The sequence below is a fragment of the Hymenobacter lutimineralis genome, assembly GCF_008271285.1.
Taxonomy (GTDB): Bacteria; Bacteroidota; Bacteroidia; order Cytophagales; family Hymenobacteraceae; genus Hymenobacter; species Hymenobacter lutimineralis.
This window is the reverse complement of the sequence record NZ_VTHL01000019.1, coordinates 57,527-106,023: the sequence shown is the minus strand read 5'-3', so window position 1 is coordinate 106,023 and position 48,497 is coordinate 57,527. Positions and strand designations below refer to the sequence as shown.

The following is a 48,497-nucleotide window of genomic DNA, read 5'->3' as shown; positions in this document are numbered from 1 at the left end:
TGGTTACGCGTTACGCACCCGTGCGCCACTAACGGTATTGCTACCGTCCGTTCGACTTGCATGTATTAGGCCTGCCGCTAGCGTTCATCCTGAGCCAGGATCAAACTCTCCATTGTATAAATTTCTACACCCTAGCGAACTAGGGCTGATGTCAAGTGCTGATCCGACTCGTTAGTTTGACGTGTCTGTTCGTTATGTTACGCTTGGTCTTGCTGCTGCTGTAGTCGCCTACAACAGCCTCACCCAAATTTGTCAATTCCAGTCATTCAAAGAACGTCCGTTCTTCCCTGTTGGAAGAACCTGGTAGGCTAGTTAGCCCGGGTACTGTGCCCCTTCCGGTCGAAGCGGGCTGCAAAGGTAAGAACCTTTTTGCTTTCTGCAAGACTCCCGAAGAAAAAAAGTTTTTCGTCCGACTACTACTCGCTCGAAGCGTGCCCCTTCCGGTTGAAGCGGGCTGCAAAGGTAACAACACCTCAGCGCCTTTTGCAAGTTTCCACAAAAATAAATTTTTGTGTTATTCTCACTTCGTACCGCCGCGCGTTTCGCGTTGGGAGGACAAAGGTACGAAACCCGCAACCGCTTTTGCAACCCCGTTGGCAAACTTTTTTTTCAGCGGCTGGCTAAACCCAGTGCCTGAAAGCAGTAGCTCCTATATAGGACTATTTCTGCGTTTGCCGGAAGATCCTCCCTACCGCGTTCCGGTTTGGGAGTGCAAAAGTGGGGCTTCCTTTTTGCTTTTCCAAACCTATACAACAAGTTTTTCGTTTACCGTTCCCTTGTGCGAGCTCCTTAGCGCACTTACCTTTTCGCTTTCAGGTACTTACTCCGTATAGACAAGGAAAAAGACTGCACAACTTTCTTACCGTTGAGTTTCTTCCTGGAGATAGACGGCAGGAATTGCGTAGTATGGCCTTAGGCGCTTTACCTCATAGCGGTGAATCGTTTGACCCAATGCTGCCAGAAAGGGCAGGCCAATGTTGGTATACTCGTAGGTACCATCGTTGAGAATACCGTCTTTGTTTACATAAAGCACGGCGCTGAGCATGAACTCTACTTTCTGTTCGGTATCGACGAAGTAGGCGACATCGGCGAGGTATCCGTGTGACATCCCTACTATATTATAGCTGTGCAGATTTTTAATGGCCTGGCGGCTTGGGTTACGGCCATAGTATAGGTACTTCTTATAAGCATCGAAATACTTCGGGCTTTTATAGGAACTGTAGCTCGCTGCATGGGGTGTGCTGCGCAGATAGAAACGTAGGAACTGGTAGTCCTGGGGGGTGAGGTCCGGTTGCGCAGCTTGGGGCACACTCTGGGGAAACAGCACGGTTTTTAATAGGTCGTGGATATACTGCAGGGGTAAGTAGTTGGCGGTGGTAAAGTCGTAGGGACGCTGCAAAAGCCGCCCACCGGCATAATAGCCACTGCCCTTCCGCACCGGCCCCAAGGGGAATGAGAACGGCTGCGTATTGACCGCGGCCGACTGATGATATATTACCTCCTTATTAGATGCCCTTAAAAAGGTGACAGGATTCGTATGGCGGTTGGCCGCAGTATCGCAGGGGGCAAACCGCCGCACAATTCGGGCATCAGGGTAGCCTAATTTGGCTAGCCGCTCGTTGAGCGGGCGCTGGCCTAAAAACTCATACAACCGGTTATAAGCCGAATTATCACTAACCAGCAACATGCGCTTAATATAATTCCCTACGGTGTTTACCTGATCGGAATCGGGAGAGGGCACGTAGGGAGCGGGCGTCTGGCAACGGAAAGCAGCACCAGTGGCCATGGGCGTGCGGCGGGAAAGCCCAGGCCTATTGAGTTGATTCAGCTTTTCCAGAGCCAACATGGCTACGGGCAGCTTCACCATACTAGCCGGGTTGAAATATTGCCGGGCGTTCAGGTGGTAAGAGTGCTGCGTGAAATGGGGCTGTTGCTGCGCATCGCGGTTTATCTGGGTATAAATGATCTGCAACTCATACTGCTCGGCCTGACTGACTACGGGCAGGAGGCCAGGGTGGCTATGCAGCAGGCTGTCCAGCAGCGGGCTGTCGGCCGGGACGATAGGGAGAGTCGTAGCTGCCTGCCGTTTTTTTTCGCTACCCATTGGCAGCACCAGCCAACTCAGCAACAGCCAGCCCAAGAGCGGCAACGTCCCAAGACTTCCTCTCAACCCGCGCAACATCATGAGCAATATCCGTCAGTTAAATCAACCCTGGTAAAAGATACGCATCCCAGCGCGAGCCAGCCGCAAAAAAACGCGCCACTCCCGAGCAGGCAGTGGCGCGATAGGCAAACCAGTCTAAGCTTAGCAAACGTTACTGCACTGGCTTGGTTCGGTGAGCCAGCAGCAGGTTGGAATCGTTTTGCCGCCAGTTGTAGCCAGTGCCAAAAGGTAGGGGGCGCACTCGTTGCAGGGTATCGGTGTAGGCGCGGGTGAGCTGGGGCTGGTAGTGTTTGGCGAACAGGTTGATGGGCCGCTTATACGTGCCATAGTATGTGAGCTGCCAGTTGGCGACCGGCTGGAAGTACTTCATGGCAATGCCCGAATCGTCCTGCAAAATGTAGCGACTACGCTCCAAGGCCAAGTTGCGCACCTTGCTGAAATACGATTTGTGCATGAGATATGAGGCCGACTTTACGTACGTTGTCAGGGGGCCAAGACTGCGCACAAACTTGAGGGCCCCTTCTTTTGTCTGGCCCAGCTTCCAGTCGCTAAGGTCGGCGGAGAAATAGTAGGCTTTCTTTTCCCGGCCGGCTTTATCCCGCATAGCCAGCTCTACGCCGGGAATGACCTTCAGGCCGGGCCGGCTGATCGTGGCCGAATCGGCATCGGTAAGCTGGCCTTCGGCATCGAGCTGCACGTAGCGCACGGCGGTAACCTGGTGATTGGTGCGGGCAGCGAAGAGCATCATCAGCGGCAAAGACCCGTCCAGCTCCACTGATTTTAAATCCACCGCCATATCGTTGGTGCGGAAAAAGCTGAATTCCAATACCGACCACAAGGACTTTTTCAGCATGGTAAACAGCTTGGGGTTTTCGAGGGTGCGCTGATGCGGCACGGTCCCCACCGGCTCCAGGCCGACCAGCACATAGGTTTGGCTGGTTGGGAACATGGTTACCACATTCAGTAGATCTGGGCCACTGAAGGGGTAGAAGATAACGGGGCTTTGGCGACGCACGGAATCCAGCTCGGTAGCCGCCCACTGCTCGATCTTAGCGGTGCGGGCGGCGTGGTATTTCTCCCAGCTTTTGTCGGCATTGGCCGCGTAGGTTTGCCAGGCGGCTTGCCGGGCCAGCGGCTGCAGGGCACTGCCGTGGCTGAGGCGCTGCCCCGCCAGGTAGGCGGCCACGTTCTGCACGGCGCTGGTATCGGGGGCAGGAGGCGTAGCCGGGGCGGTGGCTACGGTATCGGAAGCGGCAGGCGCAGGCGCGGGCGCGGCGGGCTGCTGCTGAGGAGTAGAGGTTTTGGGGTCGGAGCAGGCCGCCAGTGTCAGGAAGAAAGCCGGCCATAGCAACCGGGCAATAGAGAAGCGCATAGAGTGGAAGAGAAATGGGAGAAAAACTCGCTGGCCAAAGGTACGCGTCAGAGCTTCTCGCCACAGCGCCAGCAATATTGCGCTTCCGACTTGTGCTCCGTAGCCTGGCACACATGACAGATAACCTGTTTGAAAGCTGGGGTAGCTGGTGAAGCCGGCGTGGCCATCTGGGCCGATACAATGCCCGTGGGTACGGCAATGATGGCGTAGCCCAGAATCATGAGCACGGAAGCCAGCGTCTGGCCCAGCACCGTTACCGGGGAAATGTCGCCGTAGCCCACCGTGGTAAGCGTCACAATGGCCCAGTAAATACTCTTGGGAATGCTGGTGAAGCCATTCTGACCGCCTTCCACCACGTACATCAATGTGCCGATGACTACGACGAGCGTGAGTACCGCCGTGAGAAACACCAGAATTTTGAAGCGGCTGGCTTTAAGCGCGGTCAGAATAAACTCGCCTTCGCCCACAAACTTCCCAAGCTTGAAAATGCGGAATACGCGCAGCAGCCGCAGCGTACGAATAACAATCAGGTTGCGGCTGCCAACGGACAGCAGGCTGGCCAGCGTGGGCACAATAGCTAAAAAATCAATGATGCCCAGCCAGCTCAGCGCGTAGGCCAGGGGGCGGCGTACAACCAGCAGCCGCATGAGGTATTCGATGATGAACAGCCCCGTCATAAACCACTCCACGGCCCGCAGTAGGGGGCCATAGCGGGCATCGATAGGCCGCACGCTTTCCAGCATCACGGCCAGCACACTCACCATAATGGCGCCCAGCAACAGCACATCGAAGGCGCGGCCGGCGCGGGTATCCGATTCAAAGATGATGCGGTAGGCCTTCTGTTTCCAGGAGGCACTGCCAGGGTCGGGCGGCGTAATGTTCATAATTCCGGAAAACGAAACTTAGCGCCGACGGGATAGGCCCCGCCCCACAAAATACACCAGTAGCCCCACAAACAGGGTGAGCACCCCATAGGTGGTTTCACGGGGCTTGTCCTGAACGATAAACCAAAGCGTCCAGCCATTAAGGGCCAGAAAGATGAGCGGCGTAAGCGGGTAGCCCCAGGCCCGGTAGGGGCGCGGCAGTTCGGGCCGGCGCCAGCGCAGCACAAACAGGCCCAGCACCGTGAGAAAGGTGAACAGGCTGAGCACGAACCCCGCGTAGAGGAGAACCTGCTCGAAGGTGGCCGTGAGCAGGAACACCAGCGTGAGGGCGGTTTGCAGCAGCGTGGCCCGCACTGGTATACCAGCCGCACTTATTTTGCCCAAGCCGCTGAGCGGGGGCAGATCCTCCCCCATCACCTGCACAATGCGTGGCCCGGCAAAAATCATGGAGCTAACCGTAGATACCAATAGCACTGCAATGACGCCGCCCATCAGCCGCCCCGCTGCCGTCCCAAATATTTCGGTGGCGGCCACAAAGCCCACTTCCACTTGTCCCGCCAGCTTGGGAATGGGCGTCGAGTACAGAAACACGAAGTTCAGCCCTACATAAAGCAGCAGCACCAGCGCCGTGCCCAGCAGCAGAATGCGGGGCAGGTTGCGCTGGGGGTTGGCCATTTCGCCCGTGAGGTAGGCCGCGGCGTTCCAGCCCGAGTAAGCGTAGGATACATACACCAACGACACAGCAAAAGCCGGACTCAGCAATTCCCGCCAATCGGCGGCCTGGGGCGCAAAGGCCAGGCTAGTGGGGGTAGCCGCTGCCAGCCCTACTCCGATAAACAGCACCAGCACCAGCACTTTCACCGTGGTGATGATGACCTGCAGGCGGCTGCCGGCCCGCTTGTTGGTAGCATGCACCACGGTGAGGGCCAGCACCACCCCCACCGACAGCCACTGCGCCGAAACTGCCGGCCACACGCTCTGGGCATAGCGCCCCAGGGCCATGGCGGCCAGCGCCGTGGGGGCCGCAAAGCCCACCGTGGCCGACACCCACCCCGATAGAAAGCCCAGCGCCGGGTGGTAAATCTGCGACAGGTAATGATACTCGCCGCCCGAGCGGGGCATGGCCGCCGCCAGCTCGCCGTAGCTCAGGGCCCCGCACAGGGCAATCAGACCACCCACGGCCCACAGCATCAGCAAGGCAAACCCGCTCTGGATACCCAGCACCTGAAACCCCAGGCTGGTAAATACGCCCGTGCCTACCATGCTGGCCACCACAATGGCCACGCCCGTGAGCAAACTAAGTTGATAAGGAGTAGCAGCAGATTCAGGCATAAGGAGGTCGATGTGCGCCCCAAAGATGCAACCGTACCCGGCATTTGGCGCGGCGAGCCGGCTCCACGCCGTTGCTACGAGCGTCTACGCCACTTCGACACGCCTTTACACCGCTTCCAGGGAGGCTTACGCCGTTTCGAAGGGTCTTTACGCCACCTCTACGGGTCTTTACGCCCTTTCGAAGCCTGCTTACGCCGTTTCTACGGAGGCTTACGCCACTTCGACGAGGGTTTACGCCGCTTCTACGGGCATTTAAGCCTCCGCAGCAGCCCAAAAAAGCCCTTCCGATGCATCAGAAGGGCTTTTTCAGTGCGCAAGAGCTGGGCTGCTCAGGCTTTGGGGCGCTTGTAGAGCGGCACGGTGCTGCATGGCTCCCCGTACATAATACTGGCCGCCACGGGCAGCAGCTTCTGCATGATGGCCACGTAGGCGTACGTGGGCACGGGCTTCTCGCCACAGCCCTTGATGACCATTTTGGCGTCGCGATATTGCTCGGCATCGAGGCCAGCAATGGCCTCGTGAAAGAGCTCCTGCTCCAGGGCCTCTAGGTTGCCAAATACGTAGCGGTGGGCGTGCGGCTGCAGCTTAGAGGCCAGTAGCATGTAGGCCCAGGTAGGCACAATGGCGTCGGCCGAGCAGATGATGGCCACGTTCTGGCCCGCGTACTGGGTCCAGTCGTGGGTTTTGATGAACTCGCGGAAGTCTTTCTCGCGCAGCATCAGCCCATGAAACAGGTTGTCCTTGATGTCATACACCACCCGCTCGCCCGGATGAATAAACTCTTCGAGGTTGAGCGTGGTGAGGGCGCTTTGCGCTACCCGGTTGATGAGAATGTCTTCCATGATATGATCATTGAGAGCTTGATACGCAAAGTCAAAAACCTAGCAGACAGCTTATGGAGCGGCTTCTAGGCTCTTAATTCTGGCTTCTAAGTTCTGTTCTTCGGCGTGGTAGTGTACACTTCTTTTAAGTAAAACGGCTCGTAGTAAGCCACGCTGCGAAACTCCTGCCGCTGGTAGGCGCCAAGGGCCAGCTCGCCTACGGCTATGGCAGATGGTTCGATACCCGCTAAGAACGCTACGTGCGGATGCCCGGCCACGAGCGGCCGGAACTTGGCCGCGCCGTTACCAAAGCATAACAACGAATGGTGGGCTAGTTGTTCGCCCAGGGTATCGGCATCGAGGACCAAGGGTGTGGGCGCCAGTTCTTCGGTGCCATCGTGCCGGTAGAGGGCCGCATACACTTCCATGCGCCGGGCATCGAGCATGGGGCAATAAAGGTAGTTTTCGGGGTGGGCGGTGCGCTGAGCTACCTGGTGGGCCAGGCTTTGCAGCGTCCCGACGGCCAGCAGAGGTACATCCAAGGCGTAGCAGAAGCCTTTGGCAGCAGCGGCCCCAATGCGCAGCCCAGTGTAGGAGCCTGGTCCGTCGCTCAAGGCTACAGCCGCTAGGTCTTGCAGGGTGTGTCCCGTGTTTTCCAGCAGCTGGCTCACCAGCACGCTCAGGTGCGAGGAGTGCGACTTCTCCAACCGCAGCTCCGTCTGGCCCACCAGCGAGCCATCGGCCACGCGGTGCAGGGCCACGGAACAGACGGGCGAGGAGGTTTCGAGCGACAGGATAAGGGAGGGCATAGTGGGTGTATTATGTCACAAAGTTCGGATTCTGGCTGATATAGTCTTCTATTACTTCCTCTATTGAAAAGTCTTGTTCGTCCTCATCATATTGCTCGATATAATCTTTTAACTCTTCATCGGTGAAGACAGGGCTGATTAGCACCTCATATACTCCTTCTGCTAACAACTTCTCCAATATCTGCTTGTAAGTGCCGGTCACTTTATCAATGCATTCTTCCGGGCCATTATCACAGCTCCAGAATTCATATTGGGTTATTGTCTGGGCTTCCAATGAAGTCAGAAACCACTCTTGCGCTACCTGATTATCACTCCAAGAAGTAGTATGGTCACGAAAGCGCCACATGAAGCCATTTTCGAAATCTGAAATACTTACTAAGTTCTCCCGGAAAACAGGAATGCCCCATTGCTCACGCCATTGCTGGAATAAATCTTCTGCTGCATCTCCGTGTAATTGACGTCTGATAAAGGCAACACGACTTTTCGCTGCTTCAGAAACCAATGCATCTAGCCGTGCGGCTATCAGCTCTTTGTCTTCGATTGTTGCGCTGATTTCACTTAGGTTCTCTGCTTCATGGATTACACAAGCAAGAACAGATTCCATCCTTTTCATTCTGTAATAATGAAAAAAGCAGGCTTCATAAGCCTGCTTCTCCAGAGAATAGTGAACGTTTCTACTTCGTGCCGGCGCTTTTACTGGCGCTGGCGGCGCGGCCGTTGGGGCGCAGCAGGGCAGCGTAGCGGTTGGGGTCGTTGAGGACCTGCACGGCGGCCAGCACATTGGGGTCATCGTCGAAGGAGGCTTCGATCTGGCCTTTCTGGAAGTAGTAGCGCGACACGATTTCCTGCTCCAGCAACTCCTTGATTTCGGGCTTGAAGCGCGTCAGGTCGTTGCTCTTGTTGGTGGAAACCTTGCGGCGAATAGCTTCCAGCTCGGTTTTCACGTCCTCGTAGTGCTTCTCGTCCTTGGACTTTTTAATTAAGTCGGAAAGGCTTTTCTCCACCTCAGTGGAATAGCTCACGTCCTTGTTCTGCAGAAACTGCACAAACTTCTGGTACTCCACATCGGAGAGCTTGAAGTCGCGGGCCGGCGGAATGGTGGCGTGCTCGGCCCGGTAGCGCGTGGCGTAGTCGAATAAGTAGTTTTTCTGGAGCAGCAGGCGGGTAATTTCGGCTACTTCTCGCTCCTGCACTTCCACATCGGGAGCCACGCCGCCGCCGTCGAACACGGTACGGCCAGCCTGCGTTTTGAAGGCCGTGCGCAGGGAGTCGGGTACTTTGCCCAGGGTGCCATCGTCGGCGCGGTGTGAGTAGTCGATTTCCTGAATGCAGCGCCCGCTCGGGATGTAGTATTTGGCGGTGGTTACCTTCAGCTGGGAGTTATAGCTCAGCGGCCGGGTGGCCTGTACAAGGCCCTTCCCAAACGTCCGCTCCCCTACCAGCACGGCGCGGTCGTAGTCCTGCAACACCCCCGACACAATTTCAGCTGCCGAAGCCGAACGGCCGCTGGTAATAATGGCCATGGGCATCTGGGTATCCAAGGGCGTGTCCAGGGCTTTGTAGGTTTTGTTCCACTCCGTCACCTTGCCCTTGGTGCTCACAATGTCGAGGCCCTTTTCCACGAACAGGTTGGAAATGTTTACCGCCTCGTTGAGCAAGCCGCCGGGGTTATCCCGAATGTCGAACACAATCTTCTTGGCGCCCATTTCCTTGAGCTTGGCCACGGCCAGGCGCACTTCCTTGCCGGCATCGACTGTGAAGCCGCCCAGCTGGAAGTAGCCAATATCGTTGGTGAGCATGCCGTAGTACGGCACGTTGTCTACCTGAATCTTGTCACGGGTGATGTTGATTTCCACCGGCGCATCCTGGCCGTAGCGCGTCACCATCAGCTTTACAAGGGAGTTGGCCTGCCCCTTCAGCAGCTTGCTAATGTCGGAGTTGGTTTTCTTCTCCAGCGCAATGCCGTTGATGTTCAGGATTTCGTCGCCAGGCAGCAAACCCGCTTTCTGGGCGGGGTAGCCCTCATACGCCGCCTGCACAATGGTTTTGCCGCTGCGCTTTACTACTACGGCCCCAATGCCGCCGTACTGCCCGGTGGTGAGGGTGCGGAAATCCTCGATATCGTCCTCGGGGATGTAGTTGGTGTAAGGGTCGAGGCTCTTGAGCATGGCGTCGATGCCGGTTTTCACCAGCTTGGCGGGCGTCACCTCATCCACGTAATAGGTGTTCACCTCCTTAAACAAGGTGGCGAAGATGTCCAGGTTCTTAGCAATTTCGAAGTACCGCTCATTGTCGGAAACCGACTTGAATGAGACAAGCAGCGTGGCTCCTCCCAGGAGCAGGCCGGCGGCAATAGATTTTTTACGCATACACGGGCGGGAAGCAGATAAGAACCCTTCACTCAAACGCAGGCCGGACACAGCCGCAACGCTCTTCGGATTCTGCAGCCAGTTAAGGACGCGGCGAAGAAAGGGGTGTTGCAGGCGCAGGTACGGCTTCCTGCAGCAAACGCTCTAGCCCTGAAATTAATTTTTTTTCGACCAGCGCGAAAGGCTTTTTTTCCTTGCCGCTGTAAATAAGTGCCAATACGCCCACAGAATGGCCATTGGGGGCTTCTACAAGCCGATATTTATTCAGGCGGTATGCTTCGCGCAGTAGCCTTTTTAGATAATTCCGGTCTACAGCCCGCTTAAACGTGCGCTTGGAGACACTAACTAGGACTTGCGGGGGAGCTTGCGTAGGGGCCAGCGCCGGCAGCCAGACCAGCCGCAAGGGGTATAAACCAAAAGAAGAACCCCGGCCGAAAAGCTCTTCAATGAGCTTCTTACGACACAAGTGTTCTTCCTTCGGAAACGAATAGGAGCGCGCGCCCGGCGCAGGAGTGCTCATGAGCGGGGGCGAACCGGCCGCAGCCGGTAGAAGCTTAGCGCTTATGACGACCTTCGTCGGATACGGTCAGGCGCTTGCGGCCTTTGGCACGACGGGAGGCCAGCACGCGGCGGCCGTTGGCGGTTTCCATGCGCGAGCGGAAACCGTGCTTATTGCGGCGCTTGCGCTGCGAAGGCTGAAAAGTACGTTTCATGGTATATGTAGTGACTCAATGGCAGGTAAGGCCGGCAAAGGTAACAGGTTGGTTTGGAAAAGACAATGCCTAGTTCACCTTTTTCCCAGCACTACCGTTTCTACCAGGAAATACCCGGGCTATAAGCGCTGCCTTTTTGAGGGAAACATTCCCGCGGAAACCGCCCATTAGGCCCCGCTTTTCGACCGGATAGCTGTACCTTTACTCAGGACTTTCTGCCCCCGCCCCACGGCGCTGCCATGATTCATTACCACGTCTCATTTGAGAACCCGCTGACCTTCTACGTGCAGGTTCAGATGACCTTTGAAGTGCCTGCTACGACTGCTGAGGCCGTAGAGCTACAATTGCCCGCCTGGCGCCCCGGGCGCTACGAGCTGCAGAACTTCGCCCAGAAAATTCAGCGGGTAGAGGTACTCGACGCCAACACGAAGTCGCTCCTCCCCTACCGCAAGCGCACGAAAGACCGGTGGGAAGTGCCGAACGCGGCGGGCCGCACCCTGCAGGTGCGCTACAACTTCTATGCCCACCAAATGGACGCCGGCGGCTCCTGGCTGGATGAAACGCAGCTGTACCTGAACGGGGTGCAGTGCTTTATGTATATCGAGGGCCGCCAGAACGAAGCTTGTCAGCTGCGGCTGGACTTGCCCGAAGGCTGGCAGATAGCCTGCGGCCTGCCCCAAAGTGGCCCCAACACGCTGCAGGCCGCCTCTTTTGACCAGCTAGCTGACTCTCCGCTGATTGCCAGCCCCACGCTACAGCAGCGCACCTACCAGGTACAGGGCCTGCCCTTCACGGTATGGATACAGGGGGAGTGCACGCCCGACTGGGAAACAATCCTGCGCGACTTCACGGCCTTCACCGAAGAGCAGATGGCGCTGTTTGGGGGCTTTCCGGTTTCCGACTACCACTACCTGAACCAGATTCTGCCTTACAAGCACTACCACGGCGTAGAGCACGGCAACTCCACCGTAATTACCCTGGGCCCAGCCGAACTGCTCATGACGGAAGGCCTGTACAAGGAATTTCTGGGCGTGAGCTGCCACGAGCTGTTTCATACCTGGAACATCAAGAGCATTCGGCCCGCCGAAATGCAGCCCTACGACTACGCCCGCGAAAACTACTTCCGCACCTGCTACATAGCCGAGGGCGTTACGACTTACTACGGGGAGTATCTGCTGGCCCGTAGCGGGGTGCGGACCGTGGAGCAATATTTTCAGGAGCTGAACACGGTGCTACGCAGGCACTACGACGACTACGGCCGCTTCAACCTTTCCTTAGCCGATGCCAGCGTGGATTTGTGGCTGGATGGCTACAAGCCCGGAGTACCCGACCGTAAGGTGTCCGTTTACCATAAAGGAGCGTTGGTAGCCCTGCTGCTCGACTTAACGTTGCGCCACCTTACCGGCCACCAGCGCAGCCTCGACGACGTGATGCGCCGCCTCTGGGAAGAGTTCGGGCAGAAAGGCGTAGGCTACACCGAAGAAGACTACATGCGTCTGGTGACGGAAACTGCCGGCCGCGACATGCGCGCTTACTTCGACAAGTTTGTGTACGGCACCGCGCCGCTGGAAGAACCCCTCGATAAAGCCTTGAGCTGGGTGGGCTGCACCCTGCGCATCGAAGAAACCACTTCCACCTCCGAAAGCTACTTTGGCTTCCGCACGGTGGTAAAGAACGAGCGGACGGAGGTAACGGATATTCTGCCCGACTCCCCGGCCACTACCACCCTGACGGTAGATGACGAAATAGTGGCCGTGAACGGGCGCCGCGTGGATATGAACCTACAGTCCTTGTTGTCGGCTAACGGCGACCTGCGCTACGAAGTGAGCGTGTTCCGCCAGAACCGGCTGCTGACGGTGGTGCTGGAAGGTCAGCCCAATCAGCGGTACTGGCAAAAGCTCACCGTTGCCAAGCTGCCCACGGCCACCGCGGCGCAGCAGGAGAGTTTTCGGCTGTGGCTTAAGCAGGAGTTCTAAGCCCGTGGCGAAAACCAGTACTCCCATGCTTACCGGGCGCTCTTTCTCTTTTCCCTGGCAGTTGGCGCTGGTTCCGCTGGCGGCCTGCTCCTTGCGCATGCAGCCCAAGGAGGTGCCCAAACCCGACCCTACCCAGCCACCCCTCAAAAAGGCCGCCCCCCGCCCCGTGTACCGCTGGGCCCACCTCGACACGCTGGTGCTGGAAGGTGGCCGGGTTCTTCAGCTTTACCCCGCTCCGCCCTCGGTGTATGAGCGGCTGCCAGCCCCGGAATGGCTGCCCACGGCCGCCACCGCCGAGGCGGAGGAGGCGGACCTGGATGTGGTGGCGGAGGAACGGCGCCGCCTGCAGGGTGCAGGCCCCCGGGTACGCCGCTCGGGCCGGACGCTGCTGCTGCAGCCCGCTAAAGGCGTACCTCTGCGCTTGGTGGATAATCCTGCGGAAGACTACGAAGTCAACATAGCTTACGAGTACGTCGCAGCATTGCCCAACATCAAGCAGTGGCTGGTGTCGGTGCACTTGTACGAGGGCGGCTATTATATGCTCGTCAACCAGCAAACGGGGCGACGCACGCGGGTGTGGAGCCCGCCAGCCGTAGCCCCCGATGGGCGGCATTTCGTGTGCGGCAACTCCGATGTGCTGGCCCGCTACGAGCCCAGCGGCCTGCAGGTGTGGGAAGTGGAAGGCACTTCCCTGCGCCTGCTCTGGCAGCGGCAAACGGAATGGGGCCTCAGCCAGCCCCGCTGGCTCGACAACCGCACTATCCTGTTCAACCAAGACTACTTTGACAAGGGCGACGTAGATACTCGCGTGATGCGCCTGGCCGTGGTTCCATAAAAAAAGCCCGCTGGTCTCGACCAACGGGCTTTTTTTATGGAAATCAATAGCGTTAATCAGCTTTACGGCCGGGGCCTTTCTGGCTTTTATCAACCGACATTGGCCAGTTGCCCTGCGGATTGTTGCGGGGCTTGTTGGTTGGCGAATGACGCTGCTCGTAGGCGTTGCCCCCGGGTGTATTATTCTTGACTTGATTACCAGCCTGGGTAATAAAGTTCTGATTGAGGTTCTGGGTTTGGTTGCCGCCGCTACCCGAATGGTTGCGGGTTTCGGGGTCTACCGCGTTGCTTTCCGGACGGATAGCATCGGGGCCCAGAGCGGAATCCTGCTTATCTTCTTTATGCTTAGACATGGCGAAGGCGTTTAGGGTGTAAACGAATACGTTCTTTTACCCCAACCGCCCGCCGAAGGTTGTCTAGGCCGGGGTTTCTTCCACGCGCACCAGCTCCCCAAACTGCTTTTCGCGGGCCGCAATTTCTTCTTTGGTGAGGTTGAGCAGGCGCTCCGTCCCGAACTTCTCCACGCAGAACGAGGCCATAGCCGAGCCATGAATAACGGCCCGCTTCATGTTCTCGAAGCTGATGTCGTCGGTGGCGGCGAGGTGGCCAATAAAGCCGCCCGCGAAGGTGTCGCCGGCGCCGGTGGGGTCGAAGACTTCTTCCAGGGGCAGGGCCGGGGCGAAGAAGATCTGGTTTTTGTGAAACAGCAAGGCGCCGTGTTCCCCTTTCTTGATGATGAGAAACTTGGGACCCATGCCCAGGATTTTCTTGGCGGCCTTCACCAGCGAGTACTCGCCCGACAGCTGCCGTGCTTCTTCGTCGTTGATGCTGAGCACATCCACCATTTCGATGGTGGTGAGCAGTTCATCCAGGGCAATGTCCATCCAGAAGTTCATCGTGTCCATCACGATGAGCTTGGGGCGGTTGACGAGGCGCTGAATCACGAGGCGCTGAATCTGCGGGGTGAGGTTGCCCAGCATCAGGTACTTGCAGTCCTGGTACGAGTCGGGCAGCACTGGGTCGAAATCGGCCAGCACGTTGAGCTCCGTAACCAGGGTTTCGCGCGAGTTCAAGTCGTTGGCATACTTGCCCGACCAGAAGAACGACTTCTCCCCTTCCTTGATCTGAAGTCCTTCGGTATCGACGCCGTGCTCCTGAAGCAGCAGAATATCTGACTGCGGAAAATCGTCGCCCACTACCGCCACCAGCTTCACTGGCTTAAGGGAGTACGAGGCCGACAGCCCAATGTAGGTAGCGGCGCCACCAATGATTTTGTCGGTTTTGCCGAAAGGCGTTTCCAGGGCGTCGAAGGCGACGGTGCCGATAACAACCAGACTCATAGAGAAAAGAAAAAAGGTGAGGCGTGCAAAAGTACTACTGTCGCGCTAACATGGCCCAGGCGCAAATCCTTCCTTCCGGCCGGATAAAAGCCCTGCGCGCTAGCCCGGAACGCAATAAAAAAAGCCTCTACCGGAGTGGCGAGGCCTTTTTTGGTGGGTAAATAATGGGGCTCGAACCCACGACCTTCGGAATCACAATCCGACGCTCTAACCAGCTGAGCTATATCTACCGTGTTGGGTATTGGAGTCACAAAAGTAGCGCCCCTGCATCGATATGCAAAAAAACGCGCCATTTTTTTTCAGACTTAGCAGCAAGTCGCTGACCACCTGAGTGCCGCCACGAAGCCCGAAATGCGCGGTACCGCCCGTATTCCCCGTACCTTTGTCCTTTCATCAAGCTGCCGAGTACCATGTCTGAGCCCACGCCCACCGCCACCTTTGCCGATTTCAAGCTGAACAAACAGCTGCTGACGGCCGTGGCCGAAGCCGGTTTTACCGAGCCCACCCCCGTGCAGGCGCAAACTATTCCGCTGCTGCTGGCGGGCCACGACGTGCTGGGCATTGCCCAAACCGGCACGGGCAAAACGGCAGCTTTTGGCCTGCCCCTGCTGATGAAGGTGAAGTATGCTCAGGGCACGCACCCCCGCGCCCTCATTCTGGCCCCCACCCGGGAGCTGGCTATGCAGCTGGAAAACCACCTGCAGCGCCTGGCTACCTACACCGACCTGCGCATTTTTGCTATCTACGGCGGTCTGGGGCCCAAGACGCAGATTGAAACCATTGCCAAGGGCGTAGATATTCTCATTGCCACGCCCGGCCGCCTCATGGAGCTGTACCTCAAAGGCGACTTGGTGCTGAAAGAGCTGAAAACCCTCGTGCTGGATGAGGCCGATAAGATGATGGACATGGGCTTTATGCCCCAGATCCGGCGCATTCTGGAAGTTATTCCGCGTAAGCGCCAGAACGTGCTGTTTTCAGCCACCATGCCGGATAAGGTCACGGAGCTGAGCGGGGAGTTCCTGGAATTCCCGATTCGGGTGGAGGTGACGCCCGCCGCTACCTCGGCCCAGAACGTGAGCCAGGAGCTATATGAGGTGCCTAACCTCGTCACCAAGATTAATCTGCTGGAATACTTGTTCCTGGACTGGGACACCTTTCACCGCGTCATGATTTTTACGCGCACCAAGGAAAACGCCGAAAATGTGGCCAGCTTCCTCAAGCGCAAAGCCCACGGCGAGGTGCGGGCTATTCACGGCAACAAAGGCCAGAACGTGCGCATCAACGCCATGGAGGCCTTTAAGGAAGGGGAAGTACGCTTTTTGGTAGCTACCGACGTAGCCGCCCGAGGCATCGATGTGCCCCAGGTAAGTCACGTCATCAACTTCGATGTACCCTTGGTGTACGACGACTACGTGCACCGCATTGGGCGCACGGGCCGGGCTCAGCACACGGGCGCGGCCATCACCTTTGCCAACGAGGCCGAGATGCACCACATCAAGCGCATCGAGGAATTGATCCGGCAGCCCATTCCGCTGCTGCCGCTGCCGCCGGAGGTGCAGGTAGTGGAAACCCCCTTCGAGGAGCAGCAAACAATGAACCGCGAAATGGACGAGCGGCGCAAGCGCGAGGACCCCAATTACCAGGGCGCTTTCCACGACCGTAAAGAGTGGGTGAAGCCCGGCGAAACCATTGATAAGCGAACCGGACGCACCTACGAAGCCCGACCCAATCGGAGCCAGAAAGGCAGCAAGGTGAATCCATCCAAAGGCAAGTCCTCTTCTCCAGCCGCCAAAGCTGCCCGCGCAGCTCATGGCCGCGCCGAGCACCGGCGCAAAAAGTAAACCACGGATTCGCGCGGATTTTTCGGATTGCACGGATTTCGTAGACAATTCGCTTATCAGCAAAAACGCCTCGCATGCAGCGGGGCGTTTTTGTTTTCGGAGCTGTCATCCTGAACGGAGTTATTCCAACGTAATAAGGTCCTTCGCTGTGCTCAAGATGACATAGAACATGGAAGACGCACATGGTAAGCGGCTTCCTTGCTGAACGACACCCATCCACGAAATCCGTGCAATCCAAAAAATCCGCTTGAGTCTGTCGGTTAGTGCTGAAAGATGGGCAGATGGCTGAAGCGTACGGCTAGCAGCGTGATGGCACCTCCCCAGAGAGCGGCGCTCCACAGCATGTGCACCAGGATGCGCCAACGGGGCACGTGCAACTGCGTGGCAATAACAGTTCCACCGATGGGACTAAACAGGATGGGGGTGAGAAAGGCAATGCCCACCATCCCGAAACGGCGGTAAATGCCCACGATGCGGCGGCTGCGGCGGCTAAACAACGGCTTGCCTTTCTCCTCCCGCTTGCGCCGCAGGTGCAGCGCCCAGGCCTTTCCCACGCCCGAAATCAGCAGGACCGTCGTCATCATGCCGGCCACCGTGAGGCCCCACGTAAGCCCCGCCGGCACGCCCGCCGCTACGCCCGCCACTGGCCCAGCCACGAACTTGAACATGCTGATAACGAAAACAGAAATGTATTTAAGCAGCTCGGGCAGCACAGCGTAGGCAGCGAATAGAAATGAAGCAGGAGGTGTTAGCAGGCAAGCAGATTCGGCAACGGGGTCGGCTAGCGTAGGGCAAAGTATCAGGCGTGGCTGGCAGGCGCGCCTACAGCTTGCTGCCGTAGGATAAGTCGCCGGCATCACCCAGGCCGGGCACAATGTATGCCTGGGCATTCAGGCCTTCATCGATGGCGGCTACCCAAAGCGTGGCTTCCGGAATTTCGCGGGTGATGTAGGCCACCCCTTCCGGGCTGGCAATGACGGCGGCTATGTGCACCTGCCGGGGCGTACCAAAGCGCAGCATGGCCCGGTACGTTTGCACCAGGGACTTGCCCGAGGCCAGCATGGGGTCGGCCAGAATTAGTACCCGCTCATCCAGGCTCGGGGCCGACAGGTAATCGACTTGGACCTGCACCTGGGCCGTGCCCTCAATGCGGTAGGCAGCGGCAAAGGCTGAGGGCGACTGGTCGAAATAATTCAGGAAGCCCTGATGAAACGGCAGGCCAGCCCGCAGAATGGTAGCCAGCACCGGAAAATCCTGCAGCAGCATGCCCGTAGACTGCCCCAGCGGGGTAGCCACCGTCTGGTGCGTATAGCTCAGCTGGGAGCTGATGCGGTAGGCAATGATTTCGCCCAGACGCTGCAGGTTGCGCCGGAACCGCAGGGAGTCGCGCTGCTTTTCTACGTCGCGCAGCTCCGCCAGAAAGTGATTCGCCACGGAGGGCTCGGCGCATACCACGTGTACACGTTCGGAAATAGCGGGGGGCGTTAGCGCATCCATTGCAGATACCAGGGACGTTGAGTGAAAGAAAGGGCCGCGTAGCATACGGGCGTGGCCCCGAAATTGGCGAAAAAACGAGCAATTGACGGTATCATACTGCCCTCAAAATCGAGGATGAGCCCGGGCGTACCCGCGTGCCGCCGAATGGCAGCGTCCAGCAATACTAACGGAGCCGCAGCCTTTTTACCTTCCGCAGAAGCGGCTGCAAATAAATAAATCAGCCGCTGACGGTAGCGCACAAACAACGCCCCGGCCAGCAACGCGCCCGTGCCTGGCTGGCGCGCCTCGTACACTTCCAGCAGGTTGCGCTGCCGTAGGGCAATGATAAGCCGCCGCAACGTCCGGTAGTGGCGGGGCTTCAGGCCGGCTTCCGGCCCTTTGGTTTGCTGAAAAAGCTGCAGCAGCGCCTCCGCGTCGGCCGTGTCGGCTATTGCTAATGGCGCACTGGCATTTTCGTGCTGGCGCAGGCGGCGGCGGTAGTCGGCGGCATAGGTGGCGCGCAGCACGTCGTAGGGCGCTTCCAGCGGCAGATGGTACGTCTGGCGGTGCTCGACCAGCACAGAAGGCTTTCCCACGTGGCCTAGCAGCAGCTGCGTCGGGTATTTGTTGGCGTCGTTGAGTTGGGCGTAGAACCGGGTATACCGAGGCGTCAACCTATCCATAGCTAACATCGATAGGCTAGACAACTGTCCGGCTTCTTCCGCGAGGCTATAAGCGCCCAACTGTTGGGTAAACAACGGCTGATATACTTCCTGCCCCCAGGGACGCCATTTCACGGGCAGGGGCCACACAGCTAAGTAGCGGCCGGTGTGGGCCTCTATTTCCACTAGCGCATCCCAGCGGCCGGCCGTGGCGTGCAACCACCAGGAGCAGGCATAGGGCAGCCCTTCCCGGGCCGAGGCCACGCAGGCATCCCAGGCGGTTAAATCCAGTTCTCGGTAGCGAAGCAGGCGCGGCACCCGGCAAAGGTACTGGCTCCGGGGCACAGCGGGTACGCCGGTATTCGCGCCAAGTACGTAGGTTTACCGACCTGTTCGCCCGTTTTGCGTAAGGGGCTCTGCTACCTATGAAAAAACCGCTCCTCCTTCTCGCGCTTGGAACCCTGCTCGCTCGGCCGGGCACGGCTCAGACCGACTCGACCAGCACGGCTCCCGGCACCCCCGCATCGGGCACCGCGCCGGCGGCTTCGCCCTGGAAAATATACTCCGACCCGCCTGCGCCCGACCGCCGAACGGAGCGGGCCGCTACCCGGTCTACTACCCACGAGACCGGGCCGGGGCTGACGCCCGCTGCCGGCTATGACGGCCGCCAGGGCTCCACCTACGTGCCACTCGATGCCGATGTATATCGGCTCATTGACCGCTACTCCCTTAAGCTCGGGGCCGACTCCCTGCACGACCCGCACACGGCTGTGCGCCCCTACCCGCGCGCCGTGGTGGCCCGCCTGGCCGAGCGGATGCTGCGCGACAGCGCCGCGGGCCTTTCCCGCGCCGACCGGTTTAACCTGCGCTACCTGCTTCGCGACAACTGGGCCTATACCCGCCAGGATTCCGGCCTGAACGAAAGCCGTCAGCCTATTCTCAAACACTTCTACAAACGGCCCTCTGATCTGCTGGCCGTAGAAACACCCGATTTCACCCTGCGCATAAACCCCGTGCTGGGGTTGCAGGCTGGCCGGGATACTGACATCGATGGGCTACGCTACATCAATACCCGCGGTGTGCAGGTAGAAGGTACCATCGACGAGAAGCTGGGCTTTTACACGTTCCTGGCCGACAACCAGATGGCCGTGCCGGAATACGTGCGCCAGCGCATTTTGCGCGACAATATTGTGCCGCATGAAGGCTACTGGAAACGCTTTAAGGATAAGCCCGGACAGTACGATTTCCTCTCGGCGCGGGGCTACGTAACCTACGCCGCTTCCAAGCACATCAACGTGCAACTGGGCCACGACCGGAACTTCATCGGTAACGGCTACCGCTCCCTGATTTTGTCGGACTACGCGGCTCCGTATTTCTACCTGAAGCTGAACACCCGCATCTGGAAGTTCAACTACCAGAACCTGTTTGCGGAAATGACGGCTGATAAGGCCAATGCCGACACCATTTACCAGAAGAAGTACTTCGCCCTTCACCACCTGAGCCTCGACGTGACGCCTAACTTCAACATTGGCGTGTTTGAGTCGGTGGTGTTTTCGCGGGGCAAGGGGCGCTTCGAGCTCCAGTACCTGAACCCAATTATCTTCTACCGTAGCGTAGAGCAGCAACTGGGCTCCAACGACAACGCCCTGCTGGGCCTGGACTTCAAGTGGAACCTCTTCCATACGGCCCAGCTTTATGGGCAGGTGATGCTGGATGAATTCAAGATCAGTGAAATACGTGCCGGTAAAGGCTGGTGGGGCAACAAGCAGGCCTTCCAGTTAGGAGCCAAATACATTGACGCGGCCGGTATCCGCAACCTCGATCTACAGGCTGAGTTCAACTACATCCGGCCCTTCACCTACCAGCACGACGACAAGTTCCGCAACTACCAGCACTACGACCAGCCCCTGGCCCACCCCATGGGGGCCAACCTCTGGGAAATATTGGGCGTGGTGAGCTACCAGCCCCTGCCGCGCCTGAACATCGTAGGCAAGGCCTTCTACTCCGAGCAGGGCCTCGACCGGCAAGTGAGCCTGGATTTTCCGCCTTACACCGGGTACATCAACTACGGCGGCAATGTGCTGAACTCCTACCTCACCCGCCCCGGCGAATATGGCTTTTCGGTGGGCAGCGGCAACCGTTCCCGCCTGTTTCATGGCGACCTGACGGCCACCTACCAGGTACGCCACAACCTCTGGCTGGATGTAACCCAGATTGTGCGTAACCGCTCCTCTGCCCAGCCCACCGCCCTCGAAGGCAACGAAGCCTACTCGGCCCTGAGCTTGCGCTGGAACATCGCGCAGCGCGTTCATGAGTTTTAAGCCACTGCTCCCGTGCGCCACGACCCAGCCACCATTTTGCTGTACCGCCCCGTCAACCAGCAGGAGCTGGACCTGATTGCGGCCTCCGGCTGGCAGGAGTTTCCGCCGCGCTTGCCCGAGCAGCCCATCTTCTACCCGGTGCTGAATGAAGCGTACGCCGCGCAGATTGCCCGCGACTGGAACGTGCCGTACTACGGCGTAGGCTACGTGCTGCGCTTTGCTCTTGATGCTGATTACGCGGCCCTGTTCCCCGTCCAAAACGTAGGCGACCGGCAACACGACGAGTTGTGGGTGCCTGCGGAGGAGTTGGTCGAGTTCAACCAGCATATCCAGGGCCGCATCGAAATCGTCAGCATTTTCAAGCCGGAATAGCCCGCGTCAAGGCTGACTTACTACCAAAAAGAGGCCCCGGCTATAGCAGTCGGGGCCTCTTTAGCTCACGGGGGCCTAGCTGGTCACACGCAGGGTGTTGCCCGTTTGGGTCACGGTATACTTGGTCAGGGCCCGGGCCGCTGGTCCGTTCGAAACGGTGCCGTCAGGCTTGAAGGCCGAGCCGTGGTTGGGGCAGATAAATAAATTCTGGGCCGGGAAAAATGCTACGGGCGTACCCTGATGGGTGCAGGGTGCCTGCACCGCCAGGTAGGTGTCGGCGGTGGTCTTGGCCACAATCACCTGCCCATCGGCCCCGTACACGTACCCGATGGCGGGATCCTGCAAGGCCGCGTTGGCGGCCGCGCTGAGGTCCAGGGTGAAGTCGATTTTGGTGGGGCCCGGAGTGGTACCTGGCCCGGGCGTTACGTCTTCTTTGTCGCTGGAGCAGCCGCCCAGGCAGCCCCCACTCAGCAGCGCCACGGCGCCCAGGCCGAAAAGCTGAATAAATTCTTTACGTTCCATACAGTACAGGGAGGAGAAAGGCGTGTACCCGGGTAACGGGCTTCTGTTACCTTCTCGGCTTCGGAGTCGAATTGGTTGCCTGCCTTCCCGGCAAATGCCGGTACCTTTGCTGCTTCCTTATGAAGACTTACCTCCGCATTCTGCAGTTTGCCCGCCCCTGGGCCGATTTTCTGCCGCTGTACCTGCTGTATACCATTCTGGGCATCTTCTTCGGCATAGGCAACCTGGCCCTGGTGATTCCCATGCTGAATGTGCTGTTTGAAACCACCAGCAAGCTGGCGGTACCGGAGCACCTCCCCGCTTTTGCCCCCACCCTCGACTACGTTACGGGCACCTTCAACTACTTCTTTGCCCAGATCATTGCCCAGCACGGCAAGCTCGGCGCTTTGCTGTTTGTGTGCCTGGTGCTGATTACCTCGGTGTTTTTCAGCAATGTGTTCCGCTACCTGAGTTTGCGCATAGCCGCCCGGGTGCGCGCCCGGGTTATCCGCAACATGCGCCGGACGCTTTACAACCGCGTCATTCAGCTCCAGCTGGGCTTCTTTGCCACCGAGCGCAAGGGCGACCTGATGTCGCGCTTTACCAACGACGTGCAGGAAGTGGAAATTTCGGTGGTGAATACGTTGCAGGCCGTGGTGCGCGACCCGCTGACCATTGTAGGCTACTTCGTGGTACTGTTTTACATGTCGGTGAAGCTCACGCTGTTTACGCTGATCTTGCTGCCGCTGTCGGGCGGCATAATTGCGGGCCTGGCCAAACGCCTGCGCAACCAGGCCAAAACCAGCCAAAGCACCCTGGGCTCCATGCTCTCCGTGATTGATGAGACGCTGGGCGGCATGCGGGTAATTAAGGCCTTCAATGCCCAGGAATACATCAAGGAGAAGTTTGAGCAGCAAAACGACCAGTATGCCCAGGCCTCCCGGCGGATCGACAACATCCGGGACCTGGCCTCCCCTTTTTCTGAGTTTGCTGGGGTACTGGTAGTGGCCGGGTTGCTGTACTTCGGGGGCACCCTTATCCTGGGGGGAAACTCCGACCTGCAGGCGGCCTCCTTCATTGCCTATATCATCATGTTCTCGCAGGTGCTCACGCCTGCCAAGTCCCTGTCGGCATCCTTCGGCAATATCCAGCGCGGACTGGTAGCCGGCGAGCGGGTGCTGAGCATTATCGACGTAGAGCCCACCGTGCGCGACACGCCCGACGCGCAGGTATTGCCACCCTTTCAGCACCAGATTGAGCTGCGCAACCTGCAGTTCAGCTACGGCGACAACGTGGTGCTGCACGATATCAACCTGACCATCGAAAAAGGCAAAACGGTGGCGCTGGTGGGCCCCAGCGGGGGCGGCAAAAGCACCTTGGCCGACCTGGTGCCGCGCTTCTACGACCCGACCGCCGGCCAGATTCTCATCGACGGCCACGACCTGCGTGGGGCCACTATCCACTCCGTGCGCGACCAGATGGGCATTGTAACCCAGGAAAGCATTCTGTTCAACGACACGATATTCAACAACATCCGCTTCAACCAGACCGATGCCACGGAGGAAGAAGTGGTGCGGGCGGCCCAGATTGCCAATGCCCACGACTTCATCACGGCCACGCCCGAGGGCTACCAAACCCTGATTGGCGACCGGGGGGCCCGCCTTTCCGGCGGGCAGCGCCAGCGCCTGAGCATTGCCCGGGCTGTGCTGCGCAACCCGCCCATTCTTATTCTCGACGAAGCCACTTCGGCCCTCGACACGGAAAGCGAAAAGCTGGTGCAGGAAGCCCTGATGCGCCTGATGCAAAGCCGGACCTCGTTGGTTATTGCTCACCGCCTGAGCACCGTGCAGCACGCCGACGAGATTGTGGTGCTGCAGCACGGCCGCATTGTGGAGCGGGGCACGCACGAGGAGCTGCTGCGCAACGAAAACGGCCTGTACAAACGTCTGAGTTTGCTGCAAACCAGCCCCAACCCTCTACAGTAAGGCGACGGAAGGCAGCGCGCCTGGTTGGTTGCGGCATACTACAATCGTTGGTGGCAATTTGCCGTATAGCCTCCTGCTCATCTAATCTTCTCTATATTTAGCCTCTACCGTAGCCTGGCACGTACTACGGCTAATTTTTTCATCTCAGCCTGACCTCTCCCATGCTTGCTCTGAAACGTTTGGTGACCATTCTGGTAATGGTATTTGTGCTGCTGGCGCTGCTGGTCTTGCTCGTACCCTCGGTGCGCAGCAGCTTCGCCAGCATGGCCGGCTCCTACGAATCTCTGTACTTCGGGCTGCTGGTTACGGCCGTAGTATTGCTGGCCCTGCAGCTTATTACCGAAAACCTGGACAGCACCCTGCTGCGCCGCAACATCAGCCTGCACGAGGGCAAGATCAACGAGCTGAAGGCCCGCCTCTACGACCAGCAAATGGAGCTGCGGGAGCGGGAGTTTCAGCAGCGCCCCGGCACTGTGCCCGGCACGACTACCTACCCCGACCCGACCCCTGAGCCCAGCCGGCCCGTTTTCCCGCAGTCGGACCCCAGTTTGTCGAATGCTCCCATCGACCAGCCTAACTCCATTATTCCGCCCAACAAGCCTGGCTCACCACAACCGCCGTTGCGGTAACTTTGCGGCGTGACTACCTCGCTAACTACCCTTATCCGCGCTGAGCTGACGGAGGCGCAAGCCGTCCTCGACCGTTTTGTGCAAGATCCCGCCAGCCTGGCGGCCATTGAGCAGGCTGCCCGCCTGATGGCCGCGGCCCTCTCCGCGGGCGGCAAAATTCTGACCTGCGGCAACGGCGGCTCCCTCTGCGACGCCCAGCACTTTGCCGAAGAGCTCACCGGCCGCTACCGCCAGAACCGCCGCGCCCTGGCCGCCATTGCCCTCACCGAGGCTTCCCACATGAGCTGCGTGGCCAACGACTTTGGCTACGACCACGTGTTCAGCCGCTTTGTAGAAGCCCTGGGCCGCCCCGGCGACGTACTGCTGGCCATCAGCACCAGCGGCAACTCCCCCAATGTTTTGCTGGCCGCCCAGGCCGCCCGCGAAGCCGGTATGCGCGTAGTGAGCCTCACGGGCAAGGACGGCGGCCAGCTGGCCGCTATCAGCGACGTGGAAATTCGCGCCCCACACGCGGGCTACGCCGACCGGATTCAGGAAATCCATATCAAGGCTATCCACATCCTGATTATGCTCATTGAGCAGCTGGTAGAGGCGTAGCTTCTCCCTGGTATACCACGTAGCGCGAAGGCCCTGCACCCGAAAGAAAACGCCGTTAGCGCGTCCAATATCTTTCGGGTGCAGGGCCTTCGCATTGCTCTGGGTTACCGTTTTATTTGGGCCGTTACGTATCTTCCCTGCGCCTCATTTATACTCTTTCCTATGCTTACCAAAACCTTCGGCTCGGCCGTGCAAGGAGTTAACGCCTATACCATTACCATTGAAGTAGTCGTTTCGCAGGGCACCAGCTTTTTCGTGGTGGGCCTGCCCGATAATGCTATTAAAGAAAGTCAGCAGCGGGTAGAGGCCGCCCTCAAGTTTCGGGGCTACCGCATGCCCCGCACGAAGGTGGTAGTAAACATGGCCCCCGCCGACATTCGCAAGGAAGGGTCTTCGTATGATCTGCCCATTGCTCTGGGTATTCTGCATGCTTCCCAGCAGCTTACCACCGAGCGGCTTTCGGAGTACATCATCATGGGGGAGCTGGCCCTGGATGGGGAGCTACGGCCCATTAAAGGCGTGCTGCCCATTGCCATTCAAGCGCGCAAGGAAGGCTTCAAGGGCTTTATTCTGCCGCGGGAAAATGCCCAGGAGGCGGCCATCGTCAACAACCTGGATATTATTCCGGTAAGCTCCATGCAGGAAGCCGTTGATTTCCTGGAAGGCCGCCAGGCTATTGAGCCAGTGGTGGTTGATACGCGGGACGTGTTTCAGCACACGGCCAATCAGTACGCCGCCGACTTTGCCGATGTGCAGGGCCAGGAAAACATCAAGCGGGCCCTGGAAATAGCGGCGGCGGGTGGACACAACGTGATTATGATTGGGCCACCCGGCGCGGGCAAGACCATGCTGGCCAAGCGCCTGCCCAGCATCCTTCCCCCGCTGAACATGCAGGAGGCTCTGGAAACTACCAAGATACATTCCGTAGCCGGCAAGCTGGGCGCCAATGCTTCCTTGCTGAACACGCGCCCTTTCCGCAGCCCCCACCATACCATTTCCGACGTGGCCCTGGTAGGCGGGGGCGGCAACCCCCAGCCCGGCGAAATCTCCCTGGCGCACAACGGGGTGCTGTTTCTGGATGAGCTGCCCGAGTTCAAGCGCACGGTGCTGGAGGTAATGCGCCAGCCCCTGGAAGAGCGCCGCGTAACCATTTCCCGGGCTAAGGTCAGCATTGATTTCCCGGCTAACTTCATGCTCATTGCCAGCATGAACCCCTGCCCCTGCGGCTACTACAACCACCCCGAGAAGGAGTGCGTGTGCGGCCCGGGCGTGGTGCAGCGCTACCTCAACAAGGTGAGTGGCCCGCTGCTGGACCGCATTGACCTACACGTGGAAGTAACGCCCGTGACGTTTGACCAGATGACGGAAACGCGCCGCTCCGAAGATAGCCGCACTATTCAGCAGCGCGTGACGGAAGCCCGGCAGCGGCAGGCGGAGCGGTTTCAGGCGTTTCCGGATATCCACTCCAACGCCATGATGCCTTCACAGATGGTAAAGGACGTATGCCGCATCGACCAAGCGGGGCTCACGCTGCTGAAAACGGCCATGGAGCGGCTAGGCTTATCGGCCCGGGCCTACGACCGGATCCTGAAAGTAGCCCGCACCATCGCCGACCTGGCGGGTACTCCCGAAATCGAGATTCAGCACTTGGCAGAAGCTATTCAGTACCGCAGCCTTGACCGGGAAGGCTGGGCTGGCTAAGCCACTTAGCTGTACCAAAAAGCCCCTTTCTCAGGCTGAGAAAGGGGCTTTTTGCGTGGTAGTATGTCAGGTCAAATTACCGGGCCACTACTATTTGGTGGCGCTGCCAGCCGCTGGCCGTGCGGGCGCGCAGCCAGTAGGGTCCTTCGGCTACGCTAGTCGGCAACTGCCAGCCCGCGGGGGTAGCGAGCAGCCGTATTACCCGCCCCTGCGCGTTGTAGAGGTAGGCTTCGGTGGCGGGCACTGCCAGGTGTAGGTAGCCGGCCGCCGCTACAGGCACCGGGTACACGCCCGATGGTTGCACCGCCTGCCGGGTAGGGTCGGGTGGGCAAAGGCAGCCGTTCAGCGTCCAGACGGGAGAAAACGTGCTTTTGCCACCAGCATCCACCATTTGCAGGCGGTAGTAGCCATCCTGGCGGGTTGTTTTATCGGTAAAGGCGTAGCTGGTGAGTGTGGTACTGGTGCCGGCGGCCGTTACCTGCCCCAGTTTACTAAATGTAGCGCCACCGTCGAAGCTGCGCTGCACCACAAAGTAGGCGGAGCCCGTTTCGGAGCTGGTAGCCCAGCTGAGCTGCACGCTGCGCTTAGCGTCGGTAGCGCTGTAGCGAGCCAGCACAAAAGCCGGGGCGGCCGCAGCCGGGGCTTCATGCAGGCCAATGCTGGGGGCCGTGCCCGAGCGGAGTGTCCCCCAGAAATCAGTATTGATGACCCCGAGCGGCGTGCCGGCCCACCCCAATGGCGACGTAGTTGTTAGTCGGAAGTCGGCTGCCGTGCTGCCGATGGGGTTGACGAATTGCGGGACCACGGCCAGGCTGGCGGGGTGAGAACCGGTAGTGGGAGTGCCATCTACCCAATCGTTGTGGCTGAAAGACCAAGCGCTGGCGTTACCCACCTGCAGCCCTGGCTGGGTGCCCAAGCCGTCGATTACGTTGTTGCGGAACTGGCTGCCACTGGGAGCAGTAAAGCCTGCCGGCACCGCGTCTATCACCACAGCCATGTTTTCAGCCCGCACAAACACGTTGTAGGCCAAGGTGAGGTTCTGGTAGGTGTTGGAGGGCAGGTCGTTGTTGTGGGCTTCGCCGGGGGCGTAGCTGTGCCAGTACTTGAAGCTGGTGCTGCCGCCTACAACTAAGTTATTGGCAAACACCAGGTCGCGGGCGGGCTGGTTGGTGACGCGGCCCTCCACGGCCACGGCAATGCCGTTGGGCAGGCGGTGGGTGTCGCGGCGGCGGTACAGGGTATCGGTAAGGATGATTTGGTTGCCCACGAAGCGGGCGTTCTGGCAGTTGTTTGCATAGAGACCCACGCTGAACACGTTCCGAATCACGTTACCTTCCACTACGGAGCCGTCCGTATCCTGCACGCTCAGACCCTCGCCCCAGCTGTTGGCAATGGTGGTGCCACGCACCGTCCACCGGGCCGAGGGGCGACCATCAGACCAGCGCCAGGGCGCCACCGCCACGGGCCAGCCCCCCGTACGAATGGAGCCATCGGGGTTGAGTTGGTTTTCGTTCATCAGGCAGGCACGGTCTACCTGGCAGTTAAGGATGCGTACGTCGTCGCCGCTGCCGCCAATGGCCCGCTCGCGCACTTCCCGCACCGTGCAGTTATCGATGGTGATGTTGCGGGCATCTAGCAGGGCAATGCCCCGCCCGCCACTGTTTTGCAGCCGCAGCCCACTGATGCTGATATTAGTGGGCCCGTACAGATCGAGCAAGCCTGTTTGCAGGCCCAGACCCAAGGTGGTGCCATCCAGCACGGGTACCTGACCGGGGTAGGCACACAGGCGCATGGGCTGCCCATCGGCGCGGGAAATAGAGCCCGCAAACCGCGCGGCGTAGGTGCCGCCCAGGAAGTAGAGGGTATCGTAGCCGCCCTGGCGAATTTTCCAGTCGTTGGTGGTGGTGAAATTGGCCCACGGAGCGGCTTTCGTGCCGGCATTGGCGTTGTTGCCCCAAGGCGCAAAGTACAGCCCCCGGGCCGAGGCCGTTGTCAGGCTTGTGAGGAAGATCAGGAGAAGGAAAAGGTTTCTTTTCATAGCGGAAAGAGGTTGGAGTGAAGAAAAGTATGGAAGTGGCAAACTCCTTCGGCGGCCCCGACTGGTTAGCTAAAGTGAAGCGGTAATGCACCGCAGCTTCCATAGGCAGCGCAGCCGCGTAAGGAATTCGAAGGGCTGAAATCTAGGAAAATCCTTTTAATATCTTAAAATAATAATATTATATGTAGCTACCTGAATTGAGGCCCCGGCACCCTGGCTACCTGCATCAGGATTTTTATTCAGACTTTTGCCCGGCCTGTTGCGCCCTGCCATGTACCACACTCTGCTTAAGCCCCTGCTGTTCCGCTTCGACGCCGAGAAGGCGCACCACCTGGTGTTCGACAACCTGAAGCGGGGCTACCGCCTTCCGGGCACCCCTGCCCTGCTGCGCCGGCTCTACGACTTTGAGCACCCTGCGCTGGCGCGTGAGGTATTCGGCCTGCCGTTCCGCAACCCCGTGGGCCTGGCTGCCGGCTTCGACAAGAACGCGGTGCTGACCGATGAGCTGGGCGCCCTGGGCTTCGGATTCGTGGAAATTGGCACCGTTACGCCGCGGCCCCAGCCCGGCAACCCTACCCCGCGCCTGTTTCGGCTGCCCGAGGACGAAGGCCTCATCAACCGGATGGGATTTAATAACGAAGGTGCCGCCGCCGCCGCCGCCCGCCTCCACCTGCGTCGCGACCGGGGACTCATCATCGGGGGCAACATCGGCAAGAACAAGGACACGCCCAACGAACAGGCAGCCCAGGACTACATTGCCTGCGTGGAGGCTCTGCACGCCGAAGTCGACTATTTTGTGGTGAACGTTTCGTCGCCGAACACGCCGAACCTGCGCCAGCTGCAGGAGCGGGAGCCCCTTATCGATTTGCTCCAGCAGGTGCAGACCCGCAACCAAGCCCTGCCCCAGCCCCGTCCCCTGCTGCTCAAAATTGCCCCCGACCTGACCGACGGACAGCTCGACGACATCCTGCTCATTGCCCGCGAAACGCAGCTGGCCGGCTTGGTAGCCACCAATACCACCATCAGCCGGGAAGGCCTGCGCACTGCTCGTTCGCACGTCGAGCGGCTGGGTCCGGGCGGCTTGAGTGGCAGGCCGTTGCAGCAGCGCGCTACCAACGTTATTCGTTACCTCAGCCACCACAGCAGGGGCAAGCTGCCTATTATCGGCGTAGGCGGCATTCACTCCCCCCATGATGCGCTGGAAAAGCTGACGGCGGGTGCTTCGCTCGTGCAGCTGTACACGGGCTTTATCTACGAAGGCCCCAGCCTGATCAAGCGCATCAACCAGGCGCTGGTGCAGCAGTAAACCAGGCAGAGTATAGCGAAGCAGGACGTTCTTAGTGAACTACTCGAACTGATCTACGAGGAATTCACCATCTCACAACTTCACCGCTTTACCTTCCGGCGCGTAGCGGCGCTGCAGCCAGATCATGAGGGGCACCAGCACCAGCGTAGGCCAGAGGAAGTTGAGCGGAAACGGGATGAAGGAAAGGCTGGTGACGGAAAATGCCGAAACAGCGGCAATGTAGGAGCCAACAAACCCCGAAATGTGGTTGCGCAGCCACTGACCCGCCGGCCACGCTCCCTCTCGCCGGAAGCCTCGGAGCTGGCGCACCGTCGTGAACAGCCCGATGCCCCCGAACACCAGCGCCACCGGGTTGAACGGGCGGCTCAGCAAACCGTAGCCAATGGTGCCCAGGAAGATCAGCAGCCCCACAAGCACGCTCAGCCAGTCGTAGCGCGTGGGGAGCTGCCCGGCCCCCATGCGCTTGTGGTAGAGGGAGCGGTAGCCAAACTGCGCCAAATACAAGCTAAACACGCCCGTGAGCAGCAAAAAGGTTAGCCCCTGGAGGCTGGCCGATAGGATAGCCGTACTCCCGGCCACCACCATAGCCCAGAAAAACACCCGGCCCCAAAGCCGGTGGGCGGCCCCACCCTTGCGCACCAGCAAGGCAACGGGGGCCACAAAAAAACCGGTAAAACCCGCGGCAATGTGTAGCCAGCGGTTGAGCAGTAGCAACGTTTCCATAGAATGACGGGATTGGGTGAGCAGCAGGGGCGCAAGAAAGCGTGTCCCCGGGCTGCTTACCGGTATTTGTTCCCGAACCGTCATTTCCGGCCGCCCGCCAGCCAATCGTGGTCACTGAAGCGCAGGCGAAACCTGCCCGCCGATGTCTTACAGCTTTGCCCCGAGTCGGAACTCCAGCACGTCGGCGGCACCGCGGTGCACTTTCAAGTCGAGGGCCCCGAACAGATGGTTCGTAAAGGCATATTTCAGACCGATTCGCTCGTAGTAGAACTTGTTGGATTTGTACGGATTGTACAGGTAAAACCCCAGGTGGGTGCTGAAGGCCAGCTGCCCGAACAGCAGCTCGTGCCCAAGAAATACACCGGCTTTTTTCACATTGGGCAGCGGCCGGTCCAGGCGGGCCGTGTCGCGCAGCTCCGCCCGCAACGACCGGTCGTAAAAGCCTTCTACCCCTACCAGGAGGTTGCTTTTCCGGTTCAGCCGCTTGCCCCCGGCCACTGTCACGGAGTTCACCAAGTATTTGCGGGTGTCGGTTTCGTTGCGCTGCTTGTACCCGACGCTGGTGCTCAGGTTCAGGAAGAGCTTACCTAGCTCGGCGGGCGCGGGCGCGGGCGGCTGGTCCAGGGGCCGGAAAGGGCGCTGGGAGTGCACATTTAAACCCAGCACCAGCGTAGGCATGTTGATGCCCAGGTTGGGCTTGGTGGTGGCGCCGTTGGAATAATGGTTCAGCCCCAGCCCGGCCAGCAGCCCCAGTCGGTTCGTCAGGGCCACGTCATACTCCACGCGGGTCAGGATCAAGGCGTTCAGCCGGGAGCTGACAAAGGTATTTTTGTGGTTAGCGCTTTGGTCGAAGGCCTGACTGAACCACCCCAGGCCCCCGCCCAGCCGAAAGTTTACTTCCTGACGGGCCGTGCGCCACAGGGATTTGCTCAGGTACACGCCTGCCCCGTAGCTGCGGCCCAGCGTGGTGGTGTGGTAATCATAGTACAGCAGGGCCAGGCCCACGCGCGGGTAGCGGTGGCAGGCATGCCAGGGCTGCTCACCCCGCGTCTGATGCTGCAGGTTCAGCTCGAAGCCGGTGGGGTGTGCCCGCACGAGATGCTTTACTCGGGGACTGTGCGCGATGATGAAAGCACCCTGGGCATAGGCCCCCACCACCACTGCCCGCGCGGGCTGTTGCCCCGCCGCCACTTGTGGCGCCAGGGCCCCCATCACCAATCCTACCCCCGCGTACCGGCGCAACGTCACACGCATCATAGCCGCCAAAATACTGCGGGTTTCGTTAGTTACCGCGCTCAGTGCAACCTCTCCAAGCCAAAATTGCTCCCTCAAGCAGATCATGCCGCCGCGCAACTCCCACCTTTGGCGTAACATTGTAGCCGAATGGCGCGGCCACCCCGACCGGGCTGGTTACCGGAGCGCCTGTTTTTCTATAGTATGTTGATTTCCGACTTGTTTCGTTTAGCAGCCAAAGGCTCGGCGGCGGCCGCCCTGCTCCTGCTTTCCTTTACGGCTTCGGCCCAGAATGCTGGCCGCCCCCGCCTGGGGCTGAAAACCGGACTGATGCTCAGCCGTCTTACCGGCAACGATGTGGACCAGCTGGGCGGCGAAAACTACCGCACCCGCACCGATGGACGGCGCCCCGACTTCTTTGTGAGCCTGGCCAGCACCATTCCCCTAAGCAGCACGGGCGTATTTACCGTGGCGCCCGAGCTGAGCTTCAGCCGGAAAGGCTACCGTATGACCAACACGTCTCTAACCACCACGGGCCTGGAAGCGGGCGAGTCGCAGCGCGTGCTGCTGGTGAAGCGGCGCCTGAATTACCTGGAGCTGCCTTTGGCCTTCCGCGTGAACACCAACGGCGGGCTATATTTTGAGCTGGGTCCCCAAGTGAGCTACCTGATCGGCAGCCAAACCGAAACCGAAACAACCCGCACCTTCGCCGACGGCCGGGAGGCTACCACCACAAACTCTACGGCTTCGTCGACGAGCGACGTGCAGGCCTTCGATTTTGGCGCCATTGGGGGCATGGGTTTTCAGCACCGCAGCGGGCTGACGATGGGGTTGCGCTACAGTCGGGGCTTTAAAACCGTGATTGAGCGGGACGCCCTGCCAGGGAAGCCCATCACCAACAACGACGCCATTGTAGTGCAAGTGGGCTATCTGCTGCAACTAGGCAAGTAGCCAGCCAGTTATCTTGGTTGCATATGGAGCAGGTCCGGCGGCCTGCTCTTTTTTTTGGCCGGAGTACGTCACTTTTCCTGAATAGCCCGTTTAAGGCCCAAAAACCGCTCCTGTTGGAGCAGTTCGTGCAATGTTTCACTAACCCCTTTGTTGCACCATGAAAAAGACTCCCCTCCTCGCCGTTGCCCTGCTGTCGGCTGCCGCTTTCTCTGCTACTTCTGCCCACGCTCAGGGCGTACGCCTGGGTGTAAAAGCCGGCGCTAACTACTCGAACCTGGCCGGCGACCTAGTAGAAGAAGACCGATATGAAAGTAAGTTTGGCGCTCATGGCGGTTTGCTGGCAAACTTTAGTATAACGGATGATGGCTTCTTCTCTGTTCAACCAGAAGTACTTTACTCACAAAAAGGTTTCCAGTACGCCGACAATGAATATACTATTGGGAACAACAGGTATAAGTACCAGGGCAAACGCAACTACAACTATATCGATGTGCCGGTGCTTCTGAAAATCAATGCTGATGGTTTCTTTTTTGAAGCAGGGCCTCAATACAGTTACTTGCTCAAAATTCAAGATGAGACAGAGCGGTCAGTAAATGGGAGTACATTCACCAAGACTGAACAAACTACTAACCTAGATAATGTAAAGCGTAGCGAAATTGGATACGCAGCAGGGTTAGGCTATCAAGCTCCTGCAGGGGTCTTCTTAGGTATCCGTTACAATGGATCCTTTACTGATTTTGCCAAAGAAGGCTATGCCGATAATGACCTGCGCAATTCTCGCAACTCCGTATTCCAGGCCTCAGTAGGCTACCTGTTCGGCGGCAAATAAGCGTCAACAGCATTGGTAAGGGCCGGCTTTTCTTGCAGAGGAGCCGGCCTCTTGCGTTCTGCTGTCCCTGATAACCCGCACTCAGGCGCTTTCGCCCCTCAGCAGCCGCTTCCTGATAGCCCAGCAATAGGCTGGCACGCTTTTCGTTTTAGCGGCGGCATCGTGCAATCAATTCTCTAACCTAACTCCGTTGCACCCATGAAAAACACTTCTTTGCTTGTAGCCGCTGCTCTTGTGGCCGGCGCCCTGGCTTCTTCTTCCGCGCAAGCTCAGAGTATCCGCCTGGGATTTAAAGGCGGCGCCAACTACTCCAACCTCTCTGGCGATTTAGTCGATGAAAACCGCTTTCAGAACAAGTGGGGCGGCCACGGTGGCGTCATGGCTAATATAAGCTTCACTGACGACGGGTTCTTCTCGGTGCAGCCCGAGGTGCTGTACTCGCAGAAAGGCTTCAAGTTCGATGAAAGTGAACTGTTCGGTCTGGTAAAGTATCAGGGTACGCGCACCTACAATTACATTGATGTGCCGGTGCTGCTGAAAATCAACGCTGATGGCTTCTTCTTCGAGGCTGGCCCCCAGTATAGCTACCTACTGAAGGTGAAAGACGACACCAAGCGTAGCTTCAACGGTGGCACTACCTACGCGGAGTATTCCGGCACCGAAGACCTCGATAAGGTAAACCGCAACGAAATAGGCTACGCGGCCGGGCTTGGCTACCAGTCCACGGCGGGCTTCCTGATAGGTGTCCGCTACAGCGGCTCCCTTACCGATTTCGCTAAGGATGGCTACACCGGCGACGCCGATGTGCGCAACGCTCGCAACTCCGTGTTTCAGGCCTCAGTAGGCTACCTTATTCCCAGCAAATAAGCAGCGCGCAGAGCGTACGCAAAAACGCCCCGCCGGCCATTTGGCTAACGGGGCGTTCTTGCGCAGGATTACTGGTTTCTTAACTCCGGCTAGCCGCCACGTAGTTCTGGAAGAAGTGCGGGATGGTTTCGATGCCCTTCAGGAAGTTGAAAACCCCGTAGTGCTCGTTGGGGGAGTGAATAGCATCCGAATCGAGGCCGAAGCCGAGCAGCACCGAGTCGAGGCCCAACTCCGTTTTAAACATGGCTACAATGGGAATGGAGCCGCCGCCGCGCGTTGGGATGGGCTTCTTGCCGAACGTGGTTTCCAGGGCCTTGGCGGCGGCCTGGTAAGCTACCGAATCGGTGGGCGTCACCACCGGCTCCCCGCCGTGGTGGGGGCGCACCTGCACGTGCACGCCAGCGGGAGCAATCCGCTCGAAGTGTGACTGAAAAAGCTGGGTGATTTCCTCGGAGGTCTGGTGCGGCACCAGGCGCATGGAAATCTTGGCAAAGGCCTTGGACGGAATAACCGTCTTGGCACCCTCGCCCGTGTAGCCGCCCCAGATGCCGTTTACGTCCAGCGTGGGCCGGATGCCGATGCGCTCCACAGTCGTGTAGCCTTTCTCGCCGTAAATATCCTTCAAGCCAATGCTTTGCTTGAACTCCTCATCGGAATGTGGCACCCGGTTCAGCTCGGCGCGTTCTTCGGCCGAAAGCACGGCTACCTTATCGTAGAAGCCGGGAATGGTAATGTCGTTGTTCTCATCGTGCAAAGAGGCAATCATCTTGCACAGGATGTTGATGGGGTTGGGCACGGCGCCGCCGTAGAGGCCGGAGTGCAGGTCGCGGTTGGGGCCGGTTACTTCCACCTCATGGTAGCTCAAGCCACGCAAGCCTACTTCAATGCTGGGCTGGTCGTTGCTGAGGATGCCGGTGTCGGAAATCAGGATAACATCGGCTTTGAGCTTTTCTTTGTTGGCCCGCACGAACAGCGCGAGGTTGTTGGAGCCGATTTCCTCTTCGCCCTCAATCATAAACTTCACGTTGCAGGGCACGCCGCCCTGGCTGCGCTGCATGAGCTCAAACGCCTTCACGTGCATGTACACCTGGCCTTTGTCGTCGCAGGCGCCGCGGGCGTAAATTTTCTCGTCTTTGATGACGGGCTCGAACGGGGGCGAATCCCAGAGCTCGTATGGGTCGGCGGGCTGCACGTCGTAGTGACCGTACACGAGCACCGTGGGCAGGCTGGGGTCGATGAGCTTCTCGCCGTACACGATGGGGTTGCCGGCCGTCTGGCACAGCTCCACATTGTCCACGCCCAGCTCTTCGAAGCGCTGTTTCAGGTATTCGGCAGCGCGCAGCACGTCGCCGTGGAATTTAGGGTCGGCAGATACGCTGGGAATGCGCAGCCAGTCGAGCAGCTCACTCAGGAAACGGTCTTTATTTTCTTCGAGGTAGGTGGACATAGTGGGAGGGTTTGGACGGGCGCAAAAGTAGCAGATTGCCTACGGATGCCAGCACTCCGGGATACAGGTATCCGGCGTTGGTTGCCTCCCAGAACGAAGCCCATCCGTTGAAGTTCTCCTTTCCACCTGCCTACCGCCTGATTGAAGGATAATTCTCTTCTGCCCGTCGGTCCGAGGAGATTTTCTGGCAGGGCTTCTATCCTACCCTACTTCTTATCCCAGGGCATGGGCACCCGGCTTTCGGTGCCGGCGCGCAGGCGGCCGATGTTGGCCCGGTGGGTATAGATCAGCAGCGCCGCCAGCACGAAGCCAAACCACAGAAGCAGTGGGTGTTGGGGCCGGAACGCGGGCAGCAGCTGCAGCAGCGCAAACGCCACGCCCGCCGTCATGCTGCTCAGGGATACGTAGCGCGACACCAGCAGCACGGTGATGAACACCAGGATGCACACGCCCACCGTAGCCGGGGCTATGGCCAGCATCATGCCCAGCACGGTTGCTACGCCCTTGCCGCCCCGGAAGCCCGCCCAGATGGGGTAAATGTGCCCGACCACGGCCAAGGCTCCGCAACCCAGCTGAGCGTACAGCAGGTTCTCGGGGGCCAAAGCGCCCTGGGTCACCAGCAGCCCGGCCAGGGAGGTGGCTACCCAGCCTTTCAGCACGTCAATGGCCATGACCACCGAGCCAGGCCGCTTGCCCAGCACCCGAAAGGTGTTGGTAGCACCGGCGTTGCCCGAGCCATGCTCCCGGATATCCAGCCCGAAAAAGCGCCGCCCCACCCAAAGGGCTGTGGGAATGGAGCCGATAAGGTAAGCCGCCAGCAGGGCGCCCAGGAGTAGAATCAGGTGCATACGCAGGGAGTGAGGTGGGAGAGGCCAAAGATAGAGGTTGGCCGGTGGAATGGCGGAGCCAGGCACTAGCTTGCCTTCCTACCCAAAAAAAGCCCCCGCCGGAACATCCAACGGGGGCTTTTGTGAACTAGAAGACTATTGCTCGCCGAAGGGGTCGTCGGCAGATTCTTTCTTCTTCTTTTTCTTCTTGCTGGTATCCTCGGCCGGGGCCGTGGGCGTGTCCACGGTGGGCTCGGTCACCACGGGCTCGTCCTTCTTCTTTTTCTTTTTGCCGGTGTCCTCCGCTGGTGCGGCCTCGGTAGGTGTAGCGGCCGGCTCCTCGGTGGCATCGTCTTTCTTCTTTTTCTTTTTGCGGTCTACCGGGGCATCGTCGATGGGGGCATCGGCGGCGGGTTCCGTAGAAACGTCGAACTCCGTGCCTTTCTTCTTCTTTTTCTTCTTGTCGGTTTCCTCGGTGGCTTCGGGGTCCGGCTCGGGCTGGGTGGTCACAATTTTCTTGGCGGCGTCCTTGCCGGTGAGGCCCAGGTAGGTTTTGCGGAAGCGCGTCAGGAAGGACTGCACTTCCTGGTCGTCGCCGAGGAAGAAGCCGTACTCCGTGGCCGTGTTGTAGTCGCCCTTGGCCTTAAAGCCCACAATCTCGTCGTAGGAGCCGTGCTGGGCTTTGGTGAGCACCGTGTTGTTGGCGTACTTGATGTAGTACCAGGTCTGCGGTTCGGCTTCCAGGTACATTTCCACCACGTCGCCCGTCGACTCCTTCTTGATTTCAATGAAGCCGTCAATTTCGGCGTTGATGTCCTTTTTGTAGATACTAATCAAGCCAATCTTGCCGGTCGAGTACCAGGCCCGCTGCTTGTCAGACCACACCAGCTTTACGCGGTTGAGCACGATGGTGCGCAGCAGCTTGGGCGAGAGTTTCTGCAGGGGCGAATAGCCGCCTTTACGGTTCTGGTACTGCTGCACGGATTTGCTACCCACAAATTCCCCCAGCTTCAGGTATTCTTCCCGGGTGCCAGTCATAGCCTCGGGCAAGCCCTTGGCGTAGCGGCCCATGTCTTCGGCCATGGCAATAATGGCTTTTTCCGGTAGGTTGATGTCCAGCGCCATAAACGTGTCCAGCTCGTAGCGGCTGCTGTCGGGCTTGCCTTTGCCAATGGCCGCAGCCTCCAGCGTATAGTCCTTGTTGGAGGTAATCAGCTCTACTTTGCCCCGGAAGCCCATGGCAGTAGTCGAGTCGTTGAAGGTTAGCACGCTGCCTTCGTACACGTCGGGGTTTTCTTCCTGACGGCCCATCCGGAAGGTGCGCTTGGCCGCGTCAAAGCTCAGTGTGCCATCCACCTGGAAGATGTTCTGGTCGGTTACGCTGGCTTTCTGGCCCACAAAAAGCGGGTACACACGGTTCGTTTCCGACAGGAACAGCCCCGTAAACAAGGGAGTACCATCTTCGGCCTTGGGGTCCTGCACGCGCAGCTGGATCCGCTTGGGGTCGATGGAATCCTGCACAGCAAACCAAGTGGAGGCCGTGGCATTCTTCACAAACTCCAGCTTCGACTGCCCATCGAAGGCAAACCGCTTCTTCTTCGAGTTCATGATGGCACTGCCCCGGTACGCAATGCGCGGTGCCAGATGAAACTTGTCTTCGGCTTTAATGGAAACCGTAGCCAGCGTAGACGGTCCAATCTTAGGCCCGTCGCCGCCGCGCCCCAGGAGGCGGGCGCCAATGCCTTTGCCCGTGCTGGCTGTCAGCCCCGACAGCGCCTGCGAGGAGTCGATGCGGAAGTTGGCAAACTTCAGGGCGAAAGAGTCGGCAGCGGCGTTTTTGTAGCTGTAAAGGGCATTGCCGGTGAAAGCCAGTCGCGACTGAATGTCTACTTCGCCCTGGTAGAGTTGGTGGTACTTCTGGAGGGTATCCATCGTTACGCGGGCGTTGCGGAAAGCGCGCATATCGGCGTTGGCGGCCACGTACACCTTGTTGGAGTCGGGCTCAATCCAGGCATCGGCCGAGGAAATGCGGGGCACGCCACCGGCCATCAGCTGGTACTTCCGCAGGTCATACACCCCGCTCGAGGCCTGGAACTTCAGGCCGTGTTGGTCGGGCTTGGTGGAGTAGAAGTACGAGCGGGTAGAGTCGGCGCCTGGGGTCACCCGGAAGACAATGGTTTTCTTCTTGAAGTCCCACTTACCCCCACTCAGCGAAGTGCGGTACTGCGTGTAAGGCAGCTCCACGTTGGCCACCCCGGCTTTTTCCGGGGAGAAGTCCGCGAAGCCCTGCTTGATGTCGTAGTCGATGGCCACGTCGGTGGCTTTCACGGCCGGCTTGTTTTCCTCACTCGACTTGATGCTGAGCGTGGCGCCCGTGCCTTTGTAGTGGTGCTGCAGGAAGGTGAAGTTGCGCGAGCGAACTAAGGACTGCGGCCCTTCGATGCGGCCATTGCCGTAGAGGCCAGTCGGCGTCAGCACGGCTTCGCCCCGGTAGCTAAAGGCCCCACCGTAGAAGCGCATGTCCTGCCCCGATTTGGCGGTGCTCCAGTACATAGAGTCCTTGCGCACGGCCCACTTCATCTGGTAGCCGGGCAGCAGGTCCACTTTCGGATACTCGGCTCCCTGGTAGGGCCCCTCGGCCAGCGAGGCTGTGGTACCCACCGTCACCACGGAGTCTTTGTAGAAGATGAACTGCTTGCTTTGGAGCGTGGCAGCCAGGTACTTGATTTCGCCAATACCCTGAATACCGCGGTTGCTCATCTTCACGGTATTGAACAGCTTGCCCTTGCCCCCGTAGAGCGGGAAGCCTTCCTTGGGCAGCTGGTACACGAAGCCCAGGGAACCATCGTCCTGCATCGAGAGCTTGGTTTCGAAGGCCGGCATGATGCCGCCGGTTACGAACTTACCCTTGAAGCCCACCGCCGAGCGGTTTTTGTTGTTCAGCGAGTCGATGCGGAACGGCGGGATGTCAAAGTACACGGTGGTATCGTAGGCGCCGCCCAGCACCTCGGGCTTGTCGAAGAATACGTAGGCCCCGGTGGTAGCGTCAAACGACGGGTAAGAGCCTATCTTCTTGCGGCCCGACTTGTTCTTGGGGTGGTTGATGTAGAGCTTACCCGCCGAGTTCTTGCTCTTGTTGGTCAGGGTCCAGTCCACGTCTTTGCGCGCCTTCATCACCGAGCCCTTCGAGTTTTTCCCCTTCACGATGATGGAGTCTATCTTCACCAGGTCCACGTAGAAGCCGTCGTAATCGAAGCGAAATTCCTTGCCTTTGAACACGAAAGCCGAGGCCACCAGGGTGCCGTTGAACTCGATATTGCGGTTTTTGAGGATGCGCACCACGCTGCTGTCGGGCTGCACAAATACTGCTACTGAGTCGTCGGAGAAGTTGAACCGGTCCACTCCGCGCACGGTCAGCACCTTGTTATCGAGGTTGAGCACGGCATTGCGCCCGCCCGGTGCCACCGACTTGATGGCAATGTGGTCGTAGTCTTTTTTGCCCCGGGCCGAGCTGACATAGTGCGAAGCCTTAGGCAGCAGCGACACGGTGTTGCCGTCGGGATTCAGGCGCACGTACCCATCCCGCGCCAGTCCGGCCATGGCCGAGCGCACGTTGGGCTCACTGAGTTTGAACTCCTGCACCAGGTCACCAATGGAAAACGTCTTCACGTTTTCGTGGGCCGTGCTGTAACCCACCACCATCTGTAGTGGGTGCATCCGGTTGATGCCTTTAATCTGCTGGTAGCGGGTGTTGGTGTAGAACTCGCGCGACTCAAACGTGGCGGCCACCTGGTTTTTGGCCGTCAGCATGGAGAAGTTCATCAGCGGGGTATTGATGGGCCACGTCAGTAGCTCCGTCGTTATTTCCATCTGATGGTAAGAGTCGTAGTAAGGCGTGGTTTTGTAAAGGCCTTCTTCCCGGGCCAGCTGCAGCACCTGCCGGGCTTTCGAGAATTTGAGCTTCACGCCGGGGTGATATACGGAGTCCACCTTGTCTTCGTAAATAGACACGGCCGCCCTGCTCGAAGAGAGCAGCGTATCGCCCAGCTCATAGGCGCGGGCCGAAGCCCGGAACTTGGTTACGCCATTGGCCTGCACGCTGATGGTCGACAACGAGCCGTCGAGGCTGGCGCTGAAGGCCCGCTGTCCGTTGAGGGCAAAGCCCCCAACGTACTTGATGTTGTCGCCGATGTTCTTGACGCGGGCATCGTTGGTGAGGGAAATAAAGCGCGGATACGACGAATCGGTGCTGCCGGGCTTTTTCTTGAGGCTCTTAAACGACAGCGCACCTTTCACCGGGCTTTCCAGCACGGCGGCGTACGTCATCGTCACGGGCTCGGCCTTGAACTCGGGCTTGCCCATGTCCATATCGAAGTGCGTGAGGTCGGCTGTTACGGGGTTGCCCTTCACTTGCCAGGCATACTGCCCGCCGTAGCCCACAAAGCGGTTAGTGAGCGGCACGGCAAAGCCCGTGGTTTTGGTAATCAGGGCCGAGTCGGCACCGAAGCTGCCTACCAGCAGGTCCACGTCCTTCAGCACAATCACTGGGCCGCGGGTTGGCGGGGCCATGTAGTCGTCGAAATACGTGGGCGCGGCCGGGGTGGGCTCGGGCTCGGGTTCTTTCACGGGCGCAGCGGCCGGTTTAGCCCCAGCGGTTTTGGGGGCTGGTTTGGCCGGGGCCTTCTTGGCGGGTGCCCCCCACCCATCGTTGCTGGAGGAGCCCCAGCCATCATTGGTGCCCCAGTCGGCTACGGTGTCCCAGCCATCAGTGCTTTTCTTTTTAGCGGGCTTGGCGGCCGGTTTGGTGGTTTTGATGGCAGCACCGGTGCGTACGGGCTCCGAAACCGTAGGCGTGGGCTCCGGCGCTACGGCCGGCTCCAACGACTGGTCGGTTTGGTTATAGGCGAAAGAAAACCCGCCGCGCACCAGCTGCACGCGGTTGTAGCGCGAATAGTAGAGGCGGTTGGTTTGCAGAAACAGCGTCACGGCATTCAGAAACTTTTCCGTGTCGCGTACCTGCTCCCGATCCAGGGTGGTGCTGATGGTCGTCAGTAGGCCATCCATTTGCTGGTCGCTCAGGTTCTGCTTGGTAGCGCCGGCCAGAATAGCGTTGAAAAACGTTTCAAAGTGCGGCCGGGGCTTGAAGCGTTTGGCCAGCAGCCGCTGCGAAATATCCACGATAAGCCGCTGCTGGGAGGCCGTGAGCTTGTTACTGGCCCAGAGGGTTTGCAGGGAAACACCACTGGCAATGGCGGCCGGGTTTTTGGTTGAGGCCATCATGGCCTGCACATCAATGATGTACTGGGCCGGGTCGGTGGACAGCTTGCCAGGCTGGGTGCGTGGGGCCGCGGGAGCCGCAGCCGGAGCGGCCGGCTGCTGTGCCCAAGCTTCCACCGAAACGAGCAGCAGCGCTGCCCATAGCCAACCAATTACTACTTGCTTCATACTCAATACCGTCAGAACAGACTTATTCGTCTCCAATTTCGCTAAAATTCACCGCATTCACGCGTAACCTGATTGAGAGTTGCTTAAGGGCACTAGCACTGTGGCAAACAGGTTCTTGCGCTGCCTAACGCTAACCAGACGCGCAATAGTGCCCGTAGTTGCCCCCGGTTTTGTACTATCGGGCCGGGGGCCGTCGGCGGCTGCGTGTGGGCCTATTTCCGGAAAATGGCCGACACCCAGTGGTTGCGGGTGCGCATCGATTCGTAGGTGAAGCCCGCCTGCTCAGCCGCCGTGCGAATCAGCGGCAGGTCCTCCTCATAAAAGCCGGAAAACAGAATGGGGCCGCCCGGCTTCAGATACTGCCCGTAGGCGGCCATATCTTCCAGCAGGACGTTACGGTTGATGTTGGCCAGGATAATATCGAACGGGGCCTCCCCTTCCAGGGCCGAAATGTCGCCGAGGCGGGCTTCTACGCGGTCCTGCACGTTGTTTTCGGCGGCATTATCGGCGGCGTTTTCGGCCGTCCAGGGCTCTACATCCACGGCCAGCACTGAAGTAGCGCCGAGCTGCACAGCCATAACGGCCAGAATGCCGGTGCCACAGCCCATGTCCAGCACCCGCTTGCCCTGATGGTCGATGGTGAGCTGGTTTTCAATCATCAGCGCCGTGGTATCGTGGTGGCCCGTGCCGAAGGACATGCGCGGCATAATCACGATTTCGTGCTTCAAATCGGGCCGGGCCGGGTGGAAAGGGGCCCGCACCGAAACCTGATCGGCAATGACCAGGGGCTGGAAGTTCTTTTCCCACTCGGCGTTCCAGTTCTGGCGCGTGATGGTGCGGTGGCTGTGCTCCAGCTCGCCCAGGCCCTCGTAGCGGCTCATGATTTCGGCCACATCATCGGGGTTGAATACGTCTTCGGTAGTATAGGCGCAGAAGCCTTCGTCGTTGTCTTCGAAGGTGTCGAAGCCAACTTCGGCCAGCTCGGCCACCAAAATATCCGACAACTCGCCGGGAGCTTTTACGCGCAGTTCAATGAAATCCATGAGCAAATGGGGAAAGGTAAGATCGGGAAGCCGGCTGCACCGGGCCAGACAAAGTTCGGGCAAAAAACCTGCTTACTTACCACTTACATCCTGGTGTTCTATTTTTATAATAATATTTCAATATAAATATGCCTTTATTTTACCTTTCGATTCTCAACTTATTCCCCTTCGCATGAAAAACACGCTGCGCTATCTTTCCCTGACTGGCCTGCTGGCCACCACACTTTCTGCCTGCGGCAGCAAGGACCAGGCTGAGACAGCCACGACGAGTACAACGCCCGAAGCCCCCGCCGCCGCAACGGCCCCCGCCGAAGCGTCCGAGGCGACTACTACCCCGGCGGCCCCAGCGGCTACTTTCGACCTCAGTACGGTGCCTGTTTCCGCGGAAAACCTGGGCCAGTTTCCCTACTTCGCCGGCCTGACTACCTACGAAGAAAACACCAGCAACAGCGAAGAGTACGACTTTGAGCGGGCCTACGTGTATGACGGCAAAAACCTGATACCCGTGGAGGGGAAAGTCTCCCAGCGCCTACTCAACCCCAAGAACGGGGAGAAGAAAGCCTCCGAGCTAATGATTCGCCGCAACTACGAAACATTGGTTACCGGCCTGGGCGGCGTGAAAGTCTTTTCAGGCAAAGTCCCCCAGGAAGTCATCGACAAAGTAGGCTCGGATGAGGTGTATAAGCACGGCAAATGGAGCATTGGCAACGACCACGAAACTGACACCTACGTCATCCGCCAGAAAGACAAGGAGGTGTGGGTGCAGGTGACGGCCCTGGGCGCTACCGATGCCAACTACAACCTCACCGTAACTGAGCGGGCTGCCATGCCCCAGCAAGCCGCGGTGATACCCGCCCAGGAGTTAAAAAAAAACTAGATACGGACGGGCGTATCGCCCTGTACATCAACTTCGACACGGATAAAGCCACCATCCGGCCCGAGTCGGCGGCAACCGTAGCGGAAGTGCTTCGGCTACTGCAGCAGAACCCCGCATTGCGCCTGGCCGTGCAGGGCCACACCGACAACAGCGGCACGGCCCCGCACAACCAGCAGCTTTCCGAAGCCCGCGCGGCCGCTGTGGTGACTACCCTCACGCAAGCGGGCATCCCGTCTTCGCGGTTGCAGTCGGCAGGTTTTGGGCAAAGCAAGCCGCTGGCTGACAACGCCACAGAAGCCGGCAAAGCCCAAAACCGCCGGGTAGAACTGGTGAAGCTGTAACGGAGTGAACTTTCCATTACATAAGAGGGGCCGTATCCATACTTGGATGCGGCCCCTCTTATATTTGAAATCCAGCAATGTTACTTCCCGTTGCGGCAGCCGGCGTAGGAGCGAATTTTGGTATACTGAATACTGAAATCGGCCAAGGCGCGGTTGTCCGTCACGAACAGCACGTAATCGGCGAAGTCGCGGGCTCCGGTGAAGTACCAGAAGCCGGCTTTATCGGCGAAGAGCTTGTTGTTTTCCTGGTACACCAGCACATCGGCAAAAGTCTCTTCCGGCTCCACATACACCGTAGCAAAGCACTGGCTGCGGCGGCGCGGGTCCTTTTCCAAGAAAATGGAGCCATAAATCTGGCAGGGCTCCACCGAGGCCACTACCGGCGCAGCGTTAAATGGCACAGCCGGCGTGGGCTGAAACGGATTCAGCGTGAGGAACCCGGAGAGTAACAGACTTGTGAGCATGGAGAATGGCTAAGACTCGTCTTTCCGACAATTATCCGGCCGAAATAAGTTCGTGGTCGTTCCGAATGAAGCGAGGAACCTGCGTCGGTTTGTTGACATGCTTACCCCAGATTCCTCGCTTCGCTCAGAATGACAATTAGAACGACTTGATAATCTCGGTGAAGTCGCGGGACTTGAGGGAAGCGCCGCCGATGAGGCCACCGTCTACGTCGGGCTGGCTGAACAGCTCCCGGGCGTTCTGGGCGTTGGCCGAGCCACCGTAGAGGATGCTCGTGTTCAGGGCTGCCTCGGCGTCGTAGGCGCGGGCAATCTGCTCCCGGATGAAGGCGTGCACTTCCTGGGCCTGCTGGCTGGTAGCCGTTTTGCCGGTGCCAATGGCCCAGATGGGCTCATAGGCAATTACTACCTGGTCGAACTCCTCGTTGCTGAGGTGGAACAGGCCGTCTTTCAGCTGCTTCTCGATGAAGTTGAAAGTCTCGTCGGCCTCGCGGGTTTCCAGCGACTCACCCACGCAGAAAATGGGCTTGAGGCCGGCGGCCAGCGCGGCTTTCAATTTCTGGCTGAGCAGCTCGTCGTCTTCCCCGAAGTACTGGCGGCGCTCCGAGTGGCCCAGAATCACGTACTCCGCCCCTACCGACTGTAGCATCTTAGCCGATACCTCGCCGGTGAAAGCGCCGGTTTCCTTTTGGTGGCAGTTTTGCGCGCCCAGGTGGAAGCGGCCACCCGCGGGCAGCTGGCGGCCAATGGCCGACAGGAACGGGAACGGCGGGCACACCACCACTTCCACGGCCGAGCCGGTAACCTCGTCCTGCACCATGTTGACGATTTCGGAAATCAGGGCCTGGCCGTCCTGCAACGTGGTGTTCATTTTCCAGTTGCCGGCCACAATGTTCTTACGCATAGCGAAGGGAGAGTTTGATCTGAAGGAGACTTGATTGTGGCCGCAAGGTAAGCGCTACGCCGCTGAATGCCTTGGCCCTGCCTACCGGCGCTTTTGCCACACCAGCCAGGCGGCAGCCGCTACCAGCGTGAGGGCCGCGCTCAGGGCCACGCCCGCCAGCCCCGGGGCGTTGCCGCTCCGGGCCAGCCCAATGCCCACCAGCCCCCAGGCCAGCGTGAGCGGGTAGGCCAGCTCCCGAAACTGGTGCGTAACCACCACGCCCAGGACCAGCACCACGTTGAGCAGCAGCATGGCCACCGTGGTAGCCGTGCTGGCCGAAGGCTGCCACACCGTGCTCAGCCACAACGACACGTTCAGGACCGTGGCCACCGTAATCCAGCCGAAGTACAGCCCCAGCGGGATGCTGCTGGCCCATCCGGCCTGCCCGCTGCGAACTAGGCGCCGGGCGCGGCTGTACGCCACCGCCAGCGACGCCAGAATCACGAGCATGATCAGCACACTCACCGCCAGCTTTTCGTAGGCAAAGGCCACCAGCCAGCCGGCTGTGGCCACGTTGGCTAGAATAAAGGGCTCGGCCACGGCCGTGGGCAAGGGCTGGCGCCGCTGCGCCGGCAGCAGCTGCCAGATGGCGTAAACCAGGATACCCAGAAAAATCAGCCCCCAGATGCTGAACGCGTAGCCTGCCGGCGTGAGCAAGGTGTAGTACTTGCCGGAAACCACCGCGTTGGTTTGCCCATTGAAGGGGTAGCGCTGGGCCACGTAGTTGCACAGCAGGTTGCCGAGCACCGCGCCCAGCACCAGCCAGCGCCACAAACGGCTTTCGGGCTGGGCAGCGGTAGCAACGGCACCCGGGGCAGTAGAGGAGGTCGTGTTCATGAGGCGAATATGCTCCTAAAACTATCATTCCGCGCGGAGTGAGGACGCCAGGCAGCCCCAGACGGGCAGCGGCGTTTCCTCGCTCCACGCGGAATGACAAGTTGGAACGCGCCGCCGGTTCCTATAGCTTCTCGGCCAGGAAGCGGGCGGTGTGGTTGGTGTCTTTGAGCTTCACCATCTCCTCGGGCGTGCCCTCAAACAGCAGATGGCCGCCGTTGATGCCGCCTTCGGGGCCCAGGTCAATCACCCAGTCGGCGCACTTGATGATGTCCATGTTGTGCTCGATGATGAGCACCGAGTTGCCCTGCTCCACCAGCGCATTGAGGGCCGTCATCAGCTTGTTGATGTCGTGGAAGTGCAGGCCGGTGCTGGGCTCGTCGAAAATGAACAGGATTTTATCGTTCTGCAGGGTGTTGCCTTTAGTCAGGAACGAGGCCAGCTTCACGCGCTGGGCCTCCCCGCCCGACAGCGTGTTGGCCGACTGCCCCAGCCGAATGTAGCCCAGGCCCACATCATCGAGCGGCTTGAGGCGCTCCACGATTTTGGGCTGGTCCTTGAAGAAGGTGATGCTGTCCTCAATGGTCATGTCGAGCACGTCGTTGATGGCCTTGTCCTGGAACTTCACGTCCAGCACGTCCTGCTTGAACTTGCGGCCCTCACAGGCTTCGCAGGTCAGGTAGATGTCGGCCATGAACTGCATTTCAATCTTCACCTGGCCCTCGCCCTGGCACACCTCGCAGCGCCCTCCGTCGATGTTGAAGGAGAAGTGCGAGGGTTTGAAGCCCCGGGCCTTGGCCAGCGGCTGATCGGCAAACAGCGTGCGGATGGCGTCGTAGGCCTTCACGTAGGTGACGGGGTTCGAGCGGCTGCTCTTGCCGATGGGGTTCTGGTCGACGAACTCCACGTGGGTTACCTGGCCGTTTACGCCGGTGAGGCGGTCGAACTTGCCGGTGGCTTCGCCCGCGCCGCCGCCCAGCTGCTTGAGCAGAGCCGGGGCCAGAATCCGCCGGATCAGGGTGCTTTTGCCCGAGCCCGATACGCCCGTCACCACCGTCATCACGTTCAGCGGAAACTTCACCGACACGTTTTTGAGGTTGTTTTCGCGGGCCCCGGTCAGCTCCAGCGCGTTGCGCCAGGGGCGGCGGGTTTTGGGCACTTCCACTGCCATACGGCCGCTCAGGTACTGGCCGGTGTAGGTGTCGGAGGCCAGTACCTCGGCGTAGGTGCCCTGGAACTGCAGAATGCCGCCGCCCGAGCCGGCCTCGGGCCCGATGTCGATGATCTGGTCGGCCTGCTCCATCATCTTGTCCTCGTGCTCCACCACAATCACGGTGTTGCCGAGCTGCTGCAAGGAGCGCAGCACACCAATGAGCTGCTCGGCATCCTTGGGGTGCAGACCGATGCTGGGCTCATCGAGAATGTACATGGAGCCCACCAGCGCCGAACCCAGCGAGGTAGCCAACGAAATCCGCTGGCTTTCCCCGCCCGAGAGCGTGCTGCTGAGGCGGTTAAGCGTGAGGTAGCCCAGCCCCACCCGGTTCAGGTACTCCAGGCGGTTGGTTACTTCCGTTACCAGGCGCTCGGCTACCTTGGCTTCGTGCTCGGGCAGGTCCAGGGTCTGGAAAAACTC

Annotated in this window: 42 protein-coding genes, 1 tRNA gene and 1 rRNA gene (1 of these 44 cut by a window edge); 15 read left to right on the top strand and 29 right to left on the bottom strand. The window is 59.2% G+C overall.

Features of this window, described 5'->3' with window-relative positions:
• The 11 genes from FY528_RS16440 to rpmH all read right to left on the bottom strand — a co-directional run.
• Nucleotides 1-116: ribosomal RNA gene (locus tag FY528_RS16440) — 16S ribosomal RNA — on the bottom strand; the annotation flags it as partial.
• Nucleotides 117-859: 743 nt separating this feature from the next.
• Nucleotides 860-2,185: a serine hydrolase gene (locus FY528_RS16435; RefSeq protein WP_149072112.1), complete on the bottom strand. Its 1,326-nt coding sequence runs from the start codon at nucleotides 2,183-2,185 to the stop codon at nucleotides 860-862.
• Nucleotides 2,186-2,315: 130 nt separating this feature from the next.
• Complete coding sequence (locus FY528_RS16430) at nucleotides 2,316-3,536, bottom strand: hypothetical protein (RefSeq protein WP_149072111.1); 1,221 nt, start codon at nucleotides 3,534-3,536, stop codon at nucleotides 2,316-2,318.
• Nucleotides 3,537-3,583: 47 nt separating this feature from the next.
• A complete protein-coding gene (locus tag FY528_RS16425; RefSeq protein ID WP_149072110.1) occupies nucleotides 3,584-4,420 on the bottom strand; it encodes an ion transporter in 837 nt (278 codons plus the stop codon).
• Nucleotides 4,421-4,438: 18 nt separating this feature from the next.
• A complete protein-coding gene (locus FY528_RS16420; RefSeq protein ID WP_149072109.1) occupies nucleotides 4,439-5,752 on the bottom strand; it encodes an APC family permease in 1,314 nt (437 codons plus the stop codon).
• Nucleotides 5,753-6,081: 329 nt separating this feature from the next.
• The gene (locus FY528_RS16415) at nucleotides 6,082-6,594 is read right to left on the bottom strand and encodes a DUF2480 family protein (RefSeq protein ID WP_149072108.1); all 513 of its coding nucleotides are present in this window, start codon (nucleotides 6,592-6,594) and stop codon (nucleotides 6,082-6,084) included.
• Nucleotides 6,595-6,680: 86 nt separating this feature from the next.
• Nucleotides 6,681-7,382, bottom strand: a complete 702-nt coding sequence (tsaB, locus tag FY528_RS16410) for a tRNA (adenosine(37)-N6)-threonylcarbamoyltransferase complex dimerization subunit type 1 TsaB (protein ID WP_149072107.1) — start codon at nucleotides 7,380-7,382, stop codon at nucleotides 6,681-6,683.
• Between the two features lie 10 nt (nucleotides 7,383-7,392).
• Nucleotides 7,393-7,986 (bottom strand): hypothetical protein, encoded by a 594-nt coding sequence (locus FY528_RS16405; protein ID WP_149072106.1) that lies wholly within the window; start codon nucleotides 7,984-7,986, stop codon nucleotides 7,393-7,395.
• Between the two features lie 70 nt (nucleotides 7,987-8,056).
• Nucleotides 8,057-9,751, bottom strand: coding sequence for a S41 family peptidase (locus FY528_RS16400; protein ID WP_149072105.1), 1,695 nt, complete (start codon nucleotides 9,749-9,751; stop codon nucleotides 8,057-8,059).
• An 82-nt stretch (nucleotides 9,752-9,833) separates the two neighbouring features.
• Nucleotides 9,834-10,271 carry a ribonuclease P protein component gene (locus FY528_RS16395; protein WP_149072104.1) on the bottom strand — a complete coding sequence of 146 codons (438 nt, stop codon included), beginning with the start codon at nucleotides 10,269-10,271 and terminating at the stop codon, nucleotides 9,834-9,836.
• Nucleotides 10,272-10,305: 34 nt separating this feature from the next.
• Complete coding sequence (rpmH, locus tag FY528_RS16390) at nucleotides 10,306-10,464, bottom strand: 50S ribosomal protein L34 (protein WP_084444044.1); 159 nt, start codon at nucleotides 10,462-10,464, stop codon at nucleotides 10,306-10,308.
• 239 nt (nucleotides 10,465-10,703) lie between these two features.
• On the opposite strand from rpmH, the gene FY528_RS16385 reads away from it, so the two are divergent.
• Together FY528_RS16385 and FY528_RS16380 are read left to right on the top strand one after the other, a co-directional pair.
• A complete protein-coding gene (locus FY528_RS16385) occupies nucleotides 10,704-12,440 on the top strand; it encodes a M61 family metallopeptidase (protein WP_149072103.1) in 1,737 nt (578 codons plus the stop codon).
• A gap of 25 nt (nucleotides 12,441-12,465) precedes the next feature.
• Nucleotides 12,466-13,275 (top strand): hypothetical protein, encoded by an 810-nt coding sequence (locus FY528_RS16380; RefSeq protein ID WP_149072102.1) that lies wholly within the window; start codon nucleotides 12,466-12,468, stop codon nucleotides 13,273-13,275.
• A 52-nt stretch (nucleotides 13,276-13,327) separates the two neighbouring features.
• On the opposite strand, the gene FY528_RS16375 is transcribed toward FY528_RS16380, so the two are convergent.
• The 3 genes from FY528_RS16375 to FY528_RS16365 form a co-directional block, all read right to left on the bottom strand.
• Entirely contained in the window at nucleotides 13,328-13,627 is a 300-nt protein-coding gene (locus FY528_RS16375) for a hypothetical protein (protein WP_149072101.1), read from the bottom strand.
• A 63-nt stretch (nucleotides 13,628-13,690) separates the two neighbouring features.
• Complete coding sequence (locus FY528_RS16370) at nucleotides 13,691-14,614, bottom strand: PfkB family carbohydrate kinase (RefSeq protein WP_149072100.1); 924 nt, start codon at nucleotides 14,612-14,614, stop codon at nucleotides 13,691-13,693.
• 155 nt (nucleotides 14,615-14,769) lie between these two features.
• Nucleotides 14,770-14,845: transfer RNA gene (locus FY528_RS16365), tRNA-His, on the bottom strand.
• Between the two features lie 179 nt (nucleotides 14,846-15,024).
• On the opposite strand from FY528_RS16365, the gene FY528_RS16360 reads away from it, so the two are divergent.
• Complete coding sequence (locus FY528_RS16360; protein WP_149072099.1) at nucleotides 15,025-16,455, top strand: DEAD/DEAH box helicase; 1,431 nt, start codon at nucleotides 15,025-15,027, stop codon at nucleotides 16,453-16,455.
• A gap of 260 nt (nucleotides 16,456-16,715) precedes the next feature.
• On the opposite strand, the gene FY528_RS16355 is transcribed toward FY528_RS16360, so the two are convergent.
• From FY528_RS16355 to FY528_RS16345, 3 genes are all read right to left on the bottom strand, one after another.
• Complete coding sequence (locus tag FY528_RS16355; RefSeq protein WP_232066254.1) at nucleotides 16,716-17,168, bottom strand: hypothetical protein; 453 nt, start codon at nucleotides 17,166-17,168, stop codon at nucleotides 16,716-16,718.
• A 109-nt stretch (nucleotides 17,169-17,277) separates the two neighbouring features.
• Complete coding sequence (gene upp / locus FY528_RS16350; protein ID WP_149072098.1) at nucleotides 17,278-17,952, bottom strand: uracil phosphoribosyltransferase; 675 nt, start codon at nucleotides 17,950-17,952, stop codon at nucleotides 17,278-17,280.
• Nucleotides 17,940-18,911: a GNAT family N-acetyltransferase gene (locus FY528_RS16345; protein WP_149072097.1), complete on the bottom strand. Its 972-nt coding sequence runs from the start codon at nucleotides 18,909-18,911 to the stop codon at nucleotides 17,940-17,942. The genes upp and FY528_RS16345 overlap by 13 nt, the downstream gene beginning before the upstream one ends.
• A 107-nt stretch (nucleotides 18,912-19,018) precedes the next feature.
• Here FY528_RS16345 and FY528_RS16340 point away from each other — a divergent pair, with 107 nt between their 5' ends.
• Nucleotides 19,019-20,914 carry a capsule assembly Wzi family protein gene (locus FY528_RS16340; protein ID WP_149072096.1) on the top strand — a complete coding sequence of 632 codons (1,896 nt, stop codon included), beginning with the start codon at nucleotides 19,019-19,021 and terminating at the stop codon, nucleotides 20,912-20,914.
• A 12-nt stretch (nucleotides 20,915-20,926) separates the two neighbouring features.
• Nucleotides 20,927-21,286: an ADP-ribosylation/crystallin J1 gene (locus FY528_RS16335; protein WP_149072095.1), complete on the top strand. Its 360-nt coding sequence runs from the start codon at nucleotides 20,927-20,929 to the stop codon at nucleotides 21,284-21,286.
• Between the two features lie 75 nt (nucleotides 21,287-21,361).
• Here FY528_RS16335 and FY528_RS16330 read toward each other — a convergent pair whose 3' ends face one another.
• The gene (locus FY528_RS16330) at nucleotides 21,362-21,808 is read right to left on the bottom strand and encodes a QcrA and Rieske domain-containing protein (protein WP_149072094.1); all 447 of its coding nucleotides are present in this window, start codon (nucleotides 21,806-21,808) and stop codon (nucleotides 21,362-21,364) included.
• 119 nt (nucleotides 21,809-21,927) lie between these two features.
• Here FY528_RS16330 and FY528_RS16325 point away from each other — a divergent pair, with 119 nt between their 5' ends.
• The 4 genes from FY528_RS16325 to FY528_RS16310 all read left to right on the top strand — a co-directional run bounded on the left by FY528_RS16325 (nucleotide 21,928) and on the right by FY528_RS16310 (nucleotide 26,699).
• The gene (locus tag FY528_RS16325) at nucleotides 21,928-23,772 is read left to right on the top strand and encodes an ABC transporter ATP-binding protein (RefSeq protein WP_149072093.1); all 1,845 of its coding nucleotides are present in this window, start codon (nucleotides 21,928-21,930) and stop codon (nucleotides 23,770-23,772) included.
• 161 nt (nucleotides 23,773-23,933) lie between these two features.
• Nucleotides 23,934-24,401: a hypothetical protein gene (locus FY528_RS16320; RefSeq protein WP_149072092.1), complete on the top strand. Its 468-nt coding sequence runs from the start codon at nucleotides 23,934-23,936 to the stop codon at nucleotides 24,399-24,401.
• A 9-nt stretch (nucleotides 24,402-24,410) separates the two neighbouring features.
• Nucleotides 24,411-24,998 (top strand): D-sedoheptulose 7-phosphate isomerase, encoded by a 588-nt coding sequence (lpcA, locus tag FY528_RS16315; RefSeq protein WP_149072091.1) that lies wholly within the window; start codon nucleotides 24,411-24,413, stop codon nucleotides 24,996-24,998.
• Nucleotides 24,999-25,160: 162 nt separating this feature from the next.
• Nucleotides 25,161-26,699, top strand: coding sequence for a YifB family Mg chelatase-like AAA ATPase (locus tag FY528_RS16310; RefSeq protein ID WP_149072090.1), 1,539 nt, complete (start codon nucleotides 25,161-25,163; stop codon nucleotides 26,697-26,699).
• A 76-nt stretch (nucleotides 26,700-26,775) separates the two neighbouring features.
• Here the strand turns inward: FY528_RS16310 and FY528_RS16305 are convergent, their stop codons facing one another.
• Complete coding sequence (locus FY528_RS16305; RefSeq protein ID WP_149072089.1) at nucleotides 26,776-28,737, bottom strand: right-handed parallel beta-helix repeat-containing protein; 1,962 nt, start codon at nucleotides 28,735-28,737, stop codon at nucleotides 26,776-26,778.
• Nucleotides 28,738-29,008: 271 nt separating this feature from the next.
• Between FY528_RS16305 and FY528_RS16300 the strand changes: the two genes are divergently transcribed.
• On the top strand, nucleotides 29,009-30,043 hold the full coding sequence (locus FY528_RS16300; protein ID WP_149072088.1) for a quinone-dependent dihydroorotate dehydrogenase: 1,035 nt from the start codon (nucleotides 29,009-29,011) through the stop codon (nucleotides 30,041-30,043).
• A 72-nt stretch (nucleotides 30,044-30,115) separates the two neighbouring features.
• Here the strand turns inward: FY528_RS16300 and FY528_RS16295 are convergent, their stop codons facing one another.
• Both FY528_RS16295 and FY528_RS16290 read right to left on the bottom strand, forming a co-directional pair.
• Nucleotides 30,116-30,766 (bottom strand): DUF2306 domain-containing protein, encoded by a 651-nt coding sequence (locus FY528_RS16295; protein ID WP_149072087.1) that lies wholly within the window; start codon nucleotides 30,764-30,766, stop codon nucleotides 30,116-30,118.
• 147 nt (nucleotides 30,767-30,913) lie between these two features.
• Nucleotides 30,914-32,023 (bottom strand): acyloxyacyl hydrolase, encoded by a 1,110-nt coding sequence (locus FY528_RS16290; protein ID WP_149072086.1) that lies wholly within the window; start codon nucleotides 32,021-32,023, stop codon nucleotides 30,914-30,916.
• A 180-nt stretch (nucleotides 32,024-32,203) separates the two neighbouring features.
• Between FY528_RS16290 and FY528_RS16285 the strand changes: the two genes are divergently transcribed.
• The 3 genes from FY528_RS16285 (at nucleotide 32,204) to FY528_RS16275 (ending at nucleotide 34,646) form a co-directional block, all read left to right on the top strand.
• Nucleotides 32,204-32,950 carry a porin family protein gene (locus FY528_RS16285; protein ID WP_187632158.1) on the top strand — a complete coding sequence of 249 codons (747 nt, stop codon included), beginning with the start codon at nucleotides 32,204-32,206 and terminating at the stop codon, nucleotides 32,948-32,950.
• Nucleotides 32,951-33,107: 157 nt separating this feature from the next.
• Nucleotides 33,108-33,779, top strand: a complete 672-nt coding sequence (locus FY528_RS16280; RefSeq protein ID WP_149072084.1) for a porin family protein — start codon at nucleotides 33,108-33,110, stop codon at nucleotides 33,777-33,779.
• A gap of 198 nt (nucleotides 33,780-33,977) precedes the next feature.
• The gene (locus FY528_RS16275) at nucleotides 33,978-34,646 is read left to right on the top strand and encodes a porin family protein (protein WP_149072083.1); all 669 of its coding nucleotides are present in this window, start codon (nucleotides 33,978-33,980) and stop codon (nucleotides 34,644-34,646) included.
• A 79-nt stretch (nucleotides 34,647-34,725) separates the two neighbouring features.
• On the opposite strand, the gene FY528_RS16270 is transcribed toward FY528_RS16275, so the two are convergent.
• From FY528_RS16270 to prmA, 4 genes are all read right to left on the bottom strand, one after another.
• Nucleotides 34,726-36,093, bottom strand: a complete 1,368-nt coding sequence (locus FY528_RS16270; protein ID WP_149072082.1) for a dipeptidase — start codon at nucleotides 36,091-36,093, stop codon at nucleotides 34,726-34,728.
• 206 nt (nucleotides 36,094-36,299) lie between these two features.
• Nucleotides 36,300-36,941 (bottom strand): glycerol-3-phosphate 1-O-acyltransferase PlsY, encoded by a 642-nt coding sequence (plsY, locus tag FY528_RS16265; protein ID WP_149072081.1) that lies wholly within the window; start codon nucleotides 36,939-36,941, stop codon nucleotides 36,300-36,302.
• Nucleotides 36,942-37,076: 135 nt separating this feature from the next.
• Nucleotides 37,077-42,365: a hypothetical protein gene (locus FY528_RS16260; protein ID WP_149072080.1), complete on the bottom strand. Its 5,289-nt coding sequence runs from the start codon at nucleotides 42,363-42,365 to the stop codon at nucleotides 37,077-37,079.
• Between the two features lie 212 nt (nucleotides 42,366-42,577).
• Complete coding sequence (gene prmA / locus FY528_RS16255; protein ID WP_149072079.1) at nucleotides 42,578-43,408, bottom strand: 50S ribosomal protein L11 methyltransferase; 831 nt, start codon at nucleotides 43,406-43,408, stop codon at nucleotides 42,578-42,580.
• A 172-nt stretch (nucleotides 43,409-43,580) separates the two neighbouring features.
• Here prmA and FY528_RS16250 point away from each other — a divergent pair, with 172 nt between their 5' ends.
• Complete coding sequence (locus FY528_RS16250) at nucleotides 43,581-44,285, top strand: hypothetical protein (RefSeq protein ID WP_149072078.1); 705 nt, start codon at nucleotides 43,581-43,583, stop codon at nucleotides 44,283-44,285.
• Nucleotides 44,286-44,299: 14 nt separating this feature from the next.
• On the top strand, nucleotides 44,300-44,626 hold the full coding sequence (locus FY528_RS16245) for an OmpA family protein (RefSeq protein ID WP_149072077.1): 327 nt from the start codon (nucleotides 44,300-44,302) through the stop codon (nucleotides 44,624-44,626).
• 80 nt (nucleotides 44,627-44,706) lie between these two features.
• On the opposite strand, the gene FY528_RS16240 is transcribed toward FY528_RS16245, so the two are convergent.
• From FY528_RS16240 to uvrA, 4 genes are all read right to left on the bottom strand, one after another.
• On the bottom strand, nucleotides 44,707-45,090 hold the full coding sequence (locus FY528_RS16240) for a 7(1) septoil knot domain-containing protein (protein ID WP_149072076.1): 384 nt from the start codon (nucleotides 45,088-45,090) through the stop codon (nucleotides 44,707-44,709).
• A 136-nt stretch (nucleotides 45,091-45,226) separates the two neighbouring features.
• Complete coding sequence (tpiA, locus tag FY528_RS16235) at nucleotides 45,227-45,991, bottom strand: triose-phosphate isomerase (RefSeq protein ID WP_149072075.1); 765 nt, start codon at nucleotides 45,989-45,991, stop codon at nucleotides 45,227-45,229.
• An 81-nt stretch (nucleotides 45,992-46,072) separates the two neighbouring features.
• Complete coding sequence (locus FY528_RS16230) at nucleotides 46,073-46,867, bottom strand: TspO-related membrane protein (protein WP_149072074.1); 795 nt, start codon at nucleotides 46,865-46,867, stop codon at nucleotides 46,073-46,075.
• 121 nt (nucleotides 46,868-46,988) lie between these two features.
• Nucleotides 46,989-48,497, bottom strand: the 3' portion of a protein-coding gene (gene uvrA, locus FY528_RS16225) for an excinuclease ABC subunit UvrA (protein ID WP_149072073.1). It continues 1,326 nt past the right edge of the window; only the last 1,509 of its 2,835 coding nucleotides appear in the window; its start codon lies off the right edge, out of view; its stop codon occupies nucleotides 46,989-46,991.

What these genes read in the sequence shown, in the direction of transcription:
- FY528_RS16435 (WP_149072112.1), bottom strand. Translation starts at nt 2,185, where the DNA reads ATGATGTTGCGCGGGTTGAGAGGAAGTCTTGGGACGTTGCCGCTCTTG.
- FY528_RS16430 (WP_149072111.1), bottom strand. Translation starts at nt 3,536, where the DNA reads ATGCGCTTCTCTATTGCCCGGTTGCTATGGCCGGCTTTCTTCCTGACA.
- FY528_RS16425 (WP_149072110.1), bottom strand. Translation starts at nt 4,420, where the DNA reads ATGAACATTACGCCGCCCGACCCTGGCAGTGCCTCCTGGAAACAGAAG.
- FY528_RS16420 (WP_149072109.1), bottom strand. Translation starts at nt 5,752, where the DNA reads ATGCCTGAATCTGCTGCTACTCCTTATCAACTTAGTTTGCTCACGGGC.
- FY528_RS16415 (WP_149072108.1), bottom strand. Translation starts at nt 6,594, where the DNA reads ATGGAAGACATTCTCATCAACCGGGTAGCGCAAAGCGCCCTCACCACG.
- tsaB (WP_149072107.1), bottom strand. Translation starts at nt 7,382, where the DNA reads ATGCCCTCCCTTATCCTGTCGCTCGAAACCTCCTCGCCCGTCTGTTCC.
- FY528_RS16405 (WP_149072106.1), bottom strand. Translation starts at nt 7,986, where the DNA reads ATGGAATCTGTTCTTGCTTGTGTAATCCATGAAGCAGAGAACCTAAGT.
- FY528_RS16400 (WP_149072105.1), bottom strand. Translation starts at nt 9,751, where the DNA reads ATGCGTAAAAAATCTATTGCCGCCGGCCTGCTCCTGGGAGGAGCCACG.
- FY528_RS16395 (WP_149072104.1), bottom strand. Translation starts at nt 10,271, where the DNA reads ATGAGCACTCCTGCGCCGGGCGCGCGCTCCTATTCGTTTCCGAAGGAA.
- rpmH (WP_084444044.1), bottom strand. Translation starts at nt 10,464, where the DNA reads ATGAAACGTACTTTTCAGCCTTCGCAGCGCAAGCGCCGCAATAAGCAC.
- FY528_RS16385 (WP_149072103.1), top strand. Translation starts at nt 10,704, where the DNA reads ATGATTCATTACCACGTCTCATTTGAGAACCCGCTGACCTTCTACGTG.
- FY528_RS16380 (WP_149072102.1), top strand. Translation starts at nt 12,466, where the DNA reads ATGCTTACCGGGCGCTCTTTCTCTTTTCCCTGGCAGTTGGCGCTGGTT.
- FY528_RS16375 (WP_149072101.1), bottom strand. Translation starts at nt 13,627, where the DNA reads ATGTCTAAGCATAAAGAAGATAAGCAGGATTCCGCTCTGGGCCCCGAT.
- FY528_RS16370 (WP_149072100.1), bottom strand. Translation starts at nt 14,614, where the DNA reads ATGAGTCTGGTTGTTATCGGCACCGTCGCCTTCGACGCCCTGGAAACG.
- FY528_RS16360 (WP_149072099.1), top strand. Translation starts at nt 15,025, where the DNA reads ATGTCTGAGCCCACGCCCACCGCCACCTTTGCCGATTTCAAGCTGAAC.
- upp (WP_149072098.1), bottom strand. Translation starts at nt 17,952, where the DNA reads ATGGATGCGCTAACGCCCCCCGCTATTTCCGAACGTGTACACGTGGTA.
- FY528_RS16340 (WP_149072096.1), top strand. Translation starts at nt 19,019, where the DNA reads ATGAAAAAACCGCTCCTCCTTCTCGCGCTTGGAACCCTGCTCGCTCGG.
- FY528_RS16330 (WP_149072094.1), bottom strand. Translation starts at nt 21,808, where the DNA reads ATGGAACGTAAAGAATTTATTCAGCTTTTCGGCCTGGGCGCCGTGGCG.
- FY528_RS16325 (WP_149072093.1), top strand. Translation starts at nt 21,928, where the DNA reads ATGAAGACTTACCTCCGCATTCTGCAGTTTGCCCGCCCCTGGGCCGAT.
- FY528_RS16320 (WP_149072092.1), top strand. Translation starts at nt 23,934, where the DNA reads ATGCTTGCTCTGAAACGTTTGGTGACCATTCTGGTAATGGTATTTGTG.
- FY528_RS16310 (WP_149072090.1), top strand. Translation starts at nt 25,161, where the DNA reads ATGCTTACCAAAACCTTCGGCTCGGCCGTGCAAGGAGTTAACGCCTAT.
- FY528_RS16305 (WP_149072089.1), bottom strand. Translation starts at nt 28,737, where the DNA reads ATGAAAAGAAACCTTTTCCTTCTCCTGATCTTCCTCACAAGCCTGACA.
- FY528_RS16300 (WP_149072088.1), top strand. Translation starts at nt 29,009, where the DNA reads ATGTACCACACTCTGCTTAAGCCCCTGCTGTTCCGCTTCGACGCCGAG.
- FY528_RS16295 (WP_149072087.1), bottom strand. Translation starts at nt 30,766, where the DNA reads ATGGAAACGTTGCTACTGCTCAACCGCTGGCTACACATTGCCGCGGGT.
- FY528_RS16290 (WP_149072086.1), bottom strand. Translation starts at nt 32,023, where the DNA reads ATGATGCGTGTGACGTTGCGCCGGTACGCGGGGGTAGGATTGGTGATG.
- FY528_RS16285 (WP_187632158.1), top strand. Translation starts at nt 32,204, where the DNA reads ATGTTGATTTCCGACTTGTTTCGTTTAGCAGCCAAAGGCTCGGCGGCG.
- FY528_RS16280 (WP_149072084.1), top strand. Translation starts at nt 33,108, where the DNA reads ATGAAAAAGACTCCCCTCCTCGCCGTTGCCCTGCTGTCGGCTGCCGCT.
- FY528_RS16275 (WP_149072083.1), top strand. Translation starts at nt 33,978, where the DNA reads ATGAAAAACACTTCTTTGCTTGTAGCCGCTGCTCTTGTGGCCGGCGCC.
- FY528_RS16270 (WP_149072082.1), bottom strand. Translation starts at nt 36,093, where the DNA reads ATGTCCACCTACCTCGAAGAAAATAAAGACCGTTTCCTGAGTGAGCTG.
- plsY (WP_149072081.1), bottom strand. Translation starts at nt 36,941, where the DNA reads ATGCACCTGATTCTACTCCTGGGCGCCCTGCTGGCGGCTTACCTTATC.
- FY528_RS16260 (WP_149072080.1), bottom strand. Translation starts at nt 42,365, where the DNA reads ATGAAGCAAGTAGTAATTGGTTGGCTATGGGCAGCGCTGCTGCTCGTT.
- prmA (WP_149072079.1), bottom strand. Translation starts at nt 43,408, where the DNA reads ATGGATTTCATTGAACTGCGCGTAAAAGCTCCCGGCGAGTTGTCGGAT.
- FY528_RS16250 (WP_149072078.1), top strand. Translation starts at nt 43,581, where the DNA reads ATGAAAAACACGCTGCGCTATCTTTCCCTGACTGGCCTGCTGGCCACC.
- FY528_RS16240 (WP_149072076.1), bottom strand. Translation starts at nt 45,090, where the DNA reads ATGCTCACAAGTCTGTTACTCTCCGGGTTCCTCACGCTGAATCCGTTT.
- tpiA (WP_149072075.1), bottom strand. Translation starts at nt 45,991, where the DNA reads ATGCGTAAGAACATTGTGGCCGGCAACTGGAAAATGAACACCACGTTG.
- FY528_RS16230 (WP_149072074.1), bottom strand. Translation starts at nt 46,867, where the DNA reads ATGAACACGACCTCCTCTACTGCCCCGGGTGCCGTTGCTACCGCTGCC.